Source organism: Stecheria intestinalis, assembly GCF_009696165.1.
Taxonomy (GTDB): Bacteria; Bacillota_I; Bacilli_A; order Erysipelotrichales; family Erysipelotrichaceae; genus Bulleidia; species Bulleidia intestinalis.
In genome coordinates this window covers 1-57671 of the sequence record NZ_VUMN01000009.1, presented here as the reverse complement: position 1 = coordinate 57671, position 57671 = coordinate 1, and the positions used below count along the sequence as shown (strand labels likewise).

Below are 57671 nucleotides of genomic sequence, written 5' to 3'. Positions count from 1 at the left end.
GCTATGAGCATCGGATTGATCAGAAGTTTCTGGAAGAACTGATTCAGCAGCTGGACCCGGTGACGATCAGCGGTGAAACCAGCCTGATCAGAGAATTGAATCTGGATGAATTTCCGGTTCATTCGGAATGCAGATTTGCGGCAATGAAGAAACCATATCAGAAGACGGATACTTCAGAAGTGGCAAGACTGGGGCCGGAGGATGCGGAAGACATCATGGAACTGCTGAATGCTTCGTTTCCGCATTCCAGTGTCAGCAAAGTGAATACCGAAGAAAAAGGGAGCCGGTATTATGGAATCCGGAAGAATGGGAATGCGGTATCTGTCGCTGCCAGTTCAGCGGAGTGCAGGAATCTGGCCATGGTGGTTTCTGTATGCACGAATGAGGAATATCGCTGCCATGGCTATGCGGAAGCGTGTGTGACAAAGCTTTCGGATGATCTTTTGGCAGAGGGAAGGATGCCGTGTCTGTTCTATACCAATCCGCAGGCGGCAAAGATATACAAGAAGATTGGTTATGAAGACATTGGTTACTGGAGCATGAGACAGAAATGATAGATACCGGTTTGCTGAATGAGAATCAGAAGAAAGCAGTGCTGAGTGATTCCAGATATCTGCGGATTGTAGCAGGAGCAGGCAGCGGCAAGACGCGTGTCCTGACGATGCGGATTGCVCATCTGATTGAAGATGAGCGGGTGCCGGCGTGGAAGATCCTGGCCATCACGTTCACGAATAAAGCAGCGAATGAAATGAAGGAACGGATCCGGGGAATGCTGAAGGAAGAAGAGGGCATGCCCTGGATCAGCACGATTCACAGTCTCTGCGTGCGCATCCTGCGCCAGGATATCCAGTCGATGGGATATCCGCGGAATTTTACGGTCATGGATGCGGATGATCAGAAATCGATTCTGAAAGAGGCGTATAAGAAGTATGAGGTTGATACGCAGCAGTTCAGTTTCGGTTCTCTGCTGGATTACATCTCGAACAACAAGGCTGCGGAGATCACGCCGGAAAGGGCAATGGAGATTGCCGGAAAGTATTCCGGAGAGAAGATCAAGGCAAAGGTGTATGAATACTATCTGAAGCGCCAGGAAGAGCTGTATGCGCTTGATTTTGATGACCTCATTTTCTGGACGGTCAGGATGTTCCGGAAGTTCCCTGATATTCTGGCTAAGTGGCAGAATCACTTTGCCTATATCCATGTCGATGAGTTCCAGGATATCGACCGCATGCAGTATGTGCTGATCCGCCAGCTGGCTGGTGAAAAGAACAGTGTCTATGTGGTCGGCGATCCGGACCAGACGATCTATACGTGGAGAGGTGCGGATGTCGACATCATCATGAACTTCACGAAGGACTTTCCTGGTGCAGAGACGATCATGCTCAATCAGAACTACCGTTCGACTGCCTGCATTCTGAATGGGGCAAACTCGGTCATCAAGAATAATAAGCATCGTCTGAAGAAAGAACTGTTCACGACGAACAAGAGCGATGAGAAGATTGTCCATTACAGTGCGGTGAGCGATGAGTATGAAGCTGCCTGGATTGCAGAAGAGATCCGCCAGCTTCATGCCAAAGGCAGCGAATACCGCAGCATGGCGATTCTGTATCGTTCCAACTATCTGTCCCGTTCGATCGAAAAAGGACTCCGGGATGCGTTTGTGCCTTACATCATCTTCGGGGGCACGAGGTTCTATGAGCGTCAGGAAATCAAGGATGCATTATGCTATCTGCGCATGGTTGTGACTGGCGATGATCTGTCGTTCCGCAGAATCGTCAACCGTCCGAAGAGAGGGATCGGTCAGAAGACACTGGAAACATTAGCTGCCAAGGCAGAGGAAGAGTCCTGCAGCATGTACGAGGTTCTGAAGAAGGAACCGCTGTTTTCCGCAAAGACTCAGAATACGCTGGATCATTTCTCTGCTCAGGTGGAATCCTGGCGCAAGGACATGGAGAGCGGAGAATATTCTCTGGATCAGCTGTTCAGCAAAATCATGACGGAATCCGGATATCAGGCTTCCCTGGAAGAGAATCCGGAGGATTCGGATCGGGTGGAGAACCTGAAGGAACTGATTGATGATATCCGCCAGTTCGAGAAGAACAATCCGGAAGGAACCATGGATGAATATCTGCAGGAAGTATCGCTGTATGGAGACCGGGACGAGGCCCAGACGGCAGACTGCGTGCAGATGATGACGGTTCATGCGGCCAAAGGTCTGGAGTTCGATACGGTCTTCGTGACGGATCTGAATGATGGCATCTTCCCGAATGAGCGGGCGATGAATGAAGGCATGCGCGGCGTGGAAGAAGAGCGCCGGCTTGCCTATGTCGCATTCACCCGGGCAAGAAAACGGCTGTTCCTGACGGAAGCAGGAGGATTCAGCTTCATCTTGCAGCGGGTGCGTACGCCTTCCCGCTTCCTGGAAGAAATTGATCCTGCTTATATCCGCCATATCGGCGGACAGCGTCAGGAAGAAGCTTCTTCCGGCAGAAGAATGGCTCAGAATACCAGAGTCCGGGTCGAGGCTGAGCCGAAGATGGATCTGATCCGGACAAAGTCGGTTCTGGAACCTTCGAAAAAAGGCGGCGTGAAGACTGGCGATATAGTAGAACATGCCAAGTTCGGCGAAGGCGTCGTGATCAGCGTGAGCGGTGGCATTGCCACGATTGCGTTTGCATATCCGGCCGGAGTTCACAAGATTGCGGCAGGACATCCTTCCCTGAAGAAAAAGAACAAGACAGAGGGCTGAAATGAGCGAAGCAGAAGACAAGTCTCTGCGCATGCGTCAGCTGGTTGATCAGCTGAATACGGCGGCAGATGCATATTACAACGGCAAGACTGAACAGATGACGGACTATGAATGGGACGCCATGTTCGATGAGCTGAAGAAGCTGGAGCAGGAAACCGGAGAAATCCTGCCGGATTCTCCGACGAACCGGGTCAGTGCAGATTCGATTGCCGGGCAGAAAGAACCGCATGAATTCCCGGCGCTGTCCCTTGCCAAGACCAAGAAACCGGAAGATCTCGTGAAATGGGCAGAGGGCAGACCGATCTGGCTGTCCTGGAAGCTGGATGGCCTGACCCTGGTCGTGACCTATGATAACGGGAAGCTGACGAAGGTCGTGACTCGCGGCGATGGTCATATCGGAACGAATATCACGCATCTTTCTTCCGCGATTCATGGCATTCTGCCTGAAATCACGGAAAAAGGGCATCTGGTCATCCGCGGCGAGGCGGTGATCAGCTATGCGGACTTCGAGAAGTTCCGCATGGAGAGCGATGAGGACTATGCAAATCCAAGAAATCTGGCCAGCGGTTCGCTGTCTCTGAAAGATGTCGAAGAAGTAAAGCGCAGAGGCATCCGCTGGATTCCGTTCACGCTGGTCTTTACCGAGCATGAGATTGTTTCCTGGGGAGAACGCATGGCATTCCTCGAGGGACTCGGATTCCATACCGTGGATCATGAGCGGATTGATCATCCGGATCTCGAGACGATCAATGCCCGCATCCATGCATGGACCGAGAAAGTCACGGATGGCTCCAATCCTTATCCGGTAGACGGGCTGGTCATCTCTTATGATGACACGGTTTATGCAAGCACCGGTTCCGTGACCGGACATCATGCGACCAGGGCTGGATATGCCTTCAAATGGCAGGATGAGTCGGCGGAAACAAAGCTGGAGTATGTGGAATGGTCATGTGCTGCTTCGACGATCACGCCGGTGGCAGTATTTGATCCGGTAGAGCTCGAAGGGACAACGGTCCGCAGAGCCAGTCTCTGCAATATCAGCGAGTGCGAGCGGCTGGGCATCGGAAGCAAAGGTACCGTTCTTTCTGTTATCAAGGCAAACAAGATCATTCCGAAGGTCATTCATGTAAGCCATACGGAAGGATCTCTTCAGATTCCTGCTGTATGTCCGGTGTGCGGTGCACCGACCGAGATTCATGAAAGCGATGTTTCCGGAACGAAGACGCTGCGCTGCACGAACCCGAAGTGCACGGCCAAGTCGCTGAAGAAGTTCACGCGCTTTGTCTCGAAGGCTGGCATGGATGTGGATGGCATTTCGGAACAGACCCTGTCAAGGTTCATCAATGAAGGCTGGATCAGGACGTTTGCGGATGTGTACCGCCTGCCGATGCACCGGGATGAGATCGCACAGCTGGATGGATTCGGGGAGAAGAGTGCGCAGAATCTCGTGGATTCTGTCGCAAAGGCTTCTTCCGTGACGGATGCCAGACTGATCTATGCGTTATGCATTCCGCTGGTCGGGCCGGATGTTGCCAAGAAGCTGCTTGGTGCTTATTCCTGGAAGGAACTGTTTGCAAAAGCAGAGTCCGCAGAACAGGATGATGTGTTCTCGATGATTGACGGAATCGGTCCGGAGAAGAGCAAGGCGTTTGTGACCTGGTTCAAGGATCCGGAGAACCTGGCCGTGCTGAATGATCTTCTGACGATAATCACCGTCGAAGAGACGACGCAGAAGGCAAGCGGAAATCGCTGCGAAGGTCTGACCTTTGTGGTCACCGGCGATGTGCATCATTACAAGAACCGGAATGAACTGAAGGCATATATCGAATCTCAGGGCGGAAAGGTAACGGGCTCTGTCTCGAAGAGCACGTCCTATCTGATCAACAATGATGTGAATTCTACATCATCGAAGAATCAGAAAGCACATCAGCTCAATATTCCGATTATTTCGGAAGATGAATTCACGGAGCGGTTCGCTTCCTAGTCAGTTGCAATCCTCCAGGGTTGCCTTTAGAATTGAACATTGGAAAAAGAGGCTTGATATGGAAGAAAAACATGATGCGGCTTATTTCAAGGGCCTGGCACATCAGCTGATGTTTGATCTGTCCGATCAGGAAGCAGATGACATCGTAAAAGAATTTGATACGCTGAACCGGCAGCTGGAACTGCTGGATGCAGTGAATACGGATGGCGTTGAGCCGATGGTCTATCCGTTTGAAGAAGAGACTTCTTTCCTCAGAGATGATCAGGTGTCCAACGTCATCACGCAGGAAGAAGCACTTTCGAATGTGGATAAGAAGCTGGAAGGACACTTTGTCCTGCCGCGGGTGGTGAAGTGATGATTGAAGAGATGGCAAAAGACAAGGCCGGCGCAGCAGAACGCTGCCGCGAAGCCTACAGGAAAGCACAGGAACTTCAGCCGAAGCTGAATGACGTCATCACCTTCGTGGATCCGGAAGAACAGCTGAAGGAACTTCCGGAAGAAGGACTGATGCGCGGGGTTCCGATTGCCCTCAAGGACAACGTGAATACGAAAGGAATCCTGACAACAGCCGGATCCCGGATTCTCAGCAACTATGTGCCGATCTACAATGCGGCAATTGTCGACAAGCTCAAGGCAGCCGGGGCTGTGACCATTGCCAAAGCATCCATGGATGAACTGGCCATGGGCGGCACGAATACGACCTGCTTCACCGGACCTGCTTACAATCCATGGGATCAGACCAGAATGACCGGCGGTTCATCCGGTGGCAGCGCAGCGCTGGTCGCAAGCGGGGTTGTGCCGATGGCAATCGGTTCTGATACGGGTGACTCAGTCCGCAAGCCGGCAAGCTTCTGCGGCATTGTCGGCGTCAAGCCGACCTATGGCCGCATCAGCCGCTATGGCATCATCCCGTACGCATCTTCGCTGGATCATGTCGGATACTTCACGCGTTCGATTGAAGACGCATGCGTGACGCTGAAGGTTCTGGCGGGAAGAGATGACCGGGATATGACGACGTCCTATCGCCCGGTTCCGGATTATTCTGCCCTGCTCAATTCGGACATGCATGGCAAGAAGATTGCCGTTTTCGGCAACGTGATGGATTCCCAGCAGAATCAGGAAACCGTGAAGATATTCAATGACCTCATGGCGAAGCTGAAGGAACGCGGGGCGGAAGTGTCGGTGTTCCATTTTGATGAAGACCTCATGAAGGTGATGCTGCCGACGTATTATCTGATTGCTAACTGCGAAGCTACTTCGAATCATTCGAATCTTGACGGAATTCGCTTCGGAGTGCGTGAAGAAGGTGCTTCGATGCAGGAGATCATGACGAATTCCCGCACGAAGGGATTCGGACCGCTGATCCGCAGACGGTTTGTCATCGGCTCCTATGGCTTGTTTGATGAGAACCAGGAGCGTCTGTTCCGCAAAGCGCAGAAGGTCCGCAGACTGATCGTCAATCAGCTGAATGACTGCCTGAAAGATGCGGACTGCCTGATTGCGCCGGCTTCCGGAGGAATTGCACCGAAGCTGAATGACCGCAGCCTGAATGAGCTGAGCGACAACTATCTGATCGCTGAGAATCATATGTGCATCGGCAATTTCAGCGGCTATCCTTCCATGACGGTTCCGATGGGATTTGAAGACGGATGCCCGATCGGAGTGAATCTGACCTGCCGGGCATTTGAAGAAGAAACAATGTTTGACTTCGGCAAGGCAATTGAAGAAATCACCGGTTACAAAGATCTTCATGCGGAGGTGAAATGAGATGGCAGACTATGATGTGACAATCGGCATTGAAATTCACGTACAGCTGAAGACGGCTACGAAGATGTTCTCCGGAGCACCATGCACGTATGGCAGAAAGGCAAATACGGCAGTTAACGAGATCGATCTCGGCGAGCCGGGCGCGATGCCTTGCGTGAACCGGGAAGCAGTGAAGCTCGCTGTTGAAGCATGCACGGCTCTGCATCTGACGATTGATCCGGTCGTGAAGTTTGACCGGAAGAATTACTACTATTCGGATCTTCCGAAGGGATTCCAGATTACGCAGCAGTTCCATCCGATCGGCCGCAATGGCTATGTGATGATCGACACGCCGAACGGAAAGAAGAAGATCCGGATCAACCGGATTCATATGGAAGAAGATACTGCCAAGCAGTATCATCTTGCGTCAGTCAATGAGACGCTTCTGGACTACAACCGTGCCGGAACGCCGCTGATTGAGATCGTATCCGAACCGGATATGACGACTGGCCAGGAGGCGGAGGCATATGTCGAAGCACTGCGTCAGACGCTGTATTATGTCGGTGTTTCCGATGTCAAGATGGAAGAAGGATCCATGCGGTGCGATGTCAACGTATCCATCAAGCCGAAGGGATCTTCTGTGCTTGGCACGAAGAATGAGATCAAGAACCTGAACAGTATCTCCAATATCGGGAAAGCGGTTGACTATGAAGTGGAACGTCAGAAGAAGGTTCTGGAATCCGGCGGAGAAGTGCATCAGGAAACCCGCCGCTGGGATGACAAGACTCAGACCACGGAGCTGATGCGGCGCAAGGAAGGAAATGTCGACTACAAATTCTTCCCGGAGCCGAATATCTTCCCGATCCGGCTGGATCCGGAATGGATCCGGAATATTCAGGAACATATGCCTGAACTCCCGGATGCCCGCAAAGAGCGGTATGAGAAGGAATACGGACTCAGCGAACACGATATCAATATCCTGATTGCCAACAAGGAGATGTCAGAGTTCTTCGAGCAGTGCATGAAGACTTCGAAGAATGCGAAGAGTGTCTGCAACTGGCTGCTGAGCGATGTCAGCGCATGGCTGAACAAGAACGAGAAGACGATCGATCATTGCGCACTGAAGCCGGAAGATCTGTCTGAGCTCGTTGCAATGATTGATGATGGAAAGATTTCCAGCAAGCAGGCAAAAGAACTGATTGATGATGTCATGAACGGAAAGAATCCGGAAGAAGCTGCCAAGGCTAAGGGTCTGTCTCAGATTTCTGATGCTGGTGCGATCGAAACGATGGTGCAGTCGGTTCTGGATGCGAATCCGCAGGCGATCAGCGATTATGCGGCTGGCAAGGATCGTGCAGTAGGCTTCCTGGTCGGACAGGTCATGAAACAGTCGAAGGGGAAAGCAAACCCAGGAATGGTTTCCGGCCTGATCAAGGAAGAACTCGCAAAGCGGATCGGAAAATAACAGAGGAATATGGCAAAGACTGTTCGGAAAAAGAAGAAATCGCGGGCGTATAAACGGACCAGATTTGTTTTCTGGACAGTTTTTATTCTGTTTATCACGCCGTTTGTGATTCTGGGGTATATTCTGCTTTCAGCAGCCGGAGATACTGGCAAGCCGATTCTCGGAAATCGCTATGAGGGAGATCTGAATCCGGCAATTGCCGAAGACCAGCTGAAGCAGATTTCTGCTTCAGTCAAGGGCATCAGCGGAGTGGAAGATACGTATTGCAATCTGACTGCTGGTACGCTCAGAATCTATGCGGATATCAGTGATGATGCATCTTCGGATACTGCTTCTTCAATTGCTTCAGAGATCTATGATGATGTTTCTTCCGTGCTGGATCCTTCCGTCTATTTCTCTCAGCATGATGACATGAAGATGTATGATCTTGAGATTCATGTGTACACGCAGGACTCCGATGCGGATGCGGATAACTTCGTCTATGTGATTGAGACGAAGACAAGCTCCATGGATGCGCCGGTGACGCAGCTGGTCAGCGAACCCATTGATGCTGCCCTGGCAGAAGAACTGCGTCAGAAGGTTGAGGAGCGAAATAACCCGGCGCCATCTGCTTCTTCTGCAGGCGATATGAATGTCAGCGCAGGAGAGACCGAAGATACTCCTTCTCCGGATACGACGGAATAATGGATGGCAATTATGCAGAAGAATGAAGTGTGGCGCGGAACCTGTGAAGGATATACCTATGATGGCGAAGGCGTAGTTCATATCGGCGGGATTGTTTTCTTCVTGCCGGGCCTGCTGGAAGGTGAAGAAGCAGAACTCGGCATCACTGCCATGAAGAAGAACTATGGCTATGCTCGCATCATCAAGCTGCTGAAGCCATCCCAGCATCGTGTTCAGCCGGTCTGTTCCGTCTATCGGAAATGCGGCGGCTGTCAGCTGATGCACATGGATGAAGAAACGCAGAAGCATTTCAAGGAAGATAAAGTAAAGGGCGTATTCCGCCAGAATGCAGGCATGGAAATCACGCCGGAGCCGATTCTCACGGAGGAACATCGGACCGGATACCGGAATAAAGTTCAGGTTCCTGTCCAGGTGAAAGATGGAAAGGTGCTGATGGGGTTCTATCAGCCTCGCTCGAATACGATCGTGGAATTTGATCGCTGCTGGGTGCAGACGGATCTTTCCAATGCAATCATCCGGGACTGCCATCGCTGGTTTGAGGACCTCGGCTGTGCAAAAACAATGCGCTTCGTGCTGATCAAGCATGCCCATATGACCGATCAGGTCATGGTCTGCCTGGTGGTGCGGGAGTATCCGTTCCGCAACTCAGATCAGCTGATTCAGAAGCTTACTGCAAAGTATCCTGAGATTGTCAGCATCCTTGCGGTCATCAACCGCAGAGAAGACAATGTGATTCTCGATGGCAAAGAGATCACAGTATGGGGTAAACCATATATCGAAGAAGAACTGCTTGGATGCCGGTTCAGGATCAGCGCAAGATCGTTCTACCAGATCAATCCATATGCCACGAGAATTCTTTACAGCAAGGCAATTGAAGCTGCTGGGCTGACAGGCAAAGAAACCGTCATTGATCTTTACTGCGGGACTGGCACCATTGGCATTCTCGCTTCCATGCATGCAAAGAAGGTTTACGGAATCGAGATTGTTCCGGATGCGGTGAAAGATGCTGAAGTAAACGCGGCCATCAATCACAGGGACAACATTGAATTCTTTACTGCCGATGCTCAGGCCGGGGCAAAGAAGCTGATTGCAAATCATATCAAGGCAGATGTGGTCATCGTGGACCCGCCCAGAAAGGGATGTTCCGAAGATACGCTGAAAGCGATTCTGAAGATTGCTCCGAAGCGGCTGGTCTATGTTTCCTGCGATCCGGCAACTCTAGCCAGAGACGTAGCATTCATGCATGAAAACGGGTATGAGCTGAAGATGGTCCAGCCTGTTGATTTATTCCCGGGAACGCTTCATGTGGAAGACATTGCATTACTGCTCAGAACAAATTAAATCAGAGCCAGAAAACTTCCTTCATCAGATTAAGGAGATTGACCTATGACCCTATATGAAAGGCTTTCCGGACTGGCTGATGAGAAGTACAAGGATTTCCAGAGCAAGCTTGTTCCGAATATTCCGAAGGATACGATGATCGGGGTCAGAACGCCAGATCTGCGCATGATCACGAAAGAGCTCAGAGGAACCGAAGAAGCAGAAAAGTTTCTTGCAGAGCTTCCTCATAGGTATTATGAAGAGAATATGATCCATTTCTTTCTGATCGCAATGATTCCGGATTTTGAGGAATGCGCGAAAGCAGTGGAGACCTTTCTCCCGTATGTGAACTGCTGGGCAGTGTGCGATCAGGCAACTCCGAAAGTCTTTACGAAGAATCATGAGAAGCTGCTCCCGCTGATCCGGAAATGGATCAAGTCAGAACAGGTATATACGGTCAGATTTGCCATCCGGATGCTGATGAATGAATTTCTTGAAGAAGACTTCAGATCAGAATACCTGGAGTGGGTTGCGGGAGTCAGAGGTGAGGACTATTATATCCGGATGATGGTCGCATGGTATTTTGCGACGGCCCTGGCGAAACAATATGATGCTTCAGTTGTTTATATTGAAGAGCGCAGGCTTGATCCCTGGACTCATAAGAAGACAATCCAGAAAGCTATTGAAAGCTATCGGATCTCTGAAGAACATAAGGAGTATCTGAAAACGCTCAGGTAGATTGTGGCAGATTCTCTGTTCAGGGAATCTGTTTTCTTTAATTGTGAAATCATGAAATGCAGAGACTTCCTCAGAACATTTTCATGCATGGAATATATCATTCATGCATGAATGCTGCTCGAATCTGATGGAGGATAGTCTGTATTTGTCTTTTCAGGCATTGGGTGTTCCATCTTCTCCTTTTGCAAGCTTCTCTTTCCAGGTCTTCGGAGAGACACGGAACCAGAAGCGGAATGCTTAATAAAAATCTGAAGTATTGTGATAGCAGATCATATCAGCGATTTTCTCCAGAGAGATCGATGTCCTTCAGAAGCAGTTCCGCCTGTTGCACGCGGAAGGAAAGAAGAAGTTCGGAAATGGCCTTTCCGGTTTTCTTATGAAGCATTGCGTAGATATAGTTCGGGTGATATCCGAAATGAGCAGAAAGGCTGCCAAGCGATGCGGAGTTGATATACTTTTCAATCCGCAGAATCATCTCATCCGCAGCTGATTTCTCCTGTTCCTGGTTCTGCTGCTTTCCGTGTTCTCTGGTCAGATACATCATGAGAGAGAAAGTCATCGACTTCAGAATCTTCTGAATAATTTCTGTTTTGTCTGCGTATTCCACTAGCATCAGATCGAGCAGCTCCCAGATCGGAGAACTCATCTCAAGCTTCAGATGAATATATTCATCGGAGTACTGATTGATCTGAGGGTTCAGGAAAAAGTGCAGAAAGAGAAGAAAGATATTCATTGAAGAAAACCTGTTTCCGGATCAGGATGCCAGTAATCACGATATCGGTTCTGCTGTCACTGTGCAGAGCATAGTCGCTGATGGCTGGCCGATATAGCAGTCTCCTTCATGAATCACGGTTTCCTGTTCGTTCCAGGAACTAAGTGCGCGGTAGTTTCCCTTCGTCACAGAATTGAAAAAAGTTCGGTCAATGGAATTGTTTAAAGTGGTCCCTGTAAAAAGAAATTCCGGAAGAGCTTTTTGCATCAATCCGGAAACCATGAGCGCAGAAAAAAGAAGCGATCAGAGTGCTCTGATGGCTGCTGAAGAAACTATCTCGTCTGATGTGCAAGGAGCTTTTCCTTATATAGCATGGAGTCTGCTCCATCTGTAAGATCAGCAGGAGATGCGGAAGAAGAAGTACAGAGCGTATAGCCGACACTGATTGAAAGTTCATAGGGCAGCCCCTGTTTCTCTGCATCTGTCCTGACCTGCTGGCGCAGAAGCTCTGCAAAGTCTTCTGCAGGACCGATTGCGCTCTCAGAGCCGATGATCATGAACTCATCACCGCCCCAGCGGGAAAGAAACACTGCGTATTTTCCTGTGACCTGAGTCAGAGAAGAGGCAATCTTCTGCAGCGCACGATCGCCTTCAATGTGTCCGAATCTGTCATTGATGTTCTTGAATCGGTTCACATCGATCATGAAGATATAGAATCCGGTGGCAGGCCCAGCTTTCTCAATGAACTCTTCCAGAACCTGATCAGAGCGGCGGCGATTGTTCAGGCCAGTCAGTGCATCAGAATAGATCTGCATCTCCTGCACATTGACGAAGAACAGAAGAAGCGCGGATAGAATGCTTGGGGCCATGGCTGGCGTGTTTGGAATAAAGCTGTCGATGATTCCTGCCGCAAACGGGAACAGCACGAACGTGATCATCGTGAAGTAGCTCTTCTTAGCTACTCTTGATTTTGTATGCACGGACTTCGAGATTGCATGGATAGTGACCAGGATCAGATAGATAAAATCAAAGCCCATGACCAGATCGTAGAGAGGACCGTGGTATTCAGCCACTGGATCGCTGTAGAAGATCAGTCCGGTCTTCAGAGAAGTGAAGATCAGTATGACTGACACGATCATCGGTGCGGCCGTGACCGGGATGAACCAGGACCTGCTGATGATTTCATGTTTCAGGCGCACTTCTGAGAAAAGATACCAGACATAGCAAAGGACCGGCTGGCAGGCAAGACCGATGGCATTCAGCAGGCTGCGGGCCTGGTATGAAATTGAGATGGTCTGACTGATCGCAAGTTCCCATAGGCTGTCATCGATCATGAAGAGGCAGAAGACGAGGAGCAGCAGCTTGAATAAATGAATTTCAAGCGAACTGGCAAGATCGTTTCCGGTATGGCAGTAAAGAATCAGAGCACATAGGAGACAGCTGAAGTTGATGATCAGATAGTTGACCGCAGTCATAGACATCCGCTGATCACCTTCTCTCTGTATATCCCGAAGCAATTCCATGTATGTTTCATACTACCCCTGCTGAATTTCAGAAATTCAGATCATAACAGTTCATGCGATTCTGATCGTGCCGGCTGAAATTGACAGAAACTTTTCCGGCCTGCAGGCATGCGTTTCTTATGCCGGTGTCTAGTATAGTACAGAAAACCAGAAAAACACGGGATGAGCTTCTGACAATCCTGCATAGAACCGGACAATTCCACAAATTCCGGTGAAAATGATTTCTGTGCGGAACAGAATGGATTGATCAATGCACAGGGAAAAGGTCCGAGGGAATCAGACTGGTTCAGAAACTTGGTACTTTCAGAAATGAATTGACCTTGTTTCAGAAAAAATGCGTTGCTTTTTTGAGCAATACAGATAAAATGTTGGGTATCAGCGAGGAAGAGAAGAGTATGCTCTGCCGGCATCCATAGAGAGCTTCGGTCTGGTGCAACGAAGTGATGCGGGAGGAGAGGAAGATGGTCTCGGAGCTGCAGTGCTGAAGCAATAGTAGGTGCTGCCGGGAGTTCCCGTTAGCGGACTGGGGTATGATGGTACTCCGTGAGCTGTCTGCAGTGATGCAGATGGGAAACAAGGTGGTAACACGAACAGAGCTTTCGTCCTTGGGATGGAAGCTTTTTCTGTTCATGGGATCATACAGAGAAAAGGGGGACATGAAAATGTCAGAAAAGAAAGAATCTGTAAAAACGTACATTCTGGGGAAATGGGACACAAGAACAATTGTAGGGGTAGCGATCGGCGCGGCGCTGTTCGGAGTTCTGATGAACTTCGGCGGCATCAGAGTATTCACGAATACGTCGCTGACAACAGCAATGCTGGTGGATGTGATTGTCGGCGGCCTGTTCGGGGCAGTTCCGGCGGCAGTTGCGGCATTTTTCGGAAACGTGATTTCTGATCTGATCGGGGGCTGGGGTTTCTGGTTTGACTGGTCGATCGGAAATGCGGTTCTCGGCTTCTTCGTCGGTCTGCTTGGAGTCTATGGTGCAAGAATCAATGATGGCATCTTCACCGGCAAGCAGGCAGTGATTTATGCAGTTCTGGTGATTGTCGGAAATGCGGTTGCGTTCGGTCTCGTCACGCCGTTTCTGACGTACGTGTTCTATTCACAGGAGCTTACCATCACCATGGGTCAGGCACTGGCCGCAGTGATCTCGAATGCGTCGGTTCAGATTATCGTCGGAATTCCGCTGCTTTTCCTGCTGGCAAAGCGCAATGCGCGCAGCACGAATCTGAAACAGGAAGACTGATCTGTGAAGGCGCCTGTCATTGAGTTTTCCGATTTCTCCTTCCGATATAAGTCGCAGACGGAGTTCACGCTGAAGCATATCAATCTGACGATTTATCAGGGAGAAAAGGTTCTGATTCTCGGGCCTTCCGGCAGCGGCAAGTCTACTCTTGGCTGCTGCATCAACGGGCTGATTCCTTTTTCCTATCCGGGAGAGATCAGAGGTTCGCTGAAGGTGTCTGGAAAGGAAACATCGGAATCCGGTATCTTTTCTCTGAGCTCGATCGTCGGAACGGTTCAGCAGGATACGGATGCCCAGTTCATCGGTCTGAGCGTTGGCGAGGATATTGCGTTCTCACTGGAAAATGATGCCGTTCCGAGAGAAGAGATGCTGCCGATGGTAGATAAGGCTGCTCAGGTGGTCGGCATGGAGGACTTCCTTCAGGAAGTTCCGTATGATCTTTCGGGCGGCCAGAAACAGCGGGTGGCACTGGCTGGCGTACTGCACAACGATGTTCAGGTGCTTCTGTTTGATGAGCCGCTGGCAGCACTCGATCCGGCCATGGGCATGACGGCCGTGGATCTGATTGACCGGATTCACCGGGAACAGAACAAGACGGTCGTGATCATTGAGCATCGGCTGGAAGATGTACTGTATCGTCCGGTTGACCGGATTATTCTTCTGAAAGAAGGGCAGATCGAGATGGATACCACTCCGGATGAGCTGCTGAGAAGCGGATTGCTGAAGGAGACCGGAATCCGGGAGCCGCTGTATCTCACGGCGCTGAAGAATGCAGGTGTCCAGTTCGGCAAAGACGATGTGCTTTCTGATCTGGAACGTCTGGATATGAAGAAGTATGCACCGGTCCTGAGGGCACATTACGGACAGGAACGGGTGAAAGAAGAAGACAGCAGGCATTCAGAAGAAGTTCTGCTTGAAGTGAAGGATGTTTCCTTCCGCTATGAGAATGTGCAGGCGCTGAAGGATGTATCGTTCTCTGTCCGAAAAGGAGAACGCATCTCGGTTATCGGCAAGAATGGAGCGGGCAAAAGCACGCTGGCAAAACTGCTCTGCGGAATCATCCGGCCGGAATCGGGCTCGGTGGAATTCCGCGGGACGAACTGCCTGCAGTACAGTATCCGGGAGCTTGGCAGGCTGATCGGCTATGTCATGCAGAATCCGAATCAGATGATTGTCAAAGACATCATCTATGATGAAGTGTCTCTGGCAATGACTCTGAACGGGGCTTCTGAAGAAGAGATCAGAAACGAATGCGGCAACGCGCTGAAGATGTGCGACCTTTATGGAATGCGCAACTGGCCGGTATCCGTATTGTCATATGGTCAGAAGAAACGGGTGACGATCGCTTCGATTCTGTGTCTGCATCCGGAGGTGATCATCGTCGATGAGCCAACGGCCGGACAGGATTACCGGCATTATACGGAAATCATGAACTTCCTCGAGAAGCTGAACCGGGATTATGGAATCACGATCCTGTTCATCACCCATGACATGCATCTGGCAATTGAATACACGGATCGTTCGCTGGTATTCGCGGATGGCGAGCTGATTGCGGATGATCGGGTTTCCAGAGTGCTCAGCGATGAAGCAGTGATTCGGAAAGCAAATCTGAAGCAGACATCGCTGGTTCATCTGGCAAAGCAATCCGGGCTGGATCCGGAACAGTTCATCCATGCATTCATCCGGGAAGAGAGGAGTCAGCGGTCATGAACAATCGGCTGTTCATCAATCTGCATCCTGGCACCACGTATATTGACAAGCTTACGGGCAAGACCAAGGTGCGTCTGTTTCTGCTGTTCATCGTGATCCTGATTGCAACCTGGGATCTGCGCATCATCCTGCCTCTGTTCGTGCTGTTTCTGATTGCGCTTCTCTCGCTGCATCCGAGCTGGAAGCGAATCCGTCCGCTGGTGATCTTCGTGGTGGCGGTGAATCTTCTGAATCTGTTTCTGATGTGGCTGGTAGAACCGGACTACGGACTTCAGATGGTCGGAGGTTCCACGATTCTGTTCCGGTTCAATTCATATGCGATTGTGACGAGAGAGACGATGTGGTACTTCCTGGTGCGGTTCATGAAGTTCATGGCGACGTTCCTTGTATCGCTGGTGTTCATTCAGAGCATCACGCCGAGTGAGCTGGCTGCCGGACTGTATTCGATCCGGATGCCGTACAAGGGATGCTTCATCGTGGAACTTGCGTTTCGCTATATTCCGGATATTGCTCGTGATTTCAGCAATATCAAGATCTCCATGCAGGCAAGAGGAATGGAGCTGGATTCCCGCAAGACGAAGCTCAGCACGCGTCTGAAGCAGAATGTGCTGATTCTTGCACCGCTGATCATCACTTCGTTCGACCGGGTCGGAAACATTGCAAATGCAATGGATCTGAGAGGGTTCGGGAAAGGAAAGACCAGAACTTATTATTCTGAGCATGAAGATACGCCGGGAGATCGGCAGATGAGAATTGTGATTCTTTTTCAGATCGTATTATTTGTTCTGCTGGTGATTCATAATATCCGCTTCGGATCGGATCTGATCTGGAGTCCGTGGTACTGAGGAGGAATATGAAACCGAGTATTGTGATTCAGACTGACTTTTCTCTGTCCTGGGGTGCAGTGVCGGAGATGAAGGGAGTCATGAAACAGGTGGATCCCGGACTGGATCTGGTGGATCTCTGCCATGAGATCAGAAACTTCGATCCGTGGGAGGCTTCTCTGTCGCTTGCGACAGTGGAACCATACTGGGCACCAGGAACGATCTTTGTATCGGTCGTGGATCCTGGTGTCGGAACTAGCCGCAGAGCATCTGTGGCATTGCTGAAAGATGGAAGCTATGTGGTGACGCCGGATAACGGCAGTCTGACGCATCTGCTTCATCAGGTCGGAATTGAAGAAATCTGTGAGATTGACGAGAAGGTCAACCGCTATCATGGGCCGGAGGAGGTATCCGTATTTCATGGCCGCGATCTGTTCGGATACTGTGCGGCAAAGCTTGCGGCAGGAGTGATTTCCTTTGAAGAAGTCGGTCCTGCTTATCCGGTGTCTGAGATTGTCGAATGCCCGGAGTATTATGAAAAAGCAATCCTGAAGCCTGGAATGCTGGAAGGATGGATCCTGACGGGCAATCGCCACTTCGGAGGAATTCTGCTCAATGTGACGAATGAAGCATTCCGCAGCGAAGGATATTCCTATGGAGATCGTTTTCACGTGATGATCATGCATGAAGGTCAGGTCTTCTTTGATCAGAGCGTTCCGTATGAGAAGTCTTTCGGGTTTGTGGAAAAAGGAAAGCCTGTCCTGTACCAGGGGTCTTCCAGATATCTTGCGCTGGATCTGAACTGCGGGAATCTGATGGAGGCATATCATCTGGATACCGGACTTACCTGGAAATTCAGAATGGAGAAGATGAAATGAGAGAAACTGACGGATGGATTGTCATGATGACGGATTTCGGTGCGGATAATATCGGCACTGCAGCAATGAAAGGAGTTGCGGCTAGTGTCGATGAATCGCTGAGACTGGAAGATCTGACCCACAGCATCGAGCCGTTCAATGTATGGCAGGCTTCTGATGCTCTGATGTATGCAGAACCATTCTGGCCGAAGGGAACGGTATTTGTTTCTGTTGTGGATCCCGGGGTCGGCACGAAGCGCAGAGCCTGCGTGGCAAAGCTGAAGGACGGAAAGTTCGTCGTGACTCCGGACAACGGTACGCTGACGCATCTGGAAGAGTTCATCGGAGTGGAAGAAATCCGGGAGATCGATGAGACTGTCAACCGGCTGAAGAGCACGGTAAAGACTTCCGTGTTCCACGGAAGAGATCTGTTTGCGTATTGCGGAGCGAAACTTGCGGCAGGCGTGATTTCATTTGAAGAGGTCGGTCCTGCTTATCCGGTTTCCGAGATCGTGCGCTGCCCTCAGCCGCTTCATGCCGCATGGCAGGGAGATACGGCGTATGGAGAAGTGACATCGGTTTCGAGAACATTCGGAAATGTATTCACGAATATCCCGATCAGTGATCTTGAAGCGCATGGCTATGAGCTGAATCAGAAGTATCATCTGAATATCAGCGATGGAGAAGAGACGGTGTATGATGGCGAAATTGACTACGTCCGTTCGTTCGGCTTCCTTTCAGAGGGAGCACCGCTGATCTTCAATGGCAGCACATTGTATCTCTGCATTGCCTGCAACCAGGCTTCCTTCCTGAAGAGGTATCACATGGATCCGTCAAAGCATTGGAAAGTAACGCTCAGCAAGTAATCATCACTGAAATTTCTGAATGGAGGAAATCCCGTTCATGAACAGATTGTCTGTCAGGTCAATCAGTTTCTGAAGCGGGATCTTTTTTTCGCCTTCGGCCCATTGACGATAGATAGTAAAGCCTTCTCAGGTTGCTGCAATGTTCCCGGGTTTCATGATGCCGGTGGTATTCCGTGGCAGCATCTTCTATACCTGGCATCAGCTTTCTCCTCTGCCGGTGATGCAGGTGATCGCGCTGCTGGATCCGCTGACCTGGATCAATGAAGCGATCCGTGAGATCATGACACCGCGGATTCAGAGTCTGCCGCTGGCGCTTACCATTGCAGTCATTATTGTATGGGTTCTCGGCATGGGAACGATTGCCCTGAAGAGATTTCATCAGATGGTCTATCATCACTGATATGATCCAGAGAAAAAAACTTCTAATCATTTTTTCTGAAACTGTGAAAGAAATACTGGCAAGAAAGAAAGAATCCTCCGGAACATGATAAAATCATGGAAATGAGAAACAGGAGGGCAGTGCTTATGGAATTCGATCTCAGCAAGCCGCAATGCTACTGGTTCAAGAAGATCTCAGAGATTCCACGCGGTTCCCGGAATGAGAAGGCTGTCAGCGACTTTGTCGTGAAGTTTGCAGAAGAACGCAATCTGAAAGTAAAGCAGGATGCGGCATGGAACGTGATAGTTGATAAACCGGGATCCCCGGGACATGAATATGACCCGGTGCTGATTCTGCAGGCACATATGGATATGGTGTGCGAGAAGACTTCAGATTCGGATCATGACTTCGAGAAAGATCCGCTTGATCTGTATGTTGAGAAAGGCTGGCTTCATGCAAGAGGCACCACGCTTGGCGGAGATGATGGCAACGGGGTTGCATACATGCTTGCTGTGCTGGATGATGATACGCTTGTCCATCCGCCGCTGGAATGCATGTTCACGACTGCAGAAGAGATCGGATTGGTCGGAGCACAGAAGCTTGTTCCGGAGGATCTGCATGGCGATCGGCTGATTTCCCTGGATGGCGGCGGAGAGCACGTGACCGGGCTTTCAAGTTCTGGAGCTGCCACGATCCATATGAGTTATGAGATGAAGATGGAGCCTGCTTCAGACCCTGCATATGAACTCTATGTATATGGACTGAAAGGCGGCCATTCCGCAGCGATGATTGATCGGGAACGGGCCAATGCGCTGAAGCTGGCAGCCCGGATTCTCGAGGAAGCAGAGGGAAGAGGAATCTCTCTCCATCTTGTCAGTCTGGATGGCGGCAGAAAAGACAATGCGATCACCAGAGAAAGCAGGATCCTGTTTACTTCTTCTGCTTCATATGCTGAGCTGGAAAGCTCTGTGAAACAGAGCGCGGCAGGAATTCATGAAGAACTGCAGTACAGCGATGAAGGATTTGCGGCAGAGCTGAAGCAGAAAGATCCGGTCAGCGAACAGGCGGATGGAGATTCTTCTGCAGAGCTTCTGGATTTCCTGTATCTGATCCCGGATGGATTCCAGCATAAGTCTATGGCGATCCCGGGGCTGACGCTGACGTCTCTGAATCTCGGCATTCTGTATACTGACGGAAATAAAGCGGAAATGCAGATCCTTGCCAGGAGTGCGATTGACAGTGCTCTGGATCATATGATCGGTCAGGTGAAGAAGCTTTCTCAGTATATGGGAGTTCAGGTTCAGATTCTCGGCCGGTATAAGGGCTGGAACTACAAAGAAGATTCGGATCTCAGAAAGAAGTTTGCCATGGTGCTTGAGAAACATGGTGAGAAGCTGGAATGCCATGCGAGTCATGGTGGTCTGGAATGCGGAATCTTCAGCGGCATGAGACCTGGAATTGATATCATTACGTTCGGACCGATCTGTCTGGATGTCCATTCTCCGGAAGAACGGCTTGATCTTGCATCATTTGATCGGAGCTATGAGATGCTTCGGGAAATGATCACAGCATGTGCAGAACAGGAGAGCAATTGAATGAAAGAAATCAGAACAGCAGATGCACCAGCAGCGATCGGGCCGTATGCCCAGGGTTATGTATCAAAGGGATTTGTGTTTACTTCCGGTCAGATCGGGGTCGATCCTAAGACCGGCGAAGCCCCGGAAGGAATTGAAGCTCAGGCAGAATTCAGCTGCAGAAATGTCGGCGCAGTCCTGAAAGCAGGCGGCAGCGATTATGACAAAGTCATCAAGACGACTTGCTTCCTGGCCGATATGAAAGACTTTGCGGCTTTCAATGAAGTATATGCGAAGTACTTTACCGGGAAGCCGGCAAGAAGCTGCGTGGCAGTGAAGACGCTGCCGAAGGGATTGCTCTGTGAGATTGAAGCGGTTGCGGAGGAGTGAATGAAGAAACTTGCAGTACTGAAGGAAGACGATAATTCTTTCGTGGTCGGATTGATTTCCGGAGTAGTTTTCTCAATTCTGTTCATCATGTGTCTGACCATGCCTGAGGAAAGCCAGGACGGAATCCTGCCGGTAGAACTGATCTGCCTCGGGGCTGCAGTCCTCGGCTGGCTCCTGGTTGTAATGCGGCAGCGCTGCCGCATGATCTTCACAGATGAAGGGGTCACTTACATCAGGCTTTTTGGCAAGCCTAAGAACATGAAGTATGAAGAAATCTCTCAGTTCATGTGCATGAAGCAGGGCTTCTTTCTCTACAATCAGGATGGCGATCGCATGCTGGAATTTTCGGCAAGGCTGGAACGTCATCCGGAAGTTGAACAGATCATCAGAAGCCATGGCATTGAGGTGAACCATTCCTCGATCCGTTCCGGCAGGAAAGACCGGGAAGTCAGATAAAGATATTGCTTGAGCAGAAACCTGCACGCAAGGTGATTGCTGATATCCTCATTCAGGAGAGTGACAGACCGGGAAAACCCGGTCTTTTTCATGTGATACCAGGTCTTTCGGGAATAGGAGAACCAGAATATGAAGAATACATTGGCTTAATTAGAGTTGGTGATTTTCTTCTTCACTGTGCCTAATGGAGCACAGTACTTGCAGACAAATGGCTTAGACTGCCTCTAGAGAGGTAGATACCCGCATTTATTCCACTCTGTTCCCATACCAGAAGAAGCTTCTGCCCGATCTGGAGAATTGCATGATCCTGAACATTGCTTCCCGGAGTTACTGCATAAAGATCTGTCCAAAATGCGGCTCAAAGACTTCGAACTAAACCAGAGGCGGAAGAGCCAGCTCCGGAAAGCAGATGCTTGTCTGCCATTCATGCAATCATAGGACCGTGGTCGACTATGGTCATCTCACGTATTACTCTTAGCAGGTCCGTTCGAAATGGGATCAGCTGATCAAGGACACTTTTCAGCAGGTTCCGATCCAGAAGACTGCTGAGAGCCTCGGCATCAGCTCTTATACCGTCTGGAGAATGCGCATGAAGCTTCTCCACGCCCTGGAATCCATTGCCAGTGAAACAGTGGTTTCCGATGAAGTAGAGATGGATGAAAAATACCTTCTGAACAGTGATAAAAGCGAAAAGCATCAAATCGCGGGCTTTCCAGTGGACAGATATGTCTGCTTACCGCAGTGCAGAGATAAGGAGATACAGTTCTCAAGGCAGCGAACATGGCAGCTCCGAAATTGGAAGATATCGAGAAAATTCAGAAGAATCTTTCTGGGAACTGCCTTGACTTGGATTGATGGCAAGACTGCATATCAGAGGATCCTGAATCAGAAGAACTGTGAGTTTCGAGCAGCAGGTGATCATAAGCCCTATATCTATCTCTGAAGACCATCTTTGATGAATGGAATCGCGGATACAGAGGAGTGGCAGCAAAGTATATCAACCCAGCTTGCTGCACTGCTGGCAACAGTCCTGAATATGCAAGATTGGCTGCTGATGAAGTGCTGCTTGAGGTCAGAACTTTACTCAGCAATGTCCCGGACTTCTTCAGAATCTGTGATATGAAGACTTCGGACCTGTTTGCTTATTAGCCTAGATCGCCAACCTGCAAATTAAGCCAAAAAGAATGCCTGAGAACTCAGACATTCTGAATAGTTACTCTTCGACTGGTACTGCAGTCAGGAAACACATGTCATTCGGTTCCCCGGATTCTTCATCGAAGAAGTTGTAGAACGTAAAGTTGTACAGGAAGCGCTCCGCACTGTAGACGCCGTAGCCATCCTGGTTGTGGTCAGTTGTATCGTAGGGATCTGCCACAATGATTACATCGTCCTGGGTCGTATCGGTTCCCATGGTATCGTAGCCGATGATGACCTGCCAGTGGCCGCCCCAGTCGTTCCAGCCGACGATGATCGGATGGCCTTGTTTCAGCGTGCCCTGGATATAGTCAAACGTGAATACATCATATACGGTATCCATGCAGTCCAGCGTGGAGTATGTATTGAAGCCGCCGACGCCGTCGAAGATCTCGACCAGCTGAGACATGCTGGTAGCGCCTGGCTCCGTGCCGTTGCTGCGGAAAGCAGCGAGACTTTCTTCGTTATAATCGCCGAGTTTCCCATACCAGTTCATCACCATGAGTGCAGACGAAACGCCGCAGCTCCATTCAGAAGTCTGCTGCTGGGTTTTGAAGTTGTGCAAAATGGTCAGAGTATCCGTGGAGTTCATGTTATAGAAGTCCAGTGTATTGAAGTACGGACTGTCTTTATGGTCGCCTTGACGCTCTACGCTGTCGGAACCGTCTTCCGGACTCAGATCCACGGTATGAGGAATTTTCATTTCATCGGTGTAATTGCCGTGAGATGCAGAACCAGACGAGGTGCATCCTGCTAACAGAGATGCACAGAGAAGAAGAAAAGAAACCTGTTTTTTCATTTGTTTTCCCCCTTGATTTCCCGGTGTCTGTTTCTGAAGTGATGCGTCTCCTGCCGGGAATGAAAAAGTTATATCAGACAGTTTCGTAAAAGTAAACAATAAGTTTAATAATAATAGATTTCCGGAATTGAAGCAGAATGGAAATCTGAACAAATCTGCAGATGGGATTCAGAAAGACTTCAGATTTCCTAGATAAAATGACTTGTGTTCGGAGGCATAAAATGAAACGAGTCATATCAGGCATTTCGGCTGCGGCACTATTGCTGTGCGGGTGCAGCAGCTCGACGGCCAGTACACATAGCAGTGCTTCTGCACCTGCTTCAGCAGAAACAGAAGCGACTGCTGCAGCTGCCACAGATCTTTCCATGATCGACAACACGAAATGGTAGTACAACAGCGACGATGATGTCTATTATCAGATCGGTATTCAGTATTGTTCTGATCCGGCTGATGCTTCTTATGAGACGCTGGCGATCTTCGTGCCGGGCAGCTATTTTGATACGACAGACAATGGCGACGGTACTTATACCGTGACCGTCAATACGGAAGCAGAAGTGAATGACTATACGGCATCGACCGCACCGATTGTGATGCCGGTGAATACGCCGGGCTATTCTGCACAGGAAGCGCTGACGGAGTATCAGAGTTTCACCGAGTATACGAGCAAGGGCATGGTCTATGTGCATGCCGGATGCAGAGGCAGAGATGCTGGTGCTCCTGCGGGAGTCACGGACATGAAGGCTGCGATTCGGTATCTCAGATATTCTGCCTCGACGATTGCCGGTGATACGGATCAGATTTTCGTATTCGGTATGAGCGGCGGAGGTGCCCAGGGTTCGATTCTCGGTTCTTCCGGCAACAGCGATCTCTATACGCCGTATCTTGAAGCAATCGGCGCGGTCATGGGAGTGAGCGATGCAGTTCAGGGTGTGATGGCATGGTGCCCGATCACGAATCTGGATACTGCGGATGAATCGTATGAATGGATGATGGGTTCTACGCGCAGCGGACTGAGCGATGAAGAACAGTCGATCAGCGATGCGCTTGCAAATGCTTATGCACAATGGGTCAACAGTGCAGATCTGAAGGACGCGGATGGCAATGTGCTAACTCTGGAGGCATCTGATGATGGCATCTATCAGTCTGGTTCCTATTATGATTATCTGAAGTCAGTCATTGAGGAATCTCTGAATAACTTCCTGAGTGATACGGAATTCCCGTATGACGCATCCTCAAGCAATTCTATGGCTGGCGGTCCGGACGGAAGCGGCATGCCGGATGGCGAAAAGCCAGATGGAGCACCGGATGGAACAGCACCTGATGCTTCGGCTTCTGCAGATACTTCTTCTTCCTCCAGCAATGATATGGCTAATGCAGAACAGAACGATGGCATCACGCGAGACACCAGCAATTCTTCCGGCCTGTCACTGACTGGTACTTATGAGACTGCTCAGGACTACATTGATGCGCTGAATGCGAATGGAACCTGGGTAACCTATGATACGGCTACGAATACGGCAACCATCACTTCGATTGCTGACTTCGTAAAGGTGATGAAGAATGCTTCCAAAGGACTGGCTGCGTTTGATCAGCTTGATGCAAGCCAGGGTGAGAATACGCTGTTCGVATATGGCGATGGCAATGGCGCACACTTTGATTCGACGCTTGCAGAGATTGTCCGCGGCACTGATTATGCTTCTTCGTTTGAAACGGATCTTGCAAAGACAGACAGTGTCGGCAATATGGTTCAGACCCGTCTGAATATGTATACTCCTCTGTATTACCTGCTTGATTCTTATGATGTATGCGGGACTGCAGATGTGGCTTCTTACTGGCGGATCCGCACTGGTCTGAGCCAGTCTGATACTGCTCTTACCACTGAAGCGAATCTGGCTCTTGCACTGCAGCAGTATTCCGGCGTGAAGTCAGTAGACTTCGCAACGGTCTGGGGACTCGGTCATACTACTGCTGAGCGTACCGGAGATTATGTCTCCAACTTCATTGCCTGGGTTGAAGAGTGCACGAAGTAGAGACTGCTTTGGAAATTCGGCACTGGAGAACAATCTCCGGAGCTTTTTTCTGTCTGAATCGGGATGTTAAGAATTTGTTCAGATTCTGAACGGATTTGTGTTAAATGTCTTTGCTATTCTCCTTTGCGGATAAGAGATTCTGTCCTGAGGAGGAGCTTATGGAACTGCAGATGCTGAATGCGATACAGACGCTGAGAGGTCCGGTGCTTGATTTCTGATGCCGCTGATTTCGAATGGTCTGGTGATTTTTCTGATTCTCCCGTTTATTCTGCTATTGCTGAAGAAGACGAGAACAGCGGGAATGGTGATACTGATGGCACTTGCCCTGGATGTCATATGATGCAATGGAATTCTGAAGAAACTGTTTCAGAGAGTGCGGCCTTGTGATGTGAATACAGCAATTGTCCTGCTGGTGCCGCGGCCGACAGATTATTCCTTCCAATCCGGACATGCGTCATTTTCGTTTGCGGCTGTTTTCGTGCTGATGAATTCGGATTCTTTCAGAAAGCTGAGAGTGCCGGCACGGGTGCTTGCATGTCTGATTGCGTTTTTGAGAATGTACCTGTATCTGCATTATCCGGCGGGTATCCTTACAGGGATCGTCACCGGTCTGTTCTGCGGATGGGCGGCTTATCGGATTGCGGATCATCTTGCTCATCTGCATATCGATGACTTTCGAAGCGGATTCAGAAGCAAGCATCGTTCCGATGACTTCATAAGGCATTCCGGAAAAGCCGTAATTCGCTAGTGCAGCTTCGGAATGTTCCAGCGAGCGGGTGCAGATTCCATCTGCCTACCAGCCCTGTTCCAGGATCACGGGGTATAAATTAGCCATGGCATGCCGGCAGTTGCCGATCAGAAGTGCTGAATTCATAAGATCTCCTTCAGAAAGAACAGCGCTCTGTTCTCAATATTCTATACGGAGCATACGTTCTGCAATCTGATGCGTCTATCTCTTCAGATTCATCTCTGGTGGATAGAAAAAAGCTGAGGAACTTTCAGCTAAGAAGGCTCCTCAGTTCTTATCGGATTCTGTCAGTTCAGTTTCTGACCGCAGTTAGGGCAGAAACTGTCATCTTCATCAACAACCTCACCGCAGTTCGGACAATGTTTCTCTCCGGAGATCTGCATCGGCTTTCCGCATTTCCGGCAGAATTTCGCATCGGGCTTGTTCAGAGCTCCGCAGCTCGGGCAGGTGACGGAGTCACTGCTGACCGTGCTGTCCGCATCCTTTGCATTCTTTCCGGTAAATGGATTCGAAGTAGTTGTCTCGAGCGGTTCTGCGCCGATATAGCTGTCGAGGAAGCGGAAGATATCATCGAAGAGACCGAACTGACGGACTGCTCCGAGCCCTGCGGTTACCAGCAGCGGGGAGAAGACGATACCGAGTGCCGCAAAGCCGGCTTTCTCAACCCATTTCTCGGCAGCCACCGAGATCCTTAGATTCGCGTCTTCTTCATTGATGCGGATGCTTACTGCAGCGTCCATGCCGACATATTTGGTCCATTCCATGTTGGCATCTCCCTTGCACTGGACGAGATAGCCCTGGCGGGTACGCATGATCTGGGTGATCATATGCTTATCCGTATCCAGGTATTTTGCCAACGCATAGGCCGTATCCTGAGCAGAACGGCCATTTGCCGGATATAGTTTTTCAGTGATGAATCCTCTTGTTTCGATATCAGACATATTCTATGCCTTCCTTTCATTCTTCACTGTAATCATTTTCCGGAAGAATTGGGTAAATCACATCACTTCACAAAATCCATAATGGTCTGAAGGATGAGAGCCTTTTGATCGAACGATACAGAAATCTGTACGGTTTTACTATTATATATGGAAAAGAAATACCTGCTTCACCCTGATCTGCCTTGGCTTTTCCGAGCAGATTTCTGCATGCAGGAATCAGATCATTTCAATGCATTAAATAACAAGGTACTTACCTGCATACATGATAAAGGGAATCGACATTCGAAAGGTACTTTTTCTTCAGAAACCTGGGAAACGGAAGGAAAAAATTCACAAGAAGAGAACCAAAAAATCTTAAGGGTTCACAGAAAAAAATTGTATGGTCCAGAATGTAAGCGCTTGCTAAATTATAACTGTTGATGAGGGAAACCTCAGATCACAAGGGAGGAAATAATTGTGAACTCGAAGAAGATTTTCAGTATTCTCACGGCTTCTGCAATGTCTGCAACTCTGCTTGCAGGATGCGGCGGCTCAAGCTCTTCGGCAGCTGCTACTTCAGCTGCTGCGGCATCTTCGGCAGCGACCGCTGCTGCAGCAGCAGAGGCTACAGGAAATGCAGCAAAGCCGCTTGTCTGGTTCAACCGTCAGCCGTCCAACAGCTCGACTGGTGAACTGGATATGACTGCTCTGAACTGGAACAAGGATACCTATTATGTAGGATTCGATGCGAACCAGGGTGCTGAACTCCAGGGACAGATGGTTGCTGATTATATCACTTCTCACGGTGCTGAACTGGATCGCAATGGTGACGGAATCATCGGCTATGTTCTTGCAATCGGCGATATCGGACATAACGATTCCATCGCACGTACCCGCGGCGTCCGCAGCGCCCTCGGCACAGCAGTTGATGATGCAAATGGCGTCAATGCTCAGCCGGTAGGAACCAACGTTGATGGATCTTCCACCAATGTTCAGGATGGCTCCATTGAAATCGACGGAACGACCTATGTCGTACGTGAACTTGCTTCTCAGGAAATGAAGAACTCTGCTGGTGCAACATGGGATGCTGCTACAGCAGGAAACGCAATCGGTACATGGGCTTCTTCCTTCGGCGATCAGATTGATGTCGTTGTTTCCAATAACGATGGCATGGGCATGGCAATGTTCAATGCTTGGTCCAAGGAGAACAATGTTCCGACCTTCGGATATGACGCAAACTCTGATGCTGTTGCCGCAATCGCTGATGGCTATGCAGGAACGATCTCCCAGCATGCTGACGTTCAGGCTTATCTTACGCTCCGTGTTCTGAGAAACTGCCTGGATGGTGTTGATATCAATACTGGTATCTCTGTTGCAGATGATGCTGGCAACGTTCTGACGGAAGGCACCGACTATGAATACAATGCAGACCAGCGTTCCTTCTATGCTCTGAACCTTGCTGTCACTGCTGACAATTATCAGGACTTCCTGGATGCTACTGTTACTTACAAGCCGGTAAGCAATCAGCTCGATGCTGGAACTTCCCCGACGAAGAAAGTATGGCTCGACATCTACAATGCTGCAGATAACTTCCTGAGTGCTACCTATCAGCCGCTGCTGGAAAAGTATGACGATCTGCTGAACCTCGATGTTGAATACATCGGCGGCGATGGCCAGACGGAATCCAATATCACGAACCGTCTCGGAAATCCTGATCAGTATGATGCATTTGCAATCAACATGGTCAAGACGGACAACGCTGCTTCCTACACTTCGCTGCTTCAGTAATTTCTGAATTGAGCTTCTCCTGATGGGCTGCGGGCAATTGTTCCTTGCAGCCCTTCATCTTATGAAATCTGATGCGGAATACGCGGAGGATTTCACCACTGTATGAGGTGATAGCATGGCTGATGAATCAAAAGACAATATTCTTGAAATAAGGGGAATGTGCAAGAGTTTCGGGCGCAACCGCGTTCTGGATCATATCAACCTGGATGTGAAGCGCGGAACCATCATGGGACTGATGGGAGAAAACGGCGCCGGAAAGTCCACGATGATGAAGTGTCTCTTCGGTGTTTACCAGAAAGACGAGGGAACGATTGTTCTGGATGGCAAGGAAGTCAACTTTGCGGGTCCGAAAGATGCACTGGAAAATGGAATTGCAATGGTACACCAGGAGCTGAATCAGGCTCTTGATCGCACTGTTGTAGATAATCTGTTCCTCGGAAGATATCCGACCGACCGGTTCGGCGTGGTCGATGAAGCACGCATGAAGCGGGAGGCTGCAGAACTGTTCCGCAGTCTGGGCCTGACCGTGAATCTGAGTGCTCCGATGCGGACGATGTCCGTATCAGCAAGACAGATGTGCGAGATTGCCAAGGCAATTTCCTATCATTCCAAGCTGATCGTTCTGGATGAGCCGACGTCTTCGCTGACGGAGCCGGAAGTCCGGAAACTGTTCGGAATGATGAGAAAGCTGCGGGATCGCGGCATTTCTCTGATTTATATCTCGCATAAGATGGATGAAGTATTCGAAATCTGCGATGAAGTATCTGTTCTCCGTGATGGTCACATGGTCATGACGAAGAAGATTGCAGAGACGGATATGAATGATCTGATCACGGCAATGGTCGGGCGTTCTCTGGATAATCGTTTTCCGCCAGTAGACAATACTCCGAAAGAACCGATTCTCTCGGTTCAGCATCTGTTCACAAAGTATAAGCCATGGCTGAAGGATATTTCGTTCGATGTCAGAGAAGGCGAGATCTTCGGTCTGTATGGTCTGGTCGGAGCTGGAAGAACCGAACTTCTTGAAACGATCTTCGGTGTCCGTACGAGAGCGAGCGGGCGTGTGTACTATAATGGCAAGCTCTGCAACTTCAACAATCCGAAGGAAGCGATGGACAATGGGTTTGCTTTGATCACAGAAGAGCGCAAGGCAAATGGATTGTTCCTCAAGGGAGATCTGACCTTCAATACGACGATTGCCAATCTGGACCAGTATAAGCATGGATCGGTTGTCCTGTCTGATCCGGATATGAAGAAAGCAACCGCAAAGGAAATCCGGACCATGCATACCAAATGCCTGGGACCGGATGATATGATCGCAAGTCTCTCCGGAGGCAACCAGCAGAAGGTGATCTTCGGAAAGTGGCTGGAACGTGAACCTGACGTATTCATGATGGATGAGCCGACGAGAGGTATTGATGTCGGTGCGAAGTACGAGATCTACGAACTGATCATTCAGATGGCAAAACAGGGAAAGACCATCATTGTGGTATCGTCTGAGATGCCGGAGATTCTCGGAATCACAAACCGGATCGGTGTGATGTCAAACGGACACCTTTCCGGCATCGTCAATACGAAGGAAACAAATCAGGAAGAGCTGCTGAGACTCAGCGCTATGTATCTGTGAGAGAGGGTATAAGAAGATGGAAGACAAGAGACAGATTCTGACCGATAAAGAAGAAGAGGCACTCAAGGCCCCGATTGCAGAAAAAGTCGGCGGAATTCAGGAACAGCTGGATGAACTGAGAAAAGATGGAAGCCTGAAGATTCAGAGCCTCAGCAATAAGCTGTCTTCTGTGAAGAGCAGCAGAAACCTCACCTCTGAGGAACGGAAGAAGCAGACTGCAGATCTGGAAAAGCAGCTGGCTGCTGCGAAAGAGGTGGAGCGTGCCAACAGCACGAAAGTCAATGAGCTGGTAAAAGAAGCAGAAGACTATCTGAAGCAGAATTATGACAGCCTGTATTACAGCAAAGTCTGTGCTAGCTGCGATGCTGAAAGCAGCAAAGCTGAGGCTGAATACAATGCAAAGCTTGCTGAGCTGAAGGCCGAGTACGAAAAGACGATTTCCGGCATCACGGACAAGAACGAACTGAAAGATGAGAAGTATGTCTACAAGAACAAGCAGTTCGATGCCAAGCTGACGTATGACAATGTCATGCAGGCAATCAAGGATCGCCGCCATGAGGCATTTACGTATCAGTATCATCTGATTGACAATCTCCGGATGTCGAAGTTCACGACTGCAGAGAAGTGGGCCCAGTCCCGTGAGAACTATAAGTATACCTTCAACCGGAAACAGTTCCTGTTGAAGAACGGACTTTACATCGTCATCGTGCTGATCTTCATCATGCTGGCAATCATCACGCCGATCCTGAAGAACACGCAGTTATTCACGGTGACGAATATCCTGAACATTCTGCAGCAGGCTGCTCCGCGTATGTTCCTGGCGCTCGGCGTTGCCGGACTCATTGTCCTGACTGGTACTGATCTTTCCGTCGGACGTATGGTCGGCATGGGCATGGTCACTGCGACCATCATCATGCATCAGGGCGTCAATACCGGTTCGGTATTCGGACACATCTTCGACTTCACCTCGATTCCTCCGGCTGGACGTGCATGGCTGGCATTGCTGGTATGTGTGATTCTGACGACGATCTTCGCAACGATTGCGGGTTTCTTCTTTGCCCGCTTCAAGATGCATCCGTTCATTTCCACCATGAGCAACATGCTGATCATCTTCGGCCTTGTCACTTATGCGACCAAGGGTGTCTCGTTCGGTGCAATTGATTCCTCGATCCCGGCAATGTTCATTCCGAAGATCAACGGATTTCCGACGATCATCCTGTGGGCAATTGGTGCGATCTGCGTGATCTGGTTCATCTGGAACAAGACGATGTTCGGCAAGAACCTGTTCGCAGTAGGCGGCAATCCTGATGCTGCAGCAGTTTCCGGTATCTCTGTATTCAAGACGATTCTCTGCGCATTCATGCTTGCAGGTGTCATGTACGGCATCGGCGCATGGCTTGAATGCATGCGCATGGTCGGTTCCGGTTCTGCCGCTTATGGCCAGGGCTGGGATATGGACGCAATCGCTGCCTGCGTGGTCGGCGGTGTCTCCTTCACCGGCGGTATCGGAAAGATCTCCGGTGTCGTGGTCGGCGTTCTGATCTTCACCTCACTGACGTATTCCCTGACGATTCTCGGCATTGATACCAACCTGCAGTTCGTATTTGAAGGCATCATCATTCTGACGGCTGTCACGCTGGACTGCCTGAAGTACGTTCAGAAGAAGTAATCATTCCTATTGAATACCCAGAAGAAAAGCCCGAAGCGGGGCTTTTCTTCTGGACTGATCTATTGGAACTGGGAGACATTGTCCGGCGTGATTTTCTGGTAGGGAAGCGTGATGTAATGCGAATCAGTCAGCTCGGGCATTTCTCCGTTTCCGGAAAGGGCAGCCGCAAGCTGGTAGATCGCTGCTGCCTGTCCTTTGTAGTCATTGTAGACCGTTCCGATCAGTGCATGGTTCTGAACAAGTTCGCACCCGACTGAAGTTCCGTCAATTCCGGCGATCAGTGGGCGATCATCCTGAGAAATTCCAGCTGCTTCATATGCATCGACGGCGCCGGCTGCCATATCATCATTGTTGCAGAGGAACAGTTCTGCTTCAGTTCCTTCCTGGATCAGTCTGGCTACTTCAGTCCGTGCTTCCTTGCGGTTCCAGTCACAGATTGAATAGCCGATCTTGTCAATCCGGACGCCGGCATTCTGCAGTGTCGTGACGGAAGATTCGCTGCGGACAATCGCGTCCTGATGTCCTGGTTCTCCTTCCAGGACATAGACCTGGATCTGCCCGTCCCCGTTCCGGTCTGCTTCCGGGTGCTGGCTGAGATAAGCGGCTGCAATCTGTCCCTGCAGCCGGCCGCTTTCTTCCGGATCACTGCCGACATAATAAAGATGTTCCCAGCGGGTGATATCGGATTCTACCGGCTCGCGGTTGAAGAAGATCACCGGAATCTCATTCTTCATTGCCGTATTGATGATTGCAGAAGTGCTTGTGCGGTCAACAAGATTGACGCAGATCACGTTCATCCCGTCATCGATCATGTCCTTGACTTGCTCGTTCTGGGTGAGCTGTGAGTGATCTGCATTGCGGATGGTGTAATGAACTCCATCCGCTTCTGCCAGCTCAGAGAVTTCTTCCGTGATGGAGGCGATGAAGGTATCATCGCCGTCATAGACGGCAATGCCGAGATTCAAGCTCTTCTTCTTTGCGGAAGCGGGAGCGCATCCGGAAAGGGCCAGAGCCGGAATCAGTGCAATTGTGCTGAAGATCAGTTTCATGGCATCCTTTCTAGCTACTGGCTGATCGGAAACAGCAGCTGCTGATTTTTCTTCGTGAACATGTTTGCCCGGGTGATGATCGAATAATCGATGGCAGTATTCTCCATGGAAGTTCTGGACGAGCAGTAGTCAGAGATCTGCTCGATGGCAGTGAACCCGGCAAGATATTCGTTGGGGACAATCATCTTATCGATGACTTCGGAATCGGTATAGGAAATGCAGGTGGTGGAGATGCCGATTCCATACAGGCCAAAGATCTGATCCGGGTGTGCTTCCCGGTATTCTGCTGCTGCCTCGAGAGAATCGTTGTCCAGGGCAATGATCAGGTCGGCAGGAGTCTCTGCTTGCGCATGGATCAGTGAGACCTGGCTGGTATCCCTGAGAATCCATACCGGACTGATTTCATGCTTGGCGAGTTCTTCATTCAGACTTGCCAGCCGCTCCGTGAGCTCAGAGGAGCTGTTTGCGGAACAGAGAATTCCGATTTTCAGGTCAGAAGCAGAACTGCGGTAGGACAGGACCAGCTGAGCAAGGCTGACGCCTGCTGCTTTTGCACTGAGAGAGATCTGACTCAGTCTTGCACTGGTTTCCAGAGAGCCTCTGGTTCCGAGCAGTACAGTCGGAACGGAAGAATGATCCAGAACCGAGGCAGTCTGATCGGAGAGAAGGGAAACGATGATTCCATCGGGCTTTTCTTCCAGCGCAGAGGCGATCTGGTCTGCTTCATTGTCTTCGGTGGTGCTGATGATGGTCAGTGAGATGCCGTATTCTCTTGCGGCAGCTCGGATGCCGGTCCGGAAGGAGTTCCATCGTTCTTCTGATGCATTGGGCAGGACAACGGTGATCTCACGCTGCGGATTTTCTTTTTCCGGAGCGACTGCGATGTATCCGGATACTGCTGCAGTGACTGCCAGAGCGATGATCAGGAGAATGAATGCGATGCTTCGTGATTGCTTCATACCGTTTCTCCTTCATATCTGGCAAGGTTTTCTTCGGTGGCTTCGATGGCTGGAATATGAATCGTCACTGTTGTGCCGGCATCCAGTTCGCTTCTGACCTTGAGTCCGTAGGCATCTCCGAAGCGCAGGCGCAGACGTTTATCGACATTGATGAGACCGACTCCGGAGCCATGCTTTTCAACCGCCGGGCGTCTGGATTCATTCAGAATCATCTCTACTTCTTCCGGACTCATGCCGTAGCCATTGTCAGAAACTTCCAGATAGATATCGTCCTGTTCTCTCCAGCCATGAATGCGGATCCGGCCATCCTGTTCTGCTTCCTTGATCCCGTGATAGATCGCATTTTCCAGAATCGGCTGAAGCACGAGTTTCACGATCAGACAGGAACCGATCGAATCTTCAATGTCAAACACTGCTTCGAATGACTGCTTGTAGCGGACTCTCTGGATATTCAGATAAGCCTCGGCCTGCTTCAGCTCATTATCGATGCGGATGATCGAATGGCCCCGGTTCAGCGACATGCGGAAGAAGGAAGCCAGCTGCGTGATCATGAATACCGCTTCTTTGTATTTCTCTCCTTCAATCATCCAGACGATGGAATCAAGCGTGTTGTAGAGAAAGTGAGGATTGATCTGCGCCTGGAGGGCATCGAGCTCGCTTTTGCGCTTCTCTTCTTCTTCCCGTCGCATTTCATCCATCAGGCGGTTGATCTGAGCAATATAGGAATGGAGCGTGGTACCTAGCTCTTCGATTTCTGCAGAGCTGTTCTCATATACTTCAGGTGGAAGATTCGTGACGCCTTCCATATTCGCGATCGTATCATTAAGACGGATCAGAGGTTCGGAAACCTGCCGGGCAAGAAAGCGGTTGATGAGGACGATGGCAAGAACCGTGAGCGAGATAATCATGATGATCACGCTTCCGGAGGATCGTTCATTGAGATTCAGCGTCGATCCCGGAATTACGCTGACCAGCTTCCAGCCCGTATAGGAAACAGTATTCACATTGACAATCTGCTGGGTATCACCGACCTGCTCGACGTGCACTCCGTCTTCGTAAGTCAGCACTTTCGTCGTATTTTCGGTATACTGACCTGCCTGGATTCTGGACTGGTAGGGGTGATAGATGATATCTCCATCATCTGCCATCAGATAGATATAGCTGTCAGACAGCTCGGAGTTTGACTCTTCCAGGAGCTGTTCCATGGACTGATAGTCCATATCGATGAGAAGCACGCCCCGCTTCGCTTTTCCATTCTGGGTCATGTCTACGGCAGTTGACAGAGATATGACCCATTTGTAGGAATGCGAAGCAGACTGAAACAGGTTCTGCACATGGGGCTGAGAAAAATGAACATTCTCTACTTTGGCAAGCGCAGAAGTGAACCAGTCCTGTTCTGTGACATCCAGATTGTTCTTCAGAACTGCATTCGGAGCTGTGCAGAGCAGGGTGCCGTCATCGCTGAACAGCGCGATGGAGATGATCTGATTGGAATTTGCGGCATAGAGCAGCTGCATATTAGAACGGATGCTCTCCTCCGAAAGATCATTTTTCTTGATGACATCGTAATAGAGTGCGTTTGCGGTATTGCGGATCGTGGAAAGATAGTTTTCGATGTTCAGGGTTTCCTGAAGTGCAGTATTCTGCGTGGATTCCTGCAGCATGTTCCGGGTTCCCCGGTTCATGAGATTCTGAAAGACCATTCCGACGACTGCCATCATCAGAATGGAAACCGCACTGAACGAGATCAGAATGACAGTCCGGAAGCTCCCGGATTTATTCGTCCCGAAGTATCTGGAAAACAGTTTCATACGGATCAGCTTCCTTTATACTTGCTTGGCGGAACTCCGAATTTTCTGCGGAATACATAGGAAAAGTAATTCGGATCACTGTAGCCGACCTGCGTGGCAACGATATAAGTTTTCTCGTTTTTCGAGACAAGCAGCTCGGCTGCTTTGTTCATCCGGTAGTCAGTCAGAAAGGTGCTGAATGGCTGCCCGGTTTCCCGGCGGAAAATCGTGGAGAAATAGGACATCGAGATGCCGAGAAAGGAACAGATGGAATTCAGACTCAGATCAGGCTCGGAATAGTGTTCCTGGACATAGCTCTTTGCTTTCTGGACCAGATTCTCCGTGGAACTCTTCCGCTGCCCGCTGAGCTGTTTCTGCATGCGCAGGCATACTTCATTCATCCAGACGCCGAGTGCTTCCGGATCCCGTTGCTGCAGGTCCAGGGAAGTCGGGTCTTCGCCGAAGGCACTTTCCATCTCCAGGCCGTTGTCTCTGGCAAAGCTGCCGAGCCGGCCGATAAGTTCCATGATGAACAGATGATAGGAAACCACGGAAGAATGAGGCAGGCAGTCAGAAAGAAACTGATGCACCGCGGCAGAAAGATCTTCCGGGTTTTCCAGTTTCATATGCTTGTAGACATTCTGCAGTTCAAGATCTGCAGTCCCGGAAGGAAGTTCTGCCTCCTTCGGGGCAACCTCAGAAATATTGATTGCCTGCTCGCTTCCGTAGACAACCCGGTAGGAAACCGCCTGGCGTCCGCCCGCATAGCTGCTCGGAATCTCCTGAAGGCTGGCGCATGGATGGCCGATGCCGCAGGTGACAGAAGCTCCGACCGCGCTTTTTGCCAGACGGCAGAACCGGTCAAGCTCATCCGTCAGGTCACGGACGTCGCTTTCTTTCTTCAGGGAAGCGATCATGCAGAGATTGTTCAGAAAACTGAAGAAGTGAGGCTCCCAGCGGGAACTGATCTTCTCTTCCGCAAGCTTTCTCACGCTCATGACCATCAGCATGTACTGCATGCCTTCCGGCAGCTTTCCGGAACTTGTATGAAAGAGAGCAGCTGTATAGTAAGGACCAGGCAGGGAGATCTGATAGTCGCTGCAGTATTTCTCCAGTTCTTCTTCCGGGATGCGCCCCTGCACCAGGGAGATGAAGAAGTTCTCCTGCAGGACGGGAAGAGACTGCTGATAGTACTGCTGCAGAATTTTCTGATTCTGCCGTTCTTCGTGTTCCTGATCGAGAGAAGCGGTGATCTTGCGGAAGACAGCAGTCAGATATTCGGAATCAATCGGTTTCAGCAGATATTCCACTGCATTGAGATGAACGGCTTCCTTTGCGTATTCGAATTCATCGAATCCGGAAAGAATGATGATCCGGATATCCGGATACAGCTGCCGCAGCTGCCTTGCAAGCTCCAGACCATCCATGTATGGCATCTTGATATCCGTCATTACGATATCAGGCTGCACCTTTTCTGCAAGCTCCAGTGCCTCCACCCCATTGGATGCTTTTACCGGTTCTTCCAGACCAAGTGCATTCCAGTCAATTTTCTTCTGGATGACTTCGAGCACATCATTCTCGTCATCTGCCAGCATTACTTGATAAGTCATGTCTATCGCCTTCCTGCCTGGTTCAGATACTGATCGCCATGTTCCATGAGCTCCGCGTAGGTTTCATTCAGAACCTGATAGAGCGGATCCGCCAGTTCTCCCATACCGCACGAAGCCGGCAGATCTTTCATGGTTTTCTGAATGTCTTCCGCAATATGGCGGGCCGTGTGTTCTTCACTGACCGGAACCAGTCCGAACCCGGTAGTCCGATAAGCCCGGTCGCCTGCACAGGACCGGATCATCCGGGCAGAAAAGTCCCGCCATTCCGCAATCAGCACCTCATCCGGTGTTTCTCCTTCCCGGATTCCGAAGGATTCCAGAAGGGCATATACTTCCTGGTGCTTCTTTCTGGAAAACGGAGAGTTTCCGGAGTTGACTGCTATGACTTTCAGCATGAGCCATGCGCGCATAAATCCGTCCGGGCGCTGACGCTTTCCGGTTCCGAAGCGCAGATGCAGCACTTCCAGCCTCCGCACGTCTTCCGGATCGCTTATCGCTCTGATCCGCTGATTCAGGGCTTCTTCACGTGCATGAATATCATCGGTTTCAAAATAATGAGCCGGCCATTCTTCAAGGAGATCCTTATCAGGTGTTCTGAACATATGCTTTCTGTCTTTTCTTCTTTATATTTTACATGCAATATGCCGGTTTGTAACGCATGTGGCATACTCTGCAGCGGATCCGTCTCAGTCATATGGAAAAGCTGAATCCGAGGTGCGTGCTATAATCGCAGCAGAAAGGAGAACGGGTTTATGACAGACCGTATTAATATATATTTACTGCTGGAACAGATTCACAATGAAGTATTCCCGAACGAAAGCTTCGGGGTTTATATGAAGAAGATCGACGAACTGATCGGACCGATGGAAAAGCTGGATGATGGAGAGATCGTGACACGTCTTTACCATTATCTGAAGAGTCCATTTCAGAAAGTCGGAATGATCTCTCATTAACAGGAGGTTTTTATGAATGAAGAGCAGATCCGCCAGCGTGAGATCACCAATCTCGGCAATCCGGCAAAGCCTTCCGGAGAAGCCGGGGCAATGATGCTGGAGCGCATGAATCAGAGTCATGATGCAGTGACGAACTGGGGTCTTGATTTCCTGGAGCTGGAGGAACATCTGAATGTGATGGATCTTGGCTGCGGCGGCGGTGCAACCCTGCACCGTCTGTATGATCGCGGCGTGCGTCATCTGACTGGCGTGGATTATTCCGAGGTATCTGTTTCGGAATCGATCCGGAATAATCAGGAACTTGTTCAGAGCGGCGTGCTGCAGGTGGTGCAGGCCTCTGTGGAGCATCTTCCGTTTGCGGATCATTCTTTCGATATGATCGTAACAGTGGAAAGCTTCTATTTCTGGCCTGATCCGCAAGAGAACCTGAAGGAAGTGCATCGGGTGCTGAAGAAGGGCGGACATCTGCTCGTGATTCTGGATACGTATGAAAACGGAGCGCTTTCAGAAGAAACAAGGGAAAATATCAGACAGTACCATATGACCGTTCCGACCGAGAAAGAGTTCATGGAATTGTTCCGCAAAGCGGGATTCGTGGCAACCAGTGCCCATCTGAAACCGGGCACTTCATGGATTGCAGCAGAAGGAATTGCCTGAAATGGAAACAGAGCAGAAACTCCGGGTGCTGGCCAAGATAGCCTCAAAGCTGAATACGGCAGGCATTGTCTGGGATGTCGGCGCTTCTCTGTTACTCTATCTTCACGGCATCACGGATGAGTTTCATGACATCGATCTCATGGTGAGACAGGAAGATGCGGATGATGCTGCAGAAATCCTGGATCGGCTTGGAACACGCTCAGTTCCGAAAGCGCCAGATCCGAAGTATCATACGAAACGCTTCCTGGAGTATGTGATTGATGGCGTGGATGTGGATGTCATGATTGACATGATCATCGTGAAAGACGGAAACGAATATGACTGCTCTCTGAAACAGGACGAGATCGATGGTTATGCGGAGGTGTTCGGTCAGAGGATTCCGCTGCATTCGGTCGCGAAATGGAAAGAATACTACACCCTGATGGGCAGAGATCAGAAGGCCAGCATGATTGAGCAGGCTGACTGCCTCTTGAAGAAACGCGCGGGAAGGAGACAAAGGTCTGAAATCATGCGATCTGCTGTCAGATCGTAACGCTGTGAAGGATGATTCTCCCTTCCTGAAAGCTCTGAAGGTCTTGAAGAAAAGCATACGCAGGGAGAAACCGGAGATTCATACCTAGTGCTTCGATCAGAAACGTACCTGGTGAAAATATCTGAAATATTTTGCTGTGATTTAAATTTCAGATGCTGCAGAGGCTTTTGCGTGCTACCATCAGAACAAAAGAGTTCTGAAAGGGGACACGAAATGGAAAAACGCATAGGGGAAAGGCTCGGGATTGCAGAGAAGCTTGGGTTTCTCTGCTTTTCAATGTCCGATAACATCATCTATTACTTCAAAAGCATCTATTATCTGATCTTTCTGACGAATGTGCTGAATATCCCGATGATGATGGCAGGAATCATGACTGCCGTCGGCACGATCTGGGATGCGGTGAACGATCCGCTGGTCGGGGTGATCACGGCAAACCGGAAATTCAGAACCGGGGAGACGATCCGTCCGTATCTGAAGTATATGTCGCTGCCCTGGGCCATCAGCATGGTGCTGCTGTTCACGGATTTCCATCTGTCGCTGATGCCGACGGTGATCGTCAGCCTGGTGGTGTTCTTCTTCTATGAGCTTGAGAATACCTTTCTCGGCATTCCTTATAATGCGATGGCAAATGTTGCGACAGGAGATGACAGCGAGCGGCGCAGCATCAATGCGTTCCGCTCTCTGGGAGGATGTCTCGGTTCCGGGATCGGAGCAGTCGCGGTAGCACCTCTGGTCAGGATGTTCGGCGGCCTGCAGGGACAAGGCGCAATCATCGGACCTGAGGATGCCGGAGCACTCTTCAAGTCTGCTCTGCTGATGGGCGTCATCTGCATGGCTGGCTGTCTGATTCATTATTTCACCTGCCGCGAACGCGTTCATGCGGCAGCCGGGGATGCCGAGGAGAAGGTGACTTTCCGCTCAGCCTATCGCATGCTGTTTCACTGCCAGAGCTGGGTAGCCAACATGTTCTATATCATCGCATATTCCGTGGTCAATCTGCTGCTCATGAACATGATCAATTACTATGCGTCCTATGTGCTCGGAGAGTCTGCGGCAGCGACTCCGATTCTTGCAGTCTATCTGCTGACTTCCGTGATTTTCTCGATTCTGACCCCGGCGATTGACCGAAAACTTGGAAGGAAGAAGACCATGATTGCAGGTGCTCTCGTGCAGATCATTGCCAAGATACCGTTTATCCTGAATCCGTATTCCATCGTGAACGTCTATATCAATGCGATCGGCGTCGGAATCGGTGCGACCATCACGTTCATCATGTTCAATACGAACCGGAATAATATTTCCGATCTCATCGAAGCTGAGAATGGCAGACGGCTGGATACGATGATCTCGACCGGAGATGGGCTCGCGGCAAAGCTTGCCCAGGCCCTGGCGGCCCAGCTGATGACATTNTCCCTGGCGAAAGCCGGGTTTGAACAGACGCTGAAGCTGAACCAGAATCCAGCCGTGATCCATACGATCAATGCGCTGCTCGGCTGGGTGCCGGCAGCGGTAGCGGTGCTGATGCTGGTAGCGATCCGCTATATCCGGATTGACTGCGAGATGAAGCAGGCTGTTTCCGGACAGGAAGGAGAAAAGAGATGAATCCGCATGTGATGCTGAAAGACCCGGATCAGATCCGGGCAGTGGAATCACTGAGAAGGCTTGATCAGAATGGCTATCTCTATGCCATGGACTGCAGGTTTGATTATCTGAAGGCAGCAGGACAGCTCGTGCAATTCTTCGATGCGGGCTGTTCTTCCTTCGTCCAGAGGAATTCTGAGAATGAGATGGTTCTGTACCGGAACTATGATTACGGTCATCATCTGCACAATGACCGGCGCAATCCGGTTACCGGAATCAACTGCGTCATACATGCTCAGAGTCCGTCTGCCCGCTATGAGTCAATCGGTACAGCAGATGCGTTCTGGACGGATCCGCGCCATGCTGGAATGGTGGCCGGAAAGGCAGACGACGGAGTGACGGACATTTCTGCCTTTGCGATGCTGCCTCTGGTATGCATGGATGGGATGAATGAAGCTGGTCTCTGCGTAAGCATCATGGCGCTGTGCGTGGAGTCGGACTGGCAGGAAACGGATTATGAGAAAGCCGTTCTGCAGGCAGAAGCGAATAGGGAAGTGAAGAAGTATGTTGTGCTCCTGCAGAAGCCAGGCGAACTTCCGGATCGCTTTGACAAGTGGTCTTATCCGGGATGCCTGGCACTGAATGAAGCGGATCATAAAGCATGGCGGGCTGAGATGCCGGTTCATGAGCAGAAGAACCAGGGCCGGCCGACTCTATACCATCCGATTCTGATGAGGCAGATGCTTGATCTCTGTGCGGATACAAAGGAAGCATCTGCACTTGCTTCTTCTGTCAATGTGAAGGCAGCGGTTCCTGGTTCGGATTATCATATTCTGATTGCGGATGCGTCCGGAAACAGCGTAATGCTGGAATGGGAAGGTGATGAGATGAAAGTGCTGCCGGCGAAGTGCGGAACAAACTACCGTCTGAATGGAACGGATCCTTTCCGCGGCACAGATCGGCGCTATGAATGCATCCAGGCAGGCCTGGAGCGCTTTTCGTCCAGGATGCCGGAAAAATACGGGCTTGATCTGCTGCGGCTGGTATGCCAGGAGCCTGGCAATGGAGCTGACCGGGGCAAGACGCAGTACTCGTGCATCTATCATCTGGAGCAGAAGACGATGCAGATATTCTCATTCGGAGATTATTCCCATAGCTGGACATTTTCTCTGCATGGAGAATTGCTGAGGGAGGAGTAGGAACAGGACATGGAACGGATCTATACGATGAAGCTTTCCAGCGTCTATCCGCTGCTGGTCAGCAAAGCAGAACGGAAGGGAAGGACGGAAGCAGAAGTACAGGAACTGATCTTCTGGCTCATGGGCTATGATGCAGATTCCCTCAAGAAGGTGCTTGAAGAAGATCCGGATTATCAGACGTTCTTCCATGAAGCACCTGCCTGGAATCCTGCTTCGGAAAATATTACCGGAAAGATCTGCGGTGTCCGGATCGAGACGATCAGCGATCCTCTGATGCGGAAGATCAGATGCCTGGACAAGCTGGTGGATGAACTAGCAGCAGGCAGGCCGGTAGCGAAGATCCTGAACCGCTCCTGATAGCCCTGACGGCTTGAAACAGAACGGGCAGATCATTAGAATGAGGATAGATGAAGTACTGTCATCCATTTGATCATTTGCTGAAAAAGAAGGAGGATCAGGACAATGGAAATGAAGTTCTATCGCTGTGCGCATTGCGGAAAGATGATTGCAGTCGTGAAGGAAACCGGCGTTCCGGTATACTGCTGCGGAGAACCAATGCAGGAGGTTGTTCCGAATACCGTGGATGCGGCTGCGGAGAAACATGTGCCGGTTTATGAAGTCAGCGGGAATACGGTGCATGTAAAAGTTGGTTCGGTGGCACATCCGATGCTGCCGGAACATTACATCGAGTGGATTGCGCTGCAGACGAAACAGGGAAATCAGCGCAAGCAGCTGAAACCAGGAGATGCACCGGAAGCGTGCTTTGCAATCTGCGACGGTGATGAAGTAGAAGCTGTCTATGAATACTGCAATCTGCACGGGCTCTGGAAGGGCTGAGAGAAGAAAGCAGGCTTGATGCCTGCTTTTCTGTTTTTTTCAGCTGTTTTTATCAATGTGTGTTTTCCTGAGCTGCCGGAGGCTGTGATCATAATTCATATTTGCGAATGCAGTATAGAGAATATCGATGATATTCATGGAAGAACTGCGGCTTGCCATCGCGGCGGTACGGAACAGGGATTCACTGGAAGTCGTATAGAGCTTGAGATCCGCCAGATCGCTGATCGGAGACTTCACTGGTCTTGTGATCGCAAGAATGGTGGTTTGATTTTCTTTCATCGCTTTGGCACAGGTGATCATTTCAGCAGTATGTCCGGAATAGGAAATGATGATTGCAAGATCCTTCCGGGTGCTGCTGCGGGCAGTGACGAGCTGCAGATGCCAGTCTTCACTGATCACGCATGGTTTGTTGATCCGCAGCAGCTTCAGATAGGCGTCTCTGGCTGTGACAAAGGAAGCTCCCATGCCGAACAGCAGGATGCGGTCTGCTTCTACCATCTTCTCAGCACATTTTTTCAGAACGGAGGGATCCATGAGCCGCTGAGTCTCCTGGAGAGACTGGATGTTCTGCCAGGTGATCTTCCGGATGATTTCTTCGATGGAATCGCCTTTGCGGATTTCATCCTGGGAAAGCACCATGCTTTCATCCTGCAGCACAAGTTCGACCGTGAGGGTTTTCCGGAAGTCTTTGTAGCCATGAAAGCCCAGAGCTTTGCACATACGTACAACTGCAGATGCGGAAGTGAAAGATTCACTGGCAAGTTCATGGATGCTGAGCGAAGAGGCTTCGTGCGGATGACTCAGGATATAGTCTCCGGCAGCACGTTCTGCGGTATTCATCTGAGGCAGGTTTTCCCGCAGAAGAATCAGTACATTTTTCATGGAATCAGCACATTCTCCTGAGCAGATTATGCAAAATGTGAAACAAAGTGTCAAATAGGAATGGGACGCTTGAAATAAAGTTCGATCACATTATATTGGAATTATCAAAGCTTTGAGAAAGAGAATCACAATCAGAAATAGGGGGACAGTCTCTGTGGCTTTAAACCTTGAAAAAATGACGACGGAAAAGCGGAATCCGGCAACCATGAATCTTGATGAGATGTCGGCACTTGAGATCGTCACGGAAATGAATCGGGAAGATGCCGGGATTCCGGAAGCGATCCGTCCGCATCTTCCGGAAATTGCACAGGTAGCAGAATGGGGTGCTCAGTCTTTGTCTGACGGCGGCCGGATTTTCTATATGGGAGCTGGCACGAGCGGCAGACTCGGAGTCCTGGATGCGTCAGAATGCCCGCCTACGTTCGGAGTTTCTCCGGAAACGGTAGTCGGACTGATTGCCGGAGGTGAACATGCATTCATCAGAGCGGTGGAAGGTGCAGAGGATAATAAGGAACTCGGGGCTCAGGATCTGAAAGACCATCATCTCACGGAAAAGGATCTGGTGATCGGTCTTGCTGCGAGCGGCCGTACGCCGTATGTGATCGGCGGAATTGAATACGCAAAGTCGATCGGCTGCCATACTGCCGGCATTACCTGCAATGCAGGATCGGCAATCGGGAAAGCTTCCGATTGTGCAATTGATGTAGTGGTAGGACCGGAAGTGCTGACGGGTTCCACCCGTCTGAAATCCGGTACTGCGGAAAAGATGGTTCTGAACATGATCTCCACGGCGGCTATGGTTCAGATCGGAAAATCATATGGAAATCTGATGGTCGATGTGGTGCTCTCCAATGAGAAGCTGCAGGTCCGTGCTGAGAATATCGTGATGGACGCAACGGGAGTCGACCGCGAGACGGCAAGAAAGAAAATCACGGAAGCAGGCGGACGCTGCAAGACTGCGATCACTATGATTCTTGCGGACTGTTCTAAAGAGGAGGCAGAACAGCGTCTTGATCAGGCCCATGGACATGTCAGAAAAGCAATTCTTCAGAAATAATAAGAAAGGGGAAATCTTTTATGACCAATGAAGAACTTGTGAAACAGATGCTCGAAAAGCTTGGCGGAAAAGACAATGTCCGCTCGGCAACCAACTGTCAGACCCGCTTGCGGGTACAGGTGACGGAAGATGCGAAGATCGATGAAGCCGGACTGAAGGGAATCGACGGCGTCCTCGGAATCGTGCATGACCGTCCGGGTTACATCGAAGTCGTAGTCGGACCTGGCAAATGCCGCAAATGCGCAGACATCTGCAGGGATATGGGGATCCCGAGCAATGCCGCAGATGCAGTATCCACGAATAATGACTGGAAGACGAACAAATCCAATGTGAAGTCGGGTCAGAAACCGAATAAGGTGCGTGATCTGCTCAAGGTGTTCGGCGAGATCTTCGTCCCGCTGATTCCTGGTGTCATCGCTGCTGGTCTCTGCGCTGGTATCGCAACCTTGATCCGCCAGCTGGCGCCTGGGTATGCGGACAGCACATTCCTGAATGTAATCGTCAGTCTGCTCAGCCTGATCAATGCTGCATTCCTGTCTTATCTGACTGCATGGGCTGGCTATCGTGCTGCAGAACGGTTCGGAGGCACTCCGATTCTCGGCGGCATGCTCGGCATGATCACCGGACTTGATGGCATCAATACGATTTCTCAGGCTATCGGCTGGTTCAATGAAGACATTCCGCTGGATTCCATTCTGAGAAGCGGACGCGGCGGCGTTCTGGCTGCTGTCATCGGGGTCTACTTCATGGTGAAGATCGAGAAGGCAATCCGCAAGAAGATGCCTGATTCTCTCGATATTGTCTTTACACCGATTCTGACGCTGATCGTTACTCTGATTCCTTATATCTTTGTAGTCATGCCGGTCTGCGGCCTCATCTCCAGCGGTCTCTGCTGGATCGTCCAGGTGCTCTGCATGAGCGACAATATCGTCGTGCGTATCATCTCCGGTTATGTCAGTGCAGCATTGTTCCTGCCGATGGTTGCTATGGGCATGCATCATGGTCTGGTTGCATTGTATTCCGTACAGCTGGAACAGTTCGGCTATGTCATGCTGTATCCGGCCCTGGCAATGGCTGGTGCTGGTCAGGTCGGCGCTGCAATTGCAATCTCGAGAAAGGCTAAGAAAGTCGGCAACGAACGTCTGCGCAATGTCATTCGCGGTGCTCTCCCGGCTGGATTCCTCGGTGTCGGCGAACCGCTGATCTACGGCGTCACGCTGCCGATGGGCAAGCCGTTCATCACTGCCGGTCTCGGTGCTGGTTTCGGCGGTGCGTTTGCAATGGCTACCGAAGTCGCTGCTACTACCTGGGGTCCTTCCGGATTGCTTGCTCTGTTCGTCATGACTGCAGGTCCTCATGGTGCAGTACAGTCGGTTCTCTGCTATGCGATCGGCCTTGTCATCTCCTACATCATGGGCTTCATCATCACTAATGCAATGGTAAAGGACGAGGAAGTCGCAAATGCATAATCTTCCTGGTTATTCCGTTTATCTTGCAGAATACAGGAAAGGGCGTATGCCGTCTGCAGAAGTTATTGCAGGCGGCGCGCCTGTTTTTCTGTCTCTGCATATCCGCGAAGAATATTCAGATTCTTATGAGCAGGAGATGGAAGAACTCTGCGCGGCGCTGAATGACAGAGGCCTCAGGATCATTGCGGACATCGAGAAAGAAACACCTTCAAGATTCCATGTTTCATCGGTTCTGCAGCTGAAGGAGAAACTTCATCTCTATGGGGTCCGTCTCGATTTCGGATTCACTGTCCAGGAAATTGCAGCATTAGCAGAACAGATGCCAATCGTCCTGAACGCGTCCTCCGTGAATCCGGAGGATGCCAGCCTGATTCTGTCTCATTCTGCTTATCCGGTCACCGCCATGCATAACTTCTATCCGCGTCCAGAAACAGGACTCGATGAAGCATACCTGCATGAAACAACTGCGAATCTGAAAGCACTTGGCCTGAAGACGGCCGCATTTATTCCGGGTGATCTTGCTAAGCGCGGTCCGATATACGAAGGACTTCCTACCCTGGAAGCTCACCGGACTCTTCCGCCTTCGGTCGGATATATTGATCTGCTTGGACGTTTTCAGATCGATTCTGTATTTGTCGGCGATCCGGAAATCAGCGGGAAAGAAGTTTCGAGGATGCAGGCCTATGCAAAGAAAGATATCATTGAGCTGCCCTGCATGCTCAGAGAAGGATATGAAGATTATTACGATCAGGCCTTCACGTGCCGGATCGATTCTCCTTCCTGGCTGATCCGGGCAGAGGAATCAAGAGCCTATGCAGGCAGTTCCGGAAGAAAGGAACCAGCTCGTCTTCCGGAAGAACGTATCCGCGGATCCATCACCCTGGATAATGAAAAGTATCTGCGCTATTGCGGCGAACTGCAGCTGATGCGAAAAGACCTTTCTGCAGATGAACGTGTCAATGTGATCGGACATGTGAAGCAGGAATATCACAGCCTGCTGGATCTGATCGGAAGAGGAAAGAAGTTCATACTGAAACATGAATAAGCTGAAACTCATTGCCATGGATCTCGATGGAACGGCCCTGCAGGAGGATCATGAATCCTTTACTTCTCAACTGCTTGAGGTTCTGGAGGAAGCACATCAGATGGGGATTTATATCCTTCCGGTAACCGGAAGACCATGGGAGATGCGTCCGGAAGTTCTGAAGCATCGGTATGCCTGGAGCGATCGGATCGTATGTGCTAATGGCGCAGAAGAGCGGGAACTGTCAGATGGAACGATCCGCAGAAGATACCCGCTGAATCCGGCGACGGTCATAGAACTGATCCATCAGAAAGGACCGGAAGATACCTTTGAAGTATTCCGGGATGGACATCAGTATATTTCTGAAGCGGATTACCGGAAAGAAGGATCTGTTCATCCTGGTTTCTGGTTCCACCGCGATCACGTGCTGAGAAAATTCGGCGTGCTGAAAGAAGACCTCGAACAGGAAGTTCAGAGGCTTTCCGATGGGATGCTGAAGGCAAGCTGGTTCTGCTTCGATGAACAGGCATGCATTCATGCAAGAGAAGTTCTATCCAGGATGGATGTTTCAGCTGCGGAAACCGGACATGGATATTTTGAGATCACAAGTCCGGATGCCACAAAGCTGAAAGGCCTGCTGCGCGTGCTGGCAGAGCTGAATGTTTCGCCATCAGAAGCAGCCTACCTCGGCGACAGCGACAATGATCGTTCTGTCTTCGGAAACGTCGGCACCAGCGTGGCCATGGGCAATGCCCCGGATTCTCTGAAACAGGCAGCGGATCTGATTGCCGGCAGGTATGATGAAGATGGTGCTGCAAATATCATTGCAGAAATGATCAAGCCAGACTGATGAAGTCTGGCTTTCTGCTGAATTGAATTATTCTTCCGGGATGGACAGTCTGCCCGGATGAGAGATCATGTAGGAAGCAGTATGAACTGCATATCTGCATGCATGAACCGGATCATTGCTCTGCAGATAGTCATGCACAAAGGCAGCGTTGAAGGTATCTCCGGCTCCCAGCGTGCTCAGCACATGAACGTTTTCCGGAGGAACTTCAGTGATGCTGTCTGCTGTGACGACATATACGGAACCAGGACCGTTTCTTGCGATGACGGTTCGTCTGGAACTGCATAGTCTTTCTGCTGCAGTGATCAGTTCTTTCTCTTCGGCAAGCGGCCCGAATTCTTCGATGCCTGACCCGGTCAAAAGATCTGTCATTGAGATCATCTCTTCATAGGCGGCTCTGCGTTCATCATTCAGACCATAGGTTTCGATGCGCAGGTTCAGATCGAAATAGAGAATGGAATTGGTTTTCTTTTTCAGCCTCTTCAGGAAGGAAAGCACCGCATGCATGGTTTCCGGTTCATTGGTCATCAGCATTCCGCTGGTCACCACGAGATAGTCCTGCATCGGTATCTTCGAAAAGCTTTCGTCATTGGACCGGGGAAGGTGAGAGCCCGGCGGCAGCCAGGGAAAGACGAGACGGTTGCTATGATTCAGCATTGCGATGCAGACGATGTCATGATTTCCCTGATCGATCGACCAGGAAAGATCTGTTCCGCCATTCATCAGTTCCTGGCTGAGCCAGCTGCCGATCGAATCTGTGCATAGATCAGTGACGAAATAAGGATGGTCCCCGAGCTTGTTCAGCACGGTTCAGCAGTTGCCCATCGTGCCGCCGCCCTGAAGCGTGACATCAGCGGTCTCATCCATGAAAAGAGAAGAACGTAGTTCCAGTGCCTTTCCATATGGAACAATCAGATCTGCATTGAGATCGCCGATGCATAGAATCGGTCTTGTCATTGCTTTGCCGCCTTGCAGAACGCGCGCACCTTTTCCAGATCTTTGCCGACGATCTTTCCGTTTTCAAACCGGCTCGTCTTCGTGCAGGAATCGACGCCCCATGGATGCAGGAAATCTATCGCATCTTTCACATTCTCCGGTCCGAGACCGCCTGCCTCGATGATCGGAATCTTCACCTTTAAAATGATCTCCCGATCGATGTTCCAGTCATGCGTGACGCCTGCTGCTCCGATACCCGGATTATTGTCCGGAATGGAATCGAGAATCAGATAATCGGAATAGGCTGCTTTTTCTTCTGCTTCCGGAATGGAGGAGCGATCCCTGATTCCGATGGCTTCCATCAGTTCTGCCCAGGGGCATTCTTCCTTCATGCGCCGGCGGAAGTCCAGGCTGCTATGATAATCCGCATACAGCTGCAGTACGTCTGCGTGCAGGTAGTTCATCATCTGAAGAATCTGATCCGGATCGGAATCCGTGGAGATCAGAACGCTTCTGCGCACCTTGCCTCGCAAGGTATCGAATATTTCCAGAGCCTGTTCCGGAAGTACTTCGCATGGATATCTTCCATCGAGTTTTCTCGAGACGAGAACGCCGATCTGGTCGGCGCCGGCTTCTGCACAGGCAGCAGCTTCTTCGGCCGTCTCTAAAGAATAAATCTGTACAATCATATAAACTCCTTTAACATGAATTTCTTTCTGTCCTCATATCACGTACTTTCCAGGCTGGTCAGGGCGAGAAAAAGAATGGGTGCCCAAGCATATTTAAAGGGAATTTCAAGACTGTTTCTCTGAGTTCTTTTCTTATAGGATCAAAACAGCGGGAAAAGAGATGGGCAATCACATGAACAAGCAGACAGAAACCGGAAATGAGCAGGGTGTCTTCCTGGATTGGGAGAAGGATGACGGAAATCAGGTTCCGCTCACCGAGGAAGAAATCGAAGAAGTGAACAGTGAAATCCGTTTCTGATGCCGGGCAATCGTCCGGCGCTTTTTATTTGCAGAACTTGATCGGGAGACCTATTCTGGGATTATGAATGCATATGAAGTAACAGATCTTTCATCTGGAACGTCTGTTCAGTTCCGGCCGGTCATGTATGAAGACTGCATGAATCCGGGAAACTGGAAGACGATTGAAGCAGAGAAGACAGAAGAAAACGGAATCGTGAGATTTCGTTCAGCAGAACATGATCTTCTGATTCCTGAACGGGAACTTGGGAGATATTCGATCCGGGAGTTTCAGATCGAACCAGTGAAACCGTCCCGTCGGAAGGGCTGCATTCCCTGCACGAACTGCGGGCAGTGCGGCTGGTAATCAGAGCTTGTGGTTTTTCCGGTATCGGGATGGCGTTTCGCCATAGGTATCCCGGAAGTTGCGGATAAAGTGGCTTTTGTCATGAAAGCCGACCTGGCTGGAAATCTGCTCCACGGTCAGGTCCGTGGTCAGCAACAGCCTCTCTGCTTGCAGCAGACGGATGGACTGCAGCTTATGGGAGAAGGTTTCTCCGGTGATCTTCTGAAAGCGGGTGCTGAGATAGCTTGGATTGTATCCGAACTTCTCAGCGACTTCCTGCAGCGTGCAGGTGGGGTAATGATCGCCGATGTATTTCATGATCTTGCCGAAGCGGTTTTCAGCAACCATCGTGGAGTTCTGAAGGAGGAGCTGCTCCGGTCTTTTCCGGTCCAGATAAGTGAGCAGGGCAACCGTGAAGAGACTGACATTCTTTCCCGTATAGGAATCCCCCAGAGAAAGCTCCTGCAAAAGAAAGCGGAACAGGGAAGCGATATCGGCATCACCGGCACTGTGGAAGAACAGATGTTCATCTTCCGGATGAGGAATGGACAGGAAGTCATAGATGATGCGGCAGTCTGAAATCTGTGAATAGAACAGGGGATCCAGACAGGATTTCCGATAATTTACACAATCGAGGGGAGCGGTGGAGACAAAGCTGGAATTCTGTCTGCACAGCATGAGGTCTCCTTTCTCCATTACATATCTTCTTTCGGAAAACAGAAGGGTACATGGTTCAATGGAATGAAGGATTGTGAAGAATGAGGTGGTGCCGCTGGCATTCTTTTTTCTTGTGACTTTTTCCATAAATTTTCTGTCTCCTATGATAGCAGAGATACGGCCACTTTCCAGATAAAATCCAGACATTGTTAACAAATGCACATTGCATAAACTCTGTGCTTAGGGAAAGGGAGAAAAGAAATGAAAAAAGCTTTTAAAACTCTTCTGGCTGGCGTAATGGCATTTGCCATGGTCGGATGCAGCAGTTCTTCGGGAACAGCTGAGTCGACTGCCAGTGCAGCATCTTCTGCTTCTTCTGTCAAAGATGGTACGTATACCGCTTCGGCCGAAGGATTCGGAGGAAATGATGTTACGGTCACGATCACGGTAGAAGGCGGCAAGATCACCAATACCACAGTAGATGCTTCTACGCAGTCTGCAGATTACGGACAGAAGGCAGCGGATACGCTGGCTCAGGAAGTAATGGACGGGCAGACGTATGACATCGATATCGCAGCTGGTGCTACGATGACCAGAAATGGTGTATCGGAAGCAGTCAAGGACTGCATGGAACAGGCTGGCTTTGATGTCGATGCATTGGCAGCAAGCAGTACGGCGACTGGTGAAGATGAAACTGTTGATACGGATGTCCTGGTCATCGGTATGGGTGCTTCCGGTTCCACGGCAGCACTGAAGGCAGCCGAGTCCGGAGCTAAGGTTCTCGGCGTTGAAGCAACCCAGACACTCGGCGGCATGGGCAATGCGGCTCAGGGTATGTTCGCAGTTGGTTCTGTGGAACAGAAGGATCGCTATGGCGAAGATGGCGAGACCACGGATGAAGAATACTGGTACAACCACTTCATGGAGTCCACGGACAACCTCGGCAATGCGAAGCTGATCCGCCGCTTCATCTCTGAAGCAAAGAATACGGTCAGCTACATGCTGAATCATGGCGTCGGCTTCTTCCTGTCCAAGACTCCGCAGCAGATTGCGCACTTTGATACAGAAGTTGTCTACCACCGCTGGAACAATGCAGACCCGTTCAAGTATATCGGTGAAGCACTGGATGAGAATGGAGTTGAGATCCGCTATGGTACTACTGCAACAGAACTGATCACGGACAGCGATGGTGCCGTGGTCGGAGCAAAGTGCACAAAGCCGGATGGCGGAACGCTGACAGTCAACGCAAAGTCGGTCATCGTTTCCACTGGTTCCTTCGCAAACAACCCGGAACTCATGGAAGAGACCCTGGGTGAAGAAGTCTATAACAACGCTCTGGTTATGGCCGGTTCCAAGCTGCCTGGCATTGAGATGATGTGGAATGCCGGCGCTGCTAGAGGCGAGCTGCTCACCATGAACCATGGCGTCAACACGAAGAATGTCACAGAGACGGTTTCCGAGCTCACGCTGAACACACCGATTCTCTGGGTCAACGGACGCGGCAAGCGTTTCATGAATGAAGACCTGCTCAAGGATACTGTTGAATTCTCTTCTGCAGTGATTACTCAGGGCGGTGTCGCATATACGATCGTCGATCAGGCTACTGCTGACCGCTGGTGCGACCAGACTCAGGAGAACACAGGTACCTGGATCCATTACTGGGATCAGCACGGGATTGTCGTAGACGGCGAACCGACCATCTACCATGCACCGATGGCGAAGGCGGACTGGGATGCAGGCTTCCAGGCTCTTCAGGAAGCAGGTGAAGGCGGAGTGTTCGATACCATCGAAGAAGTAGCAGACTTCATCGGCTGCGATGCTGCCGATCTGCAGGAAACGATCGACAACTACAATTCCTATGTCAAGAATGGCAAGGATGATGAATTCTTCAAGGATCCGGAAGATCTGGTCTATTCGGTTGAAGAAGGTCCTTACTATGTTACCAAGGGTCATTCCGGAGTGCTCGGTGCACTTGGCGGAGTCAATACTGATGAATATCTCCGTGTTCTCAATGAGCAGAACAAGGTAATTCCGAACCTGTATGCGACTGGCAACAACGTTTCCGGAATCTCTGTCGCTGCATATCAGAACGTCGAAGGTGTAGGTCTTGGCTTCTCGCTGACGTCCGGCAGACTGGCTGGTGCAGCTGCTGCTGAGAATGCAGGCTATACTGCAACGGAAGATACTGCTGAACTCACTGAACTTGGTCAGGAGACCATGGAAACTGCTACTGCCCGCGGCATGGACGGCAATACCGCTCATGGCAGCTCTGACAGCGAAGCATCTGCTTCTCCGGAAGCTTCTGCTGAAGCAAACTGAGTATCTGTTCAGAAAAAAGAACAAAGAAACAGTCCTCCGACAGGATTGCATGCAGAGCATGCGGTTCCTGAAAGGGGGACTGTTTTTCCGTCAATGAGAATCAGAATAACGGTTCAGAGCGTTCTGTAAAGCTCCGTCAGGATCTCTACGCAGGGCTCAATTCCTAATCCGGAAGAACTCAGAGCCAGATCATAATGGCTGCTGTCGCCCCAGGTCATGCCGGCATGGGACTGGTAATACGTCTGGCGGCCGCGGTCTTTCTCACGGAGGTATTTCTCCGGATCCGAAGGAGATTCATGATATTCTTCCAGGACTCTTCTGATCCGGCTGGCACGGTCTGCAAAGATGAATACTTTCAAGAGATTGGTGCGGTCTTTCAGAATGAAGTCTGCCCCTCTTCCGACGATCACGCATGGCTTTTCGGCAAGCTGGCGGATGACGTCACATTGCGCATTCCATAGGTCATTCTGGATCGTGCGGGAACTGATGCGCTTCGAAGAGAAGGAGAGCACCATCCAGTCGTCGGAGGATTCAGTGCTGTCTTCCACGAAGTCTTTCCGAAGACCTGTTTTCTCAGCGAGTTTTTCGATGATCTTGCTGTCATAGCATGGGATGCCGAGCAGCTCTGCAGTTTTCTGACCGATGATGCGGCCGCCGCTGCCATACTGCCGGCTGATGGTTATGATCTGTTTCATAATCGTCTCCTCTTGTTATTACTATAGTCGATTTCGCTGGTTTTCAGCATATAATTCCCGTATGGAAAACAAGAAAAACTGCTGGAAGAAATGCTTCTATCTGGATCTTGAAAAAGATATGCCCGTGCATCTTTCAATGGAAGATGAGCATCTGTTCTATGAGCTGGAGACCCCGAATCATCATACGGGGAATCTGATTCGCAATCTGGCCCATCTCTGTCATCTGCCGCTAAGTGAGAATGAAGAAGGCATGCTGGTGATCCGCGGCGAAGTGCCGTGCTACATCGATGGGAAGAATGAAGAAGTCTGGATCTTCCGGCTTGGCAATACCAAGGTGGCAAATATCTACCGGGATGGCCGGATTGAGATGAAGGCATCGATCCCGGCTATTTCCAAGACGCTGATGAGCCAGACCAGGGATTACCGGCTCAGTGAAGGAAAGACGATCTTCAAGACGTATATCCGCCGGGAAGTGAAGTTTCACAGCGATCTCCATACGCATATGAATGGCAACCTGATGCCGGACGTCCTGATTGCCATAGGCATCGTGCATCAGATCCGCTACCCGCTCTACTATGTGCGCAAGCTGAATCTGACTGTTTCAGAGAGTCAGCAGGAAATGCTGGAAGCACAGAGAAAGCAGGTTGCCAGACAGTTCATTCATTCTGATCTGAGGGGCAAATATCTTGATCGGAAGATCAATGACAATACGTTCATCAACTTTGCAGACCTCGTGCTGAACAATCTGGAACATGCCGAAGAGAATCTCGTGAAGATCCGCAACTCCCTGGCTGTGATGAAAGACGGCCAGGCAGTATTCACGAATCTCGAGAAGGTATATCTCTACCGCTATGTGTTCTGCAAAGGCAGAGAGAGTGAAGATCAGATCGATCTCCATGATATTGAACACATTCCGGATTCTGAGATCCGTGAAGCAGCAGAGCAGATGCTGAAAGATCATCAGAACCCGGAATATGCAGAGAATACGATTTTCCAGGATAAGCTGTTATGGATTGCAAGACAGTATGCGGCTCAGGGCATCACCTATGCTGAAATCAGCGATACGACCCTGGTCAAGGAACATGACTGTCTCAGAATGCTGGCCGAAGTCCATGCAGTCATGCCAGCGGTGACGAGGGAAACCGGTGTGACGCTCCGCTTCCTGGCAGCGATGCGGAGAATTCCGCTGACTATCGTGAAGGATCAGGTTACTCCGGCAGACTATCTTTCCTCGAATCTGAACACCATGAAGGCAGTTTCATATGATCCTTATGTAGCAGGGTGCGACATTGTCGGAGAAGAAATCAATGACATCATTGAGCTCAAGCCGATGTTCCGGGAACTCGTGAAGATTCCGGCCAGAGATCCATCTTTTGTGATTCGGATTCATGCCGGAGAGAATGACAGCCTGAAGGATAATATGTCTCACAGCATTGCCTGCGTGAAGGATTCGCTTGCGCCAGGACAGCCGATGCCGATCATGCGGCTGGGGCATGGATTATATTCCTGCGGTCTGAAGACGAAGAAGGGAAAAGAACTTCTGGAGGATCTTAAAAAGTATCACATCACCCTGGAATTCCAGATCACTTCCAATGTCCGCCTGAACAATCTGAATTCGCTGGCTTCTCATCCGCTTCGTTCGTATCTGAAGGAAGGTATTTCGTGTGTGCAGGGAACGGATGGAGCAGCATTGTACGGAACAAGTCCGATTGATGAGCAGCTGTCGCTGGAGAAACTGCTGGATCTTTCGTACGACGAACTGAAGCAGATGCATGACTCGGAAGCCGCCGTCATTGCTCAGCAGATGAAGTCGTTTGAAGAAAAGAAGATCGCCTTCAGGAAACTGCAGGGATCGCTGAGTCCGGAGGAGACGATTCTCAGAATCATGCAGAATCAGGATCCTGCTTCTTCGATTTCCTGGGGAATGCAGAAGCGGATGGATTCCTATCAGGCTCTGAAGGATCAGATTGAAGACTACCCATGGGACAAGGAACCGGTAGTGGTTGCCGGAGGATCCTTCAATACGCAGAGCCGGATGACGCATGTGACGAAGAAAGGAACGCAGATTCTGGATGCGATCATGGAACGTCTGGATCCGGAGGAAGTGTTCTTCGTGATCGGCCATCAGCTGAAGGGATATGAACGCTACCTGGCAGAGCATAATGCAAAGGGATTCCTGATTTTTGCGGTGGTTCCTTCGATGCTGGATCCTGCAGAGATCCGCCGGCTGAAGAAGGCTGGTGTGTCAATCCGGGTTTCTCCGGAAAGCGAGGATATGGGAATCTACAAAAGCTTCAATTATGAGATCTTTGAGCGCCGTCCTTCGATCGTGATCGGGTTTGATGGAAATTCGGCCGGAGCGAACTTGATCCAGGAGGCCAAGAATGGCAAGGGCAAGGCTTCGATTTTCGTATACAGCGGGTCGAAGGGACTGAAAGAGAAGGCAGAATCTCTGGAGGGATATGTGTCATTCTTTGAGGATGAAAGTGCTGCGGACAATATTCTTATTGCCCTTCAGAAAGGATAGCGATGGAGAAGCAGATGGGAACAGCAGAAGAAGATCGGATTGCATTTCAGATCATCGCATCGGCAGGAACTGCGCGTTCCTGCTTTGTCGAGGCGATGGATCTGGCCGAAGAGGGAAAGATCGAAGCAGCAGAAGAAAAGATCCGGGAAGGAAAAGAAGAATTCCGGAAGGGACATCAGATTCATGCGGAATTGCTGCAGAAGATGGCAGAAGGAACGCTGGGACAGGTAAGCCTGCTGCTGGTGCATGCGGAAGATCAGCTGATGAGTGCGGAAGACTTCAGTATTCTTTCCGAGCGGATCGTTCAGCTGGAACAGCAGCTGCTGAACAAAGACTGAGTTACAGACAGAAGAAAACCAGAATTTCTTCTGGTCACGCTTCTTTCTTGTCGATGAGCGGGTCTTCGATTCCGTGGGCCAGGGCGTGTTCTTTGATTCTGGCGAAGGTTTCATCGCTCAGATCATGCTCGACCTTGCAGGCATCCTGCACGGCGGTATCAGCATCTACACCCAGCTGCATGAACATCTGGGTGAGAATGCGATGGCGTTCATAGATGCGGGTGGCAATCTCACGGCCGGGCTTGAGAAGCTTGATGGCGCCGCTGCGTTCCATGGAGATATATCCGTTTTCCCTGAGCTTCTTCATGGCGATCGAAACTGAGGCTTTGGAAAAGCCCTTTTCTTCGGCAATATCAATGGAGTGCACGACTCCTTTGCGTTCCTGGATAATCAGAATGGCTTCCAGGTAATCTTCTGCTGATTCATAGATCTTCATAAGT

General features: G+C 50.3%; 56 protein-coding genes, 1 pseudogene and 1 other annotated feature (1 of these 58 running past the window's edge). Of the genes and pseudogenes, 41 read left to right on the top strand and 16 right to left on the bottom strand.

Annotation, left to right across the window (positions count from 1 at the left end):
* The 9 genes in view from FYJ51_RS05325 to FYJ51_RS05285 are tightly spaced (at most 58 nt apart) and all read left to right on the top strand, a layout consistent with a single transcriptional unit that may run on beyond the window.
* Positions 1-554, top strand: partial view of a GNAT family N-acetyltransferase gene (locus FYJ51_RS05325; protein ID WP_205946202.1) — the 3' portion only. 178 nt of this gene lie to the left of the window's left edge; 554 of the gene's 732 nt are visible here — the last part of the coding sequence; its start codon lies off the left edge, out of view; its stop codon occupies positions 552-554.
* Complete coding sequence (locus FYJ51_RS05320; RefSeq protein ID WP_154504025.1) at positions 551-2749, top strand: ATP-dependent helicase; 2199 nt, start codon at positions 551-553, stop codon at positions 2747-2749. The genes FYJ51_RS05325 and FYJ51_RS05320 overlap by 4 nt, the downstream gene beginning before the upstream one ends.
* Position 2750: 1 nt before the next feature.
* Positions 2751-4733 (top strand): NAD-dependent DNA ligase LigA, encoded by a 1983-nt coding sequence (gene ligA / locus FYJ51_RS05315; RefSeq protein WP_205946201.1) that lies wholly within the window; start codon positions 2751-2753, stop codon positions 4731-4733.
* 58 nt (positions 4734-4791) lie between these two features.
* Positions 4792-5088 (top strand): Asp-tRNA(Asn)/Glu-tRNA(Gln) amidotransferase subunit GatC, encoded by a 297-nt coding sequence (gene gatC / locus FYJ51_RS05310; RefSeq protein ID WP_105302882.1) that lies wholly within the window; start codon positions 4792-4794, stop codon positions 5086-5088.
* Positions 5088-6500 (top strand): amidase family protein, encoded by a 1413-nt coding sequence (locus FYJ51_RS05305; protein ID WP_105302883.1) that lies wholly within the window; start codon positions 5088-5090, stop codon positions 6498-6500. The genes gatC and FYJ51_RS05305 overlap by 1 nt, the downstream gene beginning before the upstream one ends.
* Before the next feature lies 1 nt (position 6501).
* On the top strand, positions 6502-7944 hold the full coding sequence (gene gatB, locus FYJ51_RS05300; RefSeq protein WP_105302884.1) for an Asp-tRNA(Asn)/Glu-tRNA(Gln) amidotransferase subunit GatB: 1443 nt from the start codon (positions 6502-6504) through the stop codon (positions 7942-7944).
* A gap of 9 nt (positions 7945-7953) precedes the next feature.
* A complete protein-coding gene (locus FYJ51_RS05295; protein WP_154504023.1) occupies positions 7954-8628 on the top strand; it encodes a hypothetical protein in 675 nt (224 codons plus the stop codon).
* 12 nt (positions 8629-8640) lie between these two features.
* A complete protein-coding gene (gene rlmD, locus FYJ51_RS05290; RefSeq protein WP_235897227.1) occupies positions 8641-9969 on the top strand; it encodes a 23S rRNA (uracil(1939)-C(5))-methyltransferase RlmD in 1329 nt (442 codons plus the stop codon).
* A 45-nt stretch (positions 9970-10014) separates the two neighbouring features.
* The gene (locus FYJ51_RS05285; RefSeq protein ID WP_105302886.1) at positions 10015-10686 is read left to right on the top strand and encodes a DNA alkylation repair protein; all 672 of its coding nucleotides are present in this window, start codon (positions 10015-10017) and stop codon (positions 10684-10686) included.
* A gap of 274 nt (positions 10687-10960) precedes the next feature.
* Here FYJ51_RS05285 and FYJ51_RS05280 read toward each other — a convergent pair whose 3' ends face one another.
* Complete coding sequence (locus tag FYJ51_RS05280) at positions 10961-11419, bottom strand: helix-turn-helix domain-containing protein (RefSeq protein ID WP_154504019.1); 459 nt, start codon at positions 11417-11419, stop codon at positions 10961-10963.
* A gap of 311 nt (positions 11420-11730) precedes the next feature.
* Positions 11731-12879 carry a GGDEF domain-containing protein gene (locus tag FYJ51_RS05275; RefSeq protein ID WP_205946200.1) on the bottom strand — a complete coding sequence of 383 codons (1149 nt, stop codon included), beginning with the start codon at positions 12877-12879 and terminating at the stop codon, positions 11731-11733.
* A 414-nt stretch (positions 12880-13293) separates the two neighbouring features.
* Positions 13294-13531 (top strand) — a binding site (T-box leader).
* Positions 13532-13583: 52 nt separating this feature from the next.
* On the opposite strand from FYJ51_RS05275, the gene FYJ51_RS13535 reads away from it, so the two are divergent.
* From FYJ51_RS13535 to FYJ51_RS05235, 9 genes are all read left to right on the top strand, one after another.
* Positions 13584-14171, top strand: coding sequence for an ECF-type riboflavin transporter substrate-binding protein (locus FYJ51_RS13535; protein WP_105302977.1), 588 nt, complete (start codon positions 13584-13586; stop codon positions 14169-14171).
* A 3-nt stretch (positions 14172-14174) separates the two neighbouring features.
* Positions 14175-15881, top strand: coding sequence for an ABC transporter ATP-binding protein (locus FYJ51_RS05270; RefSeq protein WP_277084677.1), 1707 nt, complete (start codon positions 14175-14177; stop codon positions 15879-15881).
* Positions 15878-16726 (top strand): energy-coupling factor transporter transmembrane component T family protein, encoded by an 849-nt coding sequence (locus FYJ51_RS05265; RefSeq protein ID WP_154504015.1) that lies wholly within the window; start codon positions 15878-15880, stop codon positions 16724-16726. The genes FYJ51_RS05270 and FYJ51_RS05265 overlap by 4 nt, the downstream gene beginning before the upstream one ends.
* A gap of 8 nt (positions 16727-16734) precedes the next feature.
* On the top strand, positions 16735-17583 hold the full coding sequence (locus tag FYJ51_RS05260) for an SAM hydrolase/SAM-dependent halogenase family protein (RefSeq protein WP_154504013.1): 849 nt from the start codon (positions 16735-16737) through the stop codon (positions 17581-17583).
* Positions 17580-18428 carry an SAM hydrolase/SAM-dependent halogenase family protein gene (locus FYJ51_RS05255; protein WP_105302893.1) on the top strand — a complete coding sequence of 283 codons (849 nt, stop codon included), beginning with the start codon at positions 17580-17582 and terminating at the stop codon, positions 18426-18428. Before FYJ51_RS05260 ends, FYJ51_RS05255 begins: the two co-directional genes overlap by 4 nt.
* Before the next feature lie 139 nt (positions 18429-18567).
* Positions 18568-18828, top strand: a complete 261-nt coding sequence (locus FYJ51_RS05250) for a hypothetical protein (protein WP_205946199.1) — start codon at positions 18568-18570, stop codon at positions 18826-18828.
* Between the two features lie 125 nt (positions 18829-18953).
* Complete coding sequence (gene pepD, locus FYJ51_RS05245; RefSeq protein WP_167836441.1) at positions 18954-20402, top strand: beta-Ala-His dipeptidase; 1449 nt, start codon at positions 18954-18956, stop codon at positions 20400-20402.
* The gene (locus FYJ51_RS05240) at positions 20403-20771 is read left to right on the top strand and encodes a RidA family protein (protein ID WP_105302896.1); all 369 of its coding nucleotides are present in this window, start codon (positions 20403-20405) and stop codon (positions 20769-20771) included.
* On the top strand, positions 20772-21227 hold the full coding sequence (locus FYJ51_RS05235) for a hypothetical protein (protein ID WP_154504011.1): 456 nt from the start codon (positions 20772-20774) through the stop codon (positions 21225-21227). It begins immediately after the preceding gene.
* 1213 nt (positions 21228-22440) lie between these two features.
* Here the strand turns inward: FYJ51_RS05235 and FYJ51_RS05230 are convergent.
* Positions 22441-23220: a C39 family peptidase gene (locus FYJ51_RS05230; RefSeq protein ID WP_105302900.1), complete on the bottom strand. Its 780-nt coding sequence runs from the start codon at positions 23218-23220 to the stop codon at positions 22441-22443.
* 221 nt (positions 23221-23441) lie between these two features.
* On the opposite strand from FYJ51_RS05230, the gene FYJ51_RS13530 reads away from it, so the two are divergent.
* The 4 genes and pseudogenes from FYJ51_RS13530 (at position 23442) to FYJ51_RS13520 (ending at position 25998) form a co-directional block, all read left to right on the top strand.
* Positions 23442-23609: a hypothetical protein gene (locus tag FYJ51_RS13530; RefSeq protein WP_205946198.1), complete on the top strand. Its 168-nt coding sequence runs from the start codon at positions 23442-23444 to the stop codon at positions 23607-23609.
* Between the two features lie 12 nt (positions 23610-23621).
* A pseudogene (locus FYJ51_RS05225) lies at positions 23622-25250 on the top strand (subtype A tannase); the annotation flags it as partial.
* A 207-nt stretch (positions 25251-25457) separates the two neighbouring features.
* Positions 25458-25637 (top strand): hypothetical protein, encoded by a 180-nt coding sequence (locus FYJ51_RS13525; protein ID WP_205946196.1) that lies wholly within the window; start codon positions 25458-25460, stop codon positions 25635-25637.
* Position 25638: 1 nt separating this feature from the next.
* A complete protein-coding gene (locus tag FYJ51_RS13520; RefSeq protein WP_239928524.1) occupies positions 25639-25998 on the top strand; it encodes a phosphatase PAP2 family protein in 360 nt (119 codons plus the stop codon).
* A gap of 287 nt (positions 25999-26285) precedes the next feature.
* Here FYJ51_RS13520 and FYJ51_RS05215 read toward each other — a convergent pair whose 3' ends face one another.
* Entirely contained in the window at positions 26286-26939 is a 654-nt protein-coding gene (locus tag FYJ51_RS05215; RefSeq protein ID WP_154504009.1) for a zinc ribbon domain-containing protein, read from the bottom strand.
* Positions 26940-27395: 456 nt separating this feature from the next.
* Here FYJ51_RS05215 and FYJ51_RS05210 point away from each other — a divergent pair, with 456 nt between their 5' ends.
* The 3 genes from FYJ51_RS05210 to FYJ51_RS05200 all read left to right on the top strand — a co-directional run bounded on the left by FYJ51_RS05210 (position 27396) and on the right by FYJ51_RS05200 (position 32002).
* Positions 27396-28706: a substrate-binding domain-containing protein gene (locus FYJ51_RS05210; RefSeq protein WP_239928525.1), complete on the top strand. Its 1311-nt coding sequence runs from the start codon at positions 27396-27398 to the stop codon at positions 28704-28706.
* Positions 28707-28821: 115 nt separating this feature from the next.
* On the top strand, positions 28822-30333 hold the full coding sequence (locus FYJ51_RS05205) for a sugar ABC transporter ATP-binding protein (RefSeq protein ID WP_154504007.1): 1512 nt from the start codon (positions 28822-28824) through the stop codon (positions 30331-30333).
* Positions 30334-30349: 16 nt separating this feature from the next.
* Positions 30350-32002: an ABC transporter permease subunit gene (locus FYJ51_RS05200; protein WP_105302903.1), complete on the top strand. Its 1653-nt coding sequence runs from the start codon at positions 30350-30352 to the stop codon at positions 32000-32002.
* A gap of 59 nt (positions 32003-32061) precedes the next feature.
* On the opposite strand, the gene FYJ51_RS05195 is transcribed toward FYJ51_RS05200, so the two are convergent.
* From FYJ51_RS05195 to FYJ51_RS05175, 5 genes are read right to left on the bottom strand one after another with little or no spacing between them, the layout of a single operon-like run.
* Positions 32062-33051: a galactose ABC transporter substrate-binding protein gene (locus FYJ51_RS05195; protein WP_154504005.1), complete on the bottom strand. Its 990-nt coding sequence runs from the start codon at positions 33049-33051 to the stop codon at positions 32062-32064.
* A 14-nt stretch (positions 33052-33065) separates the two neighbouring features.
* Complete coding sequence (locus FYJ51_RS05190; protein ID WP_154504003.1) at positions 33066-34010, bottom strand: sugar ABC transporter substrate-binding protein; 945 nt, start codon at positions 34008-34010, stop codon at positions 33066-33068.
* Positions 34007-35821 carry a cache domain-containing sensor histidine kinase gene (locus FYJ51_RS05185; protein WP_154504001.1) on the bottom strand — a complete coding sequence of 605 codons (1815 nt, stop codon included), beginning with the start codon at positions 35819-35821 and terminating at the stop codon, positions 34007-34009. The genes FYJ51_RS05190 and FYJ51_RS05185 overlap by 4 nt, the downstream gene beginning before the upstream one ends.
* A 5-nt stretch (positions 35822-35826) precedes the next feature.
* Entirely contained in the window at positions 35827-37410 is a 1584-nt protein-coding gene (locus FYJ51_RS05180; RefSeq protein WP_154503999.1) for a response regulator, read from the bottom strand.
* Between the two features lie 2 nt (positions 37411-37412).
* Positions 37413-38012: a DUF6553 family protein gene (locus FYJ51_RS05175; protein ID WP_154503997.1), complete on the bottom strand. Its 600-nt coding sequence runs from the start codon at positions 38010-38012 to the stop codon at positions 37413-37415.
* Positions 38013-38162: 150 nt separating this feature from the next.
* Between FYJ51_RS05175 and FYJ51_RS05170 the strand changes: the two genes are divergently transcribed.
* The 7 genes from FYJ51_RS05170 (at position 38163) to FYJ51_RS05140 (ending at position 43169) form a co-directional block, all read left to right on the top strand.
* Positions 38163-38363: a hypothetical protein gene (locus FYJ51_RS05170; RefSeq protein WP_105302909.1), complete on the top strand. Its 201-nt coding sequence runs from the start codon at positions 38163-38165 to the stop codon at positions 38361-38363.
* A 12-nt stretch (positions 38364-38375) separates the two neighbouring features.
* Complete coding sequence (locus FYJ51_RS05165) at positions 38376-39020, top strand: class I SAM-dependent methyltransferase (protein WP_154503995.1); 645 nt, start codon at positions 38376-38378, stop codon at positions 39018-39020.
* A 1-nt stretch (position 39021) separates the two neighbouring features.
* A complete protein-coding gene (locus tag FYJ51_RS05160; protein ID WP_154503993.1) occupies positions 39022-39552 on the top strand; it encodes a nucleotidyltransferase domain-containing protein in 531 nt (176 codons plus the stop codon).
* A gap of 213 nt (positions 39553-39765) precedes the next feature.
* Positions 39766-41154: an MFS transporter gene (locus FYJ51_RS05155; protein WP_154503991.1), complete on the top strand. Its 1389-nt coding sequence runs from the start codon at positions 39766-39768 to the stop codon at positions 41152-41154.
* Positions 41151-42332, top strand: a complete 1182-nt coding sequence (locus FYJ51_RS05150; RefSeq protein ID WP_105302913.1) for a C45 family peptidase — start codon at positions 41151-41153, stop codon at positions 42330-42332. Before FYJ51_RS05155 ends, FYJ51_RS05150 begins: the two co-directional genes overlap by 4 nt.
* 9 nt (positions 42333-42341) lie before the next feature.
* Entirely contained in the window at positions 42342-42689 is a 348-nt protein-coding gene (locus tag FYJ51_RS05145) for a DUF2200 domain-containing protein (RefSeq protein WP_154503989.1), read from the top strand.
* Between the two features lie 105 nt (positions 42690-42794).
* Positions 42795-43169: a desulfoferrodoxin family protein gene (locus FYJ51_RS05140; RefSeq protein WP_408022619.1), complete on the top strand. Its 375-nt coding sequence runs from the start codon at positions 42795-42797 to the stop codon at positions 43167-43169.
* A 39-nt stretch (positions 43170-43208) separates the two neighbouring features.
* On the opposite strand, the gene FYJ51_RS05135 is transcribed toward FYJ51_RS05140, so the two are convergent.
* The gene (locus FYJ51_RS05135; protein ID WP_154503987.1) at positions 43209-44051 is read right to left on the bottom strand and encodes a MurR/RpiR family transcriptional regulator; all 843 of its coding nucleotides are present in this window, start codon (positions 44049-44051) and stop codon (positions 43209-43211) included.
* Positions 44052-44205: 154 nt separating this feature from the next.
* Here FYJ51_RS05135 and murQ point away from each other — a divergent pair, with 154 nt between their 5' ends.
* The 4 genes from murQ to FYJ51_RS05115 are packed head-to-tail and all read left to right on the top strand — an operon-like array spanning position 44206 to position 48451.
* The gene (gene murQ / locus FYJ51_RS05130; protein WP_105302916.1) at positions 44206-45108 is read left to right on the top strand and encodes an N-acetylmuramic acid 6-phosphate etherase; all 903 of its coding nucleotides are present in this window, start codon (positions 44206-44208) and stop codon (positions 45106-45108) included.
* Positions 45109-45128: 20 nt separating this feature from the next.
* Positions 45129-46577, top strand: a complete 1449-nt coding sequence (locus tag FYJ51_RS05125) for a PTS transporter subunit EIIC (protein ID WP_105302917.1) — start codon at positions 45129-45131, stop codon at positions 46575-46577.
* Positions 46578-46623: 46 nt separating this feature from the next.
* Complete coding sequence (locus FYJ51_RS05120; RefSeq protein WP_167836443.1) at positions 46624-47622, top strand: MupG family TIM beta-alpha barrel fold protein; 999 nt, start codon at positions 46624-46626, stop codon at positions 47620-47622.
* Positions 47615-48451, top strand: coding sequence for an HAD-IIB family hydrolase (locus tag FYJ51_RS05115; protein ID WP_154503985.1), 837 nt, complete (start codon positions 47615-47617; stop codon positions 48449-48451). The genes FYJ51_RS05120 and FYJ51_RS05115 overlap by 8 nt, the downstream gene beginning before the upstream one ends.
* A gap of 27 nt (positions 48452-48478) precedes the next feature.
* Here FYJ51_RS05115 and FYJ51_RS05110 read toward each other — a convergent pair whose 3' ends face one another.
* Genes FYJ51_RS05110 through FYJ51_RS05100 form a run of 3 tightly spaced genes read right to left on the bottom strand, consistent with a single transcriptional unit; the run spans position 48479 to position 50073 of the window.
* Positions 48479-49255, bottom strand: coding sequence for a carbohydrate kinase family protein (locus FYJ51_RS05110; protein ID WP_154503983.1), 777 nt, complete (start codon positions 49253-49255; stop codon positions 48479-48481).
* Between the two features lie 3 nt (positions 49256-49258).
* Positions 49259-49405, bottom strand: a complete 147-nt coding sequence (locus FYJ51_RS05105; protein ID WP_154503981.1) for a hypothetical protein — start codon at positions 49403-49405, stop codon at positions 49259-49261.
* Positions 49402-50073, bottom strand: coding sequence for a phosphoribosylanthranilate isomerase (locus tag FYJ51_RS05100; protein ID WP_154503979.1), 672 nt, complete (start codon positions 50071-50073; stop codon positions 49402-49404). The genes FYJ51_RS05105 and FYJ51_RS05100 overlap by 4 nt, the downstream gene beginning before the upstream one ends.
* 172 nt (positions 50074-50245) lie before the next feature.
* Between FYJ51_RS05100 and FYJ51_RS13800 the strand changes: the two genes are divergently transcribed.
* Both FYJ51_RS13800 and FYJ51_RS05095 read left to right on the top strand, forming a co-directional pair.
* Positions 50246-50371 (top strand): hypothetical protein, encoded by a 126-nt coding sequence (locus tag FYJ51_RS13800; RefSeq protein ID WP_268892635.1) that lies wholly within the window; start codon positions 50246-50248, stop codon positions 50369-50371.
* A gap of 63 nt (positions 50372-50434) precedes the next feature.
* On the top strand, positions 50435-50716 hold the full coding sequence (locus FYJ51_RS05095) for a hypothetical protein (protein ID WP_105302922.1): 282 nt from the start codon (positions 50435-50437) through the stop codon (positions 50714-50716).
* On the opposite strand, the gene FYJ51_RS05090 is transcribed toward FYJ51_RS05095, so the two are convergent.
* A complete protein-coding gene (locus FYJ51_RS05090) occupies positions 50717-51499 on the bottom strand; it encodes a helix-turn-helix transcriptional regulator (protein WP_205946195.1) in 783 nt (260 codons plus the stop codon).
* A gap of 114 nt (positions 51500-51613) precedes the next feature.
* Here FYJ51_RS05090 and FYJ51_RS05085 point away from each other — a divergent pair, with 114 nt between their 5' ends.
* A complete protein-coding gene (locus FYJ51_RS05085) occupies positions 51614-53671 on the top strand; it encodes an FAD-dependent oxidoreductase (RefSeq protein ID WP_154503975.1) in 2058 nt (685 codons plus the stop codon).
* A 113-nt stretch (positions 53672-53784) separates the two neighbouring features.
* Here the strand turns inward: FYJ51_RS05085 and FYJ51_RS05080 are convergent, their stop codons facing one another.
* Positions 53785-54366 carry a cytidylate kinase-like family protein gene (locus FYJ51_RS05080; RefSeq protein ID WP_154503973.1) on the bottom strand — a complete coding sequence of 194 codons (582 nt, stop codon included), beginning with the start codon at positions 54364-54366 and terminating at the stop codon, positions 53785-53787.
* A 61-nt stretch (positions 54367-54427) separates the two neighbouring features.
* On the opposite strand from FYJ51_RS05080, the gene FYJ51_RS05075 reads away from it, so the two are divergent.
* Both FYJ51_RS05075 and FYJ51_RS05070 read left to right on the top strand, forming a co-directional pair.
* A complete protein-coding gene (locus FYJ51_RS05075; RefSeq protein ID WP_154503971.1) occupies positions 54428-56893 on the top strand; it encodes an amidohydrolase family protein in 2466 nt (821 codons plus the stop codon).
* Between the two features lie 14 nt (positions 56894-56907).
* Positions 56908-57231, top strand: coding sequence for a PTS lactose/cellobiose transporter subunit IIA (locus tag FYJ51_RS05070; protein WP_154503969.1), 324 nt, complete (start codon positions 56908-56910; stop codon positions 57229-57231).
* 34 nt (positions 57232-57265) lie between these two features.
* Here FYJ51_RS05070 and FYJ51_RS05065 read toward each other — a convergent pair.
* Positions 57266-57671, bottom strand: a 406-nt coding sequence (locus FYJ51_RS05065; protein WP_328597265.1) for a metal-dependent transcriptional regulator, incomplete at its 5' end; no start/stop codon positions are given.

Bases quoted from the DNA above. Each gene is read 5' to 3' on its own strand.
- ligA (WP_205946201.1), top strand. From the start codon at position 2,751: ATGAGCGAAGCAGAAGACAAGTCTCTGCGCATGCGTCAGCTGGTTGAT.
- gatC (WP_105302882.1), top strand. From the start codon at position 4,792: ATGGAAGAAAAACATGATGCGGCTTATTTCAAGGGCCTGGCACATCAG.
- FYJ51_RS05305 (WP_105302883.1), top strand. From the start codon at position 5,088: ATGATTGAAGAGATGGCAAAAGACAAGGCCGGCGCAGCAGAACGCTGC.
- gatB (WP_105302884.1), top strand. From the start codon at position 6,502: ATGGCAGACTATGATGTGACAATCGGCATTGAAATTCACGTACAGCTG.
- FYJ51_RS05295 (WP_154504023.1), top strand. From the start codon at position 7,954: ATGGCAAAGACTGTTCGGAAAAAGAAGAAATCGCGGGCGTATAAACGG.
- FYJ51_RS05285 (WP_105302886.1), top strand. From the start codon at position 10,015: ATGACCCTATATGAAAGGCTTTCCGGACTGGCTGATGAGAAGTACAAG.
- FYJ51_RS05280 (WP_154504019.1), bottom strand. From the start codon at position 11,419: ATGAATATCTTTCTTCTCTTTCTGCACTTTTTCCTGAACCCTCAGATC.
- FYJ51_RS05275 (WP_205946200.1), bottom strand. From the start codon at position 12,879: ATGTCTATGACTGCGGTCAACTATCTGATCATCAACTTCAGCTGTCTC.
- FYJ51_RS13535 (WP_105302977.1), top strand. From the start codon at position 13,584: ATGTCAGAAAAGAAAGAATCTGTAAAAACGTACATTCTGGGGAAATGG.
- FYJ51_RS05265 (WP_154504015.1), top strand. From the start codon at position 15,878: ATGAACAATCGGCTGTTCATCAATCTGCATCCTGGCACCACGTATATT.
- FYJ51_RS05255 (WP_105302893.1), top strand. From the start codon at position 17,580: ATGAGAGAAACTGACGGATGGATTGTCATGATGACGGATTTCGGTGCG.
- FYJ51_RS05250 (WP_205946199.1), top strand. From the start codon at position 18,568: ATGTTCCCGGGTTTCATGATGCCGGTGGTATTCCGTGGCAGCATCTTC.
- pepD (WP_167836441.1), top strand. From the start codon at position 18,954: ATGGAATTCGATCTCAGCAAGCCGCAATGCTACTGGTTCAAGAAGATC.
- FYJ51_RS05240 (WP_105302896.1), top strand. From the start codon at position 20,403: ATGAAAGAAATCAGAACAGCAGATGCACCAGCAGCGATCGGGCCGTAT.
- FYJ51_RS05235 (WP_154504011.1), top strand. From the start codon at position 20,772: ATGAAGAAACTTGCAGTACTGAAGGAAGACGATAATTCTTTCGTGGTC.
- FYJ51_RS05230 (WP_105302900.1), bottom strand. From the start codon at position 23,220: ATGAAAAAACAGGTTTCTTTTCTTCTTCTCTGTGCATCTCTGTTAGCA.
- FYJ51_RS13530 (WP_205946198.1), top strand. From the start codon at position 23,442: ATGAAACGAGTCATATCAGGCATTTCGGCTGCGGCACTATTGCTGTGC.
- FYJ51_RS05215 (WP_154504009.1), bottom strand. From the start codon at position 26,939: ATGTCTGATATCGAAACAAGAGGATTCATCACTGAAAAACTATATCCG.
- FYJ51_RS05205 (WP_154504007.1), top strand. From the start codon at position 28,822: ATGGCTGATGAATCAAAAGACAATATTCTTGAAATAAGGGGAATGTGC.
- FYJ51_RS05200 (WP_105302903.1), top strand. From the start codon at position 30,350: ATGGAAGACAAGAGACAGATTCTGACCGATAAAGAAGAAGAGGCACTC.
- FYJ51_RS05190 (WP_154504003.1), bottom strand. From the start codon at position 34,010: ATGAAGCAATCACGAAGCATCGCATTCATTCTCCTGATCATCGCTCTG.
- FYJ51_RS05185 (WP_154504001.1), bottom strand. From the start codon at position 35,821: ATGAAACTGTTTTCCAGATACTTCGGGACGAATAAATCCGGGAGCTTC.
- FYJ51_RS05180 (WP_154503999.1), bottom strand. From the start codon at position 37,410: ATGACTTATCAAGTAATGCTGGCAGATGACGAGAATGATGTGCTCGAA.
- FYJ51_RS05175 (WP_154503997.1), bottom strand. From the start codon at position 38,012: ATGTTCAGAACACCTGATAAGGATCTCCTTGAAGAATGGCCGGCTCAT.
- FYJ51_RS05170 (WP_105302909.1), top strand. From the start codon at position 38,163: ATGACAGACCGTATTAATATATATTTACTGCTGGAACAGATTCACAAT.
- FYJ51_RS05165 (WP_154503995.1), top strand. From the start codon at position 38,376: ATGAATGAAGAGCAGATCCGCCAGCGTGAGATCACCAATCTCGGCAAT.
- FYJ51_RS05160 (WP_154503993.1), top strand. From the start codon at position 39,022: ATGGAAACAGAGCAGAAACTCCGGGTGCTGGCCAAGATAGCCTCAAAG.
- FYJ51_RS05150 (WP_105302913.1), top strand. From the start codon at position 41,151: ATGAATCCGCATGTGATGCTGAAAGACCCGGATCAGATCCGGGCAGTG.
- FYJ51_RS05145 (WP_154503989.1), top strand. From the start codon at position 42,342: ATGGAACGGATCTATACGATGAAGCTTTCCAGCGTCTATCCGCTGCTG.
- FYJ51_RS05140 (WP_408022619.1), top strand. From the start codon at position 42,795: ATGGAAATGAAGTTCTATCGCTGTGCGCATTGCGGAAAGATGATTGCA.
- FYJ51_RS05135 (WP_154503987.1), bottom strand. From the start codon at position 44,051: ATGAAAAATGTACTGATTCTTCTGCGGGAAAACCTGCCTCAGATGAAT.
- FYJ51_RS05125 (WP_105302917.1), top strand. From the start codon at position 45,129: ATGACCAATGAAGAACTTGTGAAACAGATGCTCGAAAAGCTTGGCGGA.
- FYJ51_RS05120 (WP_167836443.1), top strand. From the start codon at position 46,624: ATGCCGTCTGCAGAAGTTATTGCAGGCGGCGCGCCTGTTTTTCTGTCT.
- FYJ51_RS05115 (WP_154503985.1), top strand. From the start codon at position 47,615: ATGAATAAGCTGAAACTCATTGCCATGGATCTCGATGGAACGGCCCTG.
- FYJ51_RS05105 (WP_154503981.1), bottom strand. From the start codon at position 49,405: ATGACAAGACCGATTCTATGCATCGGCGATCTCAATGCAGATCTGATT.
- FYJ51_RS05100 (WP_154503979.1), bottom strand. From the start codon at position 50,073: ATGATTGTACAGATTTATTCTTTAGAGACGGCCGAAGAAGCTGCTGCC.
- FYJ51_RS13800 (WP_268892635.1), top strand. From the start codon at position 50,246: ATGAACAAGCAGACAGAAACCGGAAATGAGCAGGGTGTCTTCCTGGAT.
- FYJ51_RS05095 (WP_105302922.1), top strand. From the start codon at position 50,435: ATGAATGCATATGAAGTAACAGATCTTTCATCTGGAACGTCTGTTCAG.
- FYJ51_RS05090 (WP_205946195.1), bottom strand. From the start codon at position 51,499: ATGGAAAAAGTCACAAGAAAAAAGAATGCCAGCGGCACCACCTCATTC.
- FYJ51_RS05085 (WP_154503975.1), top strand. From the start codon at position 51,614: ATGAAAAAAGCTTTTAAAACTCTTCTGGCTGGCGTAATGGCATTTGCC.
- FYJ51_RS05080 (WP_154503973.1), bottom strand. From the start codon at position 54,366: ATGAAACAGATCATAACCATCAGCCGGCAGTATGGCAGCGGCGGCCGC.
- FYJ51_RS05075 (WP_154503971.1), top strand. From the start codon at position 54,428: ATGGAAAACAAGAAAAACTGCTGGAAGAAATGCTTCTATCTGGATCTT.
- FYJ51_RS05070 (WP_154503969.1), top strand. From the start codon at position 56,908: ATGGGAACAGCAGAAGAAGATCGGATTGCATTTCAGATCATCGCATCG.